We start from the raw sequence: 55,750 nt of genomic DNA, 5'->3' as shown, positions 1-55,750 counted from the left end.
GGACATTGGTCCGTACCTGTTTGAGAGCGCTCTCAGCGTTGCGGTCGGGCGGGTGCATGTCAATGAGTTGGACGGGATCCGGGCGGCGCCCGCCGCGTCGCGGGCGCCCGGCAGACCTCAGAACGTGCGCTTCAGCAGGTCGAGAAGTGCCGCCCAGTGCCGCTCGTCGGCGTCCCGGTCGTAGGAGGGGGTGTCGGCCTGCGTGTAGCCGTGCTGCGCCCCCGGGTAGACCTCGCAGGTGTTCCGTACGCCGGCGGCGGTGAGCGTGTCCGTCAGGAGCCGGATCTGCTCCTCGGGCATGGAGTGGTCCTGGTCGGCGTGGCCGAAGTACAGCTCGGCGGTGATGTGCTCGGCGCCGCGGTGCGGGCTGTCCGGGGCGTCGGTGGCCAGCCGGCCGCCGTGGAAGCCGGCCGCCGCGGCCACCCGCTCGGGATGGGTGGCCGCCGTGCGCAGCGCCAGGCGGGCGCCCATGCAGTAACCCGTCAGCGCGACCGGGCCGTCGGCGACCAGCGGGCTGCCGGCCAGCCAGCCCAGGTAGGCGTCCGCGTCCCGCCTGACCTGCTCGGGGGTGTGGGAGGCCATGACCGGGCCGATCCGCTCCCAGATGGTCGGGTCGGCAGCGGGGTCGATGAACTCCGGAAGCTCTCCGATCGGGGTGCGGCCGTGCCGGTAGAAGACGTTCGGCACCAGGACCGTGTAACCGGAGCCGGCGAGCCGGTCGGCCATCGCCCTCAGTTGCGGGCGCAGGCCGTAGGCGTCCTGGTAGAGCAGGACCCCCGGATGCGGGTTCCCGTCCGCGGGGTGGGCGAGGTACGCGTCGGCGGTGCCGTCCTCGGTCGGGATGTCGACGGCTGTTCCCTGTACGGCGGTCATGCTGAGGAGCCTCCTGAGGAATCAGCGGCGGGAGGCGGATGCCCCTCGGTGCTGCGTGTACCTCTCATGCTGCCATGCAAGATCCACTCCGCCGGGACCGGACTTCCGCCCTCTATTCGAACCGGGAGGTGTCCCCGGCGCCCCGCCGCACGATCTCCGCCTCGCCACTGGAGAAGTCCACGACCGTGGTCGGCTCGGTGCCGCAGTCCCCGGAGTCCACCACCGCGTCCACCGCGTGGTCGAGCCGGTCCTTGATCTCCCAGCCCTGCGTCATCGGCTCCTCCTCGTCCGGCAGCAGCAGCGTGCTCGACAGCAGCGGTTCGCCCAGCTCGGCCAGCAGCGCCTGGGTCACCACGTGGTCGGGGATGCGCACACCCACGGTCTTCTTCCTGGGATGCTGCAGCATGCGTGGCACCTCGCGGGTGGCCGGCAGGATGAAGGTGTAGCTGCCGGGAGTCGACGCCTTGACGGCCCGGAACACGTCGTTGTCGACGCGGACGAACTGGCCGAGCTGCGCGAAGTCCCGGCACATCAGCGTGAAGTGGTGCCGGTCGTCGAGCCGGCGGATGGAACGGATCCGGTCGATGCCGTCCCGGCTGCCCAGCTGGCAGCCGAGCGCGTAGCAGGAGTCGGTGGGGTATGCGATGAGCGCACCCGAGCGGACCGCGTCGGCGACCTGAGTGATGCTGCGCGGCTGGGGGTTCTCGGGGTGCACGTCGAAGTACTTCGCCATCCGCCGAGCTTATGCCGTCGCCGGGCACCGCGCGCGGCTCCGGCGCGCTGCGTCGCGATGCCCATGGGGCCGGGGTGCTCGGAGTGCCGGGTCCGCTCTCGCGGCCGCCCGGATGCGGGCCGGCGGCCGACCGGCGAACTGCCCCCATGAGCAATGGAGTTGTGGCTCAACCGGCTGGTGCCCAGGCGCCGGCCCGGGGTGCCGTGTGTGCGCCGTCGCATGCGCGCTCGTCACCGTCGGGAGGCGTGCGGCCCCGCTTGGGGTAACGTCCACGTTCGAAAGCCGAGGTCAAACCGACGACGAGGAGAAGGTCGACGTGGCCGGCCGAGCCGACGAGGGCCCTCACGCCCAGCAGCCGCGGGACTCCGACACCACGTGGGCGGAGCAGCTGCTCGACCATCTGCGTCCCGCCGGCCGTGACCCGCGCAGGGTCGTCACCTGGCTGGGGCGGACCGTCGGGGCCACGGTCTGCCTCCAGGGCACCCAGGGAAGCCTTCTGGCCGGTGAGCGCCTGCCGCTCGACGGCACCGTGCTGGCCGACGTGGTCACCGGCCGGATCTCCGCGGCCGCCCTGGAGGACGGCGAACGCCATGTCCGCCTGGTCGGGATACGGGACCCCGAACGGGGCCCGGCGGCGGGAGCGGTGCTCGCCGTGGCCCGCCGCGACCCCTTCGACCGGCGTGCCGCCGACATCGTGAACCGCACCGCATCCGTGCTCGAACTCCTCCTCAGGGAACAAAAGCTGACGGACGACGGGCGCCGGCTGCGCCGGGCCACGGCCGACCTGCGGCTGGCCATCCTGCAGCTGCTGATGGTGGAGGACACCGTCTCCGCCCGCCGGGTCGCGGCAGGACTGTGGCCGGGCCTGCTCGAGGAGGACACCGCGTGCGTCTACGTCGTCGAGGTCTCGCCCGCCGAGCGGGACGCGCTCGCCGATGCCTGCGCGCACATCACCGAAGGCCTGGCACTCGTCGTGCGCTGCCCCGCGGTGGACGGGCACGTCATCGTCGTCGGCCCCCGGCCGGCGGCGGGGGACCGGCTGCGCACCCTCGTCGACGGCCGGCCGGGCACCTTCCTCGGCGGCAGCCTGCGCCAGCGCCTCGCCCGGACCGCCACCGCCTACGGGCAGGCCATCAGCGCCCTCGCCGTCGCCCGCTTCCGCCCGGACCAGACGGCCGTCTACGCCGAACGCACTCACCCCGAACGGCTCATGGACCCCGTCGCCCTGCGCGCCTGGTCCGCGGGCGTACTGCGTCCCCTCGACAGGCTGCCCCACCACATCCGCGCCGAACTGCTCGCCACGACCCGGCTGGGCCTGGAGTTCACCGCCGTCAGCGCGGCCAAGGTCCTCGGCGTCAGCCGCAACACCGTCCGTGCCCGCATGGACCGCGTCGAGGCGCTGCTCGGCACCGACTTCTCCCACCTCACCACCCGCGCAGCCGTTCGTCTCGCGCTCAACACCGAGGCGGTGCAGGGCCCGTACGACCCCGACGGCCCGGCCCCGCGCCCGGCCCCCGACCGGCTCGGTGACCTGCTCGCCTCGGCCGCGCTGCGGTTGTGGGCGCAGGACCTCCTCGGCCGCCTGGACGGAGACGGCCGCGATCTGCGGGGCACTCTGCGCGCCTGGATCGCCGCGGACTCGAACGCCGAACGCACGGCCCGGGACCTGGGCGTGCACGCCCAGACCGTACGCGACCACGTCCGGGCCGCCGAACCGGTTCTGGAACGCCAGCTGCTGGCCATGGGCAGCGACCTGTACGAGGTCGTCCTCGCCCACCTGGCCACCGGTGCCCTCGCCGCACCCACCGTCGGCGGGGCGAACCGGGGCCAACCGGACTCCCCTGTGCACGAGTGAGTCCTCGCCGCTCCGGAAAGGGCACCGGCGCGATACCCACCGCCGTGTCCCCGCGCGTAGTTTCAGCAGTCGCGGGGCACGACCGGAACGGGGGACCGGTCGGAGCCCCGCACGTGTCTCAGCCGCCGAGCCGGACCGGTACCTCCTGCCAGCCGTGCGCGATGAACGACGGCACCTGCCGCAGCTCGTCGGTGCCGACGGCCAGGCGCAGCTCCGGGAAGCGGGCGAACAGCGCGGGCAGTGCGGTCCGCGCCTCCATGCGGGCCAGCGGAGCGCCGATGCAGCGGTGCACGCCGATCCCGAACGCCAGATGGTCGTCGGCGCCGCGACCCGCGTCGAAGTCCGCCGCGTCCGGCCCGTAGCGCGCCGGGTCCACGCCGGCGGCCGCGTACGTCGTGATGATCGCGTCCCCGGCCGGGATCGTCACGCCCCCGACCTTCAGGTCCGCGACCGCGAACCGCAGCGGCAGCGCGGCGATCGACGGATGCACCCGCAGTGTCTCCTCGACCACTCCTTCCCAGCCGGCCTCCCCGGAGCGCACCGCCGCCAGCTGTGCCGGATGCGTCAGCAGGGCGACGACCGCGTTGCCGATGAGATTGACGGTGGTCTCGAACCCGGCGCCGACCACCAGCAGCAGCGTGTGCAGCAGCTCCTCGTCGGAGAGCCGGTCGCCGTCCTCGTCCCGGACCCGGATCAGCTCCGTGGTGAGATCGTCGCCCGGCTCCTGCCGCCGGTACGTGAGCAGCGCGCCCAGCACCGTGCCGATCCGCTCCTGCACGGACGCCGCGTGCTCCGGGCTCGGGTCGGAGGTGTCGAAGATGTCGGTGATGAGGCGTGCGGCGTCCGTGCGCAACCCGTCGGGCACCCCGAGCAGTTCGCAGATCAGGCGCATGGGCAGCGCATGGGCGAACCCGGCCCGCAGGTCGACCGCGCGGCCGTCGGCGCCCTCGGCCGCCAGCACGTCCAGGAGCTCGGCGGTGATGGCCGCCACGCGCGGGCGCAGCGCCTCGGTGCGCCGGAGCGTGAAGCTCGGGGCCACCAGCTTGCGCAGCCTGGTGTGGTCGGGACCGTAGGTGGTCAGCATGTTGACCACGCCCACCCAGGTCACGATCCAGCTCCAGGCGGGGCGCTCGCCGGTCTGCGGCCACAGCCGCCAGTGCCGGCGCGCGTCCTTGCTCACCAGGGGATCGAGGACCAGTTCCCTGAGGACGTCGTACCCGGTGGGCGCCCATGCGGGGATGCCGCCGGGCAGCTCCACGGGGACGACCGGGCCGAGGGCGCGCAGCCGGGCGCTCTCCACGACGATGTCGGTGCCGAACGGGTCGAGCGGGATGCGGTCGGTGACGGTCACGACGGCTCTCCTGGCTGGTCGGCTCTGGCGAGGCAGGCGCGGTCCAGTACACACCGTCGTGGTCCGGCAGCGAACAGGGCGTCCTCGACTCGACCGGAAACCGCCCTGGTCGGAACCTATCTGGCCGCGGGTTCGGCCGGCAGGTTGAAGACGTGGTTCGGGGAGATGATCTGCGTGATCGCCTCGCCGAACAGGGTGCTCGGTTCCTGGCCGTTGTGGTCGATGTCGGTGTTGAGCAGCACCACGAGGGTCGCCTGTGCCGCCGGGAGATAGACGGTCAGGGACTCGTAGCCCGGCAGGGAGCCGTTGTGGCCGATCCAGCCCTGCACGTTGAAGATGCCCAGCCCGTACCCTGCCCCCGGGATCGGTGTGGCCGGTGTGGTGAGCCGCTGCCTCTGTGTGACCGGGCTGATCATCCAGCTGCCGTCCGGGAATTGGCCGGTAGCCACCGTGCGCGCCCACACCCGCAGGTCGTCCTGGGTCGAGATCATCGCGCCGGCCGCCCACGCCCAGGACGGGTTCCAGCCGGCCGTGTCCGCGATCTTGCCGTCGGCCGTCTGGTTCGTGTAGCCCTGCGCGTGCGGGGCGGGGAACTCCGCGCCGGCCGGGAACAGGGTGTTCTTCAACCCGGCGGGCTCCAGGACGTGCTGACGGATGTAGTCGCCGAGGCGCTGTCCGCTCCGCTGCTCGACGACCAGGCCGAGCAGGATGAGATTGGTGTTGCTGTAGTAGAACTTCTGTCCCGGCGGGAACAGCACCGGGTGCTTGAAGGAGTAGGCGAGCAGCTGCTGGGGCGTGAAGGGGCGTTGCGGATCGGACGTGAGCGCCTTGAAGAAGTCGTCGTCCGCGGAGTAGTTGTAGAGTCCGCTGCGCATCCCGGCGAGCTGCCGCAGCGTGATCTGGTTCCCGTTCGGCACCCCGTCGATGTACTTGCCGATCGGATCGTCCAGGCCGACCTTGCCCTGGTCCACCAGCTGCAGCAGCGCCGTCACGGTGAACGTCTTGGTCTCGCTGCCGATCCGCATGTACAGGTCGGGTGTCATCGTCCGGCCGCTGCTCTTGTCGGCGACACCGAACGAGCTGACGTAGCTGCCCTGGTGCGGTGTCCAGATGCCGACCATCACGCCGGGCACGTTCGCCTCGGTCATCACCTTCTGCACGGCGGCGTCGAGTTGGCGGGCCACGTCCGGCGTGATCGTGCGGACCTCCGCCCCCGAAGGGGAGGGGGAGGGCTGTTCGGCGGCGAACGCGGTGGGCACGGAGACCGGCGCCGCCCCTGCGGGAGCGCCGCCGAGCGGCACCATCAGTGTCCCCACCACGACGGCGACCGCGGCCCCCCGGCGCAGGCGTGCGGATGAATGCGACATGGGCTGACTCCAAGCACGTGAGAGCAGTACGTGCGGCGGGCGAGACGTCGGAGCCCTGGCTCCCCAGCATAGGAGCGCGCACCCGGCGGCGCCTGTCGGCCGGACGGGCCCCTCCACGGCCCGAGCCGCCCCTGTTCCGGGACGCGTGTCGGACGGGCGGACGGCCCCGTTCGAGGCGGGTGCTCACCTGCCCCGGCGAGCCGCCGGAGCCGAGCGCACCGGTGGCGCGGCCCGGGCGTTGCCCGGCATGGACGTCACCGACCGCGCGGACGGGACGGTTCGGGCGGACCGGAGCAGCCGCAGGGCCCCGGTGGACCGGATGGACCGGACCCGAGAGCCGATCCACGCCCAACTCGTGGCGGAGTGGCGGGCCAAGGGGTGCACCGTCCCCGCGGAACCCGACGTGCTCCGGGTCTCCTCGCCGGGCCCGTGCTGCGCATCCTGCCCGAGCCCGAACGCCCCTGATCCGCTACTGCCCGAGCGACGGCGCGAGGACCGCCAGCGTGCCGTTGGCCTCCTGCAGTGCCGCCTCCAGAATGCCGGGCCGGTGCAGGGTGCCGTTGCCGTCCGGCGGGACCAGCCACTCCAAGGAGCGGGCGGGCCGGTACGGCGGTGGCACGGAGACCCAGGACCCCTTGGCCGCGTAGCGCAGGCCGGCGCCGACCCAGCCCCCGGACGGGTCCGGCGGCAGGAAGAACCCGACCCGCCCCGCGGCGGTGTCCACCAGGGTCGGCCCCGGCACGGGCAGCGAGGGCCGCCACAGCAGGTCCAGGGTGAGCAGACCGAGCCGCTCGGGGACGCTCAGGACGTCCCAGAAGCGGCCCGCCTCCAGCAGCGCGATGCCCTCCCCGTGGTCCCACTCCCATTTGCACGCTCGGGGATCGGCCGCCGCCGCGGCGAGCCACTCCACGCCCCGCTTCCACATCCTGTTCGTCATGCACCCGCTCCGCTGATCCTGCACACCAACCCGGCATATGCATGCTGTTAGATATTTCTACCTGGCGGAAGGGGTGGCGAACCCTGGCGTTTAAGACATTGCGTTCGAACACGGGACAATGGTTCGCCAGTTGGGGCAACACCACCATGGCGGCAGAGTGTCCAGCCGACGCTCGATTCAAGCGTCGAAGCAGCCGATTCGAGCGTTGAGTCTTGAAGTCATCGCGTTTTCGCTCGTACGCTCGGACCATTCCGTCCCCGGCATGCATCGAGGTACCCCATGGACCGCACGCGTCTGCACGCCCTCCTGGCCCGCGAGAGCGCCGAGGCCGAACGCCGCAACCCGCGCTCCAAGGCGGCCTACGAGAAGGCCGACCACCTCTTCGGCCGGGTGCCGATGACCTGGATGAACAAGACGGCCGGTGCCTTCCCGCGCTACCTGGCCGGGGCCCGCGGCGCACGGATCACCGACGTGGACGGGCACGAGTACATCGACTTCTGCCTCGGTGACACGGGCGCGATGGCCGGTCACTCGCCCGCCGCGGTCACCGAGGCGGTCGACCGCCGGTACGCCGGTCTGGGCGGGGCCACCGCCATGCTGCCCACGGAGGACGCCGAGTGGGTCGGCGCCGAGCTGACCCGCCGCTTCGGCCTGGCCCGCTGGAGCTTCTCGCTGACCGCGACCGACGCCAACCGATGGGCGATCCGGCTCGCCCGGGCCGTCACCGGGCGCCCGAAGATCCTGGTCAACAGTTACTGCTACCACGGCAGCGTCGACGAGTCGCTGATCGTCGTCGGCCCGGACGGCCGGGGCACCGCCCGCCCCGGCAACGTCGGAGCCCCCTGTGACGTCACCCTGACCAGCAGGGTCGCCGAGTTCAACGATCTCGCCGGGCTGGAGCGCGAGCTGGCCCACGGGGACGTCGCCGCCGTCCTCATGGAGCCCGCGCTCACCAACATCGGCATCGTCCTGCCCGAGCCCGGCTATCTCGCCGGCGTTCGGGACCTGACCGGACGGTACGGCGCCCTGCTCATCAACGACGAGACCCACACCTTCTCGGCGGGCCCGGGCGGCTGCACGGCCGCCTGGGACCTCGAGCCGGACCTGCTCACCATCGGCAAGGCGATCGGCGGCGGTATCCCGGCCGGCGCCTACGGCCTCTCCGCGGACCTCGCCGAGCGGCTGCTGGACCGCGCCGACCTGGACCTCGTCGACATGGGCGGCGTCGGCGGCACCCTCGCCGGCAACGCGCTGTCGGTCGCCGCGACCCGGGCCACCCTGGAGCGCGTGCTCACCGACGAGGCCTTCGCCCGGATGGCGAAGCTCTCCGAGCGCTTCGAGGAGGGTGTCCGGGCCGGCATCGAGGCCCACCAGCTGCCCTGGTCCGTCAGCCGCCTCGGCGCCCGCACCGAGTACCGCTTCACCTCGCCGGCGCCCCGCACGGGCACCGAGTCCGCCGCGGCCGCCGACCCGGAGCTGGAGGACTTCCTGCACCTCTACCTCGCCAACCGGGGCATCCTGCTGACCCCGTTCCACAACATGGCGCTCATGTGCCCCGACACCACCGAGCAGGACGTCGACACGCACACCCAGGTGTTCGCCGCGGCCCTCGCCGAACTGGCCGGCTGAGCAGGAACCTTCCCCCGACACAGCACGAAGGGAGAGTCGTGGACGAGATCGACCGGGCCATCCTGCGCGAGCTGCAGACCGACGGCCGTATCGCCTATGCCGACCTCGGCCCGAAGGTCGGGCTGTCCGCCTCGGCGGCCCGCCAGCGCCTGCAACGCCTGCTGGACACGAGGGCCGTTCAGGTCGTCGGCATCACCGACCCGATGGCCATGGGCGGGCAGGCCATGGCCCTGCTCGGCATCGGCGTCGACGGCGACCCGCGCGTCGTCGCCGACGCTCTCGCCGAACGCCCCGAGGTGGTCTACTCCGTGCTCACCGCCGGCGGGTTCGACCTGTTCGCCGAGGTGGTCGCGCCGGGCCCCAAGGACCTGCTGGACTTCGTCAACGACGTGGTCCGGCCGATCGAGGGCGTCCGCGAGATCCACTCCTTCCCGTACTTCGGCATCCACACCCACCGCTTCCTGTGGGACGTGGGCTGACCCGTGTGTCCGCACAGGCACGGGGTGCCGAGGTCAGGTGCCCGGCGGCTGGGGCGTCAGGACCAGCAGGGTGGCGTCGTCGCGCACCTCGTAGTGCTGTAGGCCGAGGTCGGTCCACACGGCGTCGGCCAGGTCGCCGGAGACGGTGTCCGCGATGTCGGACAGCCGCTCGGGCAGCGGATAGAAGTTGCCGGAGGCGTTCCGGGCCTCCCAGACGCCGTCGGAGGCCAGCAACAGGCGGTCGCCCGGCGTGAGCGGCACGGTGACCTCCTTGGGGGGATCGGCGCCGATCAGCCCGAGGCCCAAAGGGGGAGCCGACGTGACGGCCACCTCGCGGGCCCGGCCGTCGTGCAGCAGCACCGGGGCCGGATGCCCGTAGGCGACCACCCGCACCGCCCGCGCGTCGGGTGTGAACTCGAGCAGCACCGCGGTCGCGAACAACTCCGCATGCCGTTCACCCGCCGAGTCCACCCCCAGCCTGCGGTCCATGCGGGCCGCGACCGACGCCAGGTCCGGCTGGTCCAGCACCGCCTCCCGGAAGGCGCCCAGCAGCGACACCACCGTCGCGACCGCCGCCAGCCCGTGCCCCCGCACGTCTCCCAGCACCGCCCGGACGCCGTGCGGCCCCGCCCGCACGTCGAAGAAGTCCCCGCCCACCAGCGTCCCGTCCTGGGCGGCCCGGTAGAAGCCCGTGCACCCCACCCGCCCCACGCGCTCCGGCAGCGGCGGCATCACGGCCTGTTGCACGGCCTCCCCGATCGCCCGCTCCATGACCAGCTGGGCGTCCCGGAGCCTGCGCGCGTAGGAGAGGAACACACTCAGCAGGGCGACGAACACGATGGTGAGCAGATCGGTGTTGCCCGGACGGTTCAGGTGCGTCGACGGGAGGTTCAGCACCACGACCACCAGAGCGCCCAGGACGGCGGTCGCCACCGGCCCGTACGACAGGACGGCGAGCGGCGGGATCGCGCCCAGAAGGAAGCCGAGATCGCTCGCATGCGGGGTGACGAACGTGGCCGTGGTCACCGCCACCAGCAGCGCCACCGGCAACACCCGCACCCATCGCGGCGGTGGCGCGCCCTGCAGCCAGCCGCGCTCTTCCCGGTTCCGCCGCGACGACGAGCCGCGCACCGATCTCACATCCCCACGCTACGCCGTCGCCGGGAGCGGGGTGCACCGAGGAAAAGCCGTCGACACCCGGCCGTCCGTCCTCCTAGCGTGTGCAGCACGCCCGAGACGGCACCGGAAGGAGGCGAGCGTCATGCAGTCCGCAGTCATTCAGCGCTCCCGTCTTCCCGTTCCTCGGGCGTAACACGTCTGACCGGGAGCGCGTCCCGCTGTACGCAGCACGCATCCCGGAGGAATCCATGACCGCTGTGGTCATCCGCACGCTCGACGAGAGCAGTGCTCACCTTTTCGACACCCTGCCCGACCCGCTGGGCTTCCGTGAGAAGCACCGGCGGACCCGGTACCGGCCCGACTGGAAGCGGGTCGCCCTGCGGGACGGCCGGGTCGTGGCCCGCGCCGCCTGGTGGGCCCGGCCGGAGGACCCCGAGCCGCTCGTCATCAACTGGTTCGACGTGGCCGAGGGCGAGGAGGACGCGGGAGCCGCACTCCTGCGGACGGCACCCTGGCGCACCGAGGAACTCGAACTCGACCTGCCCGCCGGCTGGCGGGACGTCCCCGGTCTGCCGGCCGCCGTCGCCACCCGCACCGCCGCCGCCCGCAAGGCCGGATACGAACCGCTCGTGGAACGCTTCATCTACCGCTGGACCCCGGAGCACGGCCTGCCCGAGCGTCCCGGACGCCTCGTCTTCTCCGCCGAACCGGAGGACACCGTCTTCTTCGACGCCCTGCGCCGTATCCACTCCGTCACCCTGGACGCCCATGCCCGGCGGGCCATCGCGCAGGGCGGAGTCGACCGGGCCGCCCAGGAGGAACTCGACATCTTCCACTGGTTCCCGTCACCGCGCGCGTGGTGGCAGCTCGCCCGCACGCCCGAGGGCGAGCCGGTCGGCATCCACATCCCGGCCCGCAATCCGTCCGGACCGTGCATCGGCTTCATCGGCGTCCTGCCGGAGCACCGCGGCCACGGCTACGCCTACGACCTGCTCGCCGAGTGCACCCACTTCCTCGTCGAACGCGACGCCGAGTTCATCGCCGCCGCCACGGACCAGGACAACTTCCCGATGGCCGCGCACTTCACCAGGGCCGGCTACCCGGTCGTGCGGGAGCGCCTCACCTTCTGGTCCGAGCGCGTTGTCAGTGCCGGGTGACAAGCTGACGGGGTGATCGACGGCGGCGGAGCGGGGGAGGGGCCATGGGGTTCGACGGTGCGGTGTGGCGGGTGCGTGCCGGGGAGGAGCCCGTCGGCGAGATCCTGATCGACGAGGCCGACTTCCCCTGGCTGTCGGGGAGCTTCACCACCGGCCCCGGCTTCACCGCCGTACAGGACCTCTTCGCCCGTGAGCTGGCCCTGCTGGAGGACGAGCGCTGGGAGGAGTGGGAGTCCGCCTACGACGAGATACGGCGCCGTGTCTCGCTGTCCTCACCGGACGGCCCGGTCCCCGAGTTCCTGCTGCACATCGAGGGGGACCGGGCTTGGTTCCGGTGGAGCGACGAACCGTTCGGGGAGGAGGACCAGGGCCCGTCCGACAGGCCCTAGGCGAGGGAGGCCGGTTCCCCGGCCAGCTTCGCCTCAGCCGCGGCCAGGATCTCGGTGACCCGCAGGCCGAACGTGGCGTCGCAGGGGTGCGGGCGGCCGGTGCGGGTGGAGGTGAGCAGGGCGTCGGCGGCGCGGGTGAGGGCGGGAACGGCGCCCTCGGAGCTTCTCGGCAGGAGCGAAACCCCGGCCTCGCCCCGCAGTTCGAGGTCGGCCCCGGCCGCCGCGGGCGGTGCCGTCAGGCTCAGTGTGAGCGTGCTGGACGCGCCCGTGGCGTGGTCGAGGACCAGGTGCACGGTGTCGGAGGGACCGTACGCCGCCGCCAGGACCTGCCGTACGTCGCCGAGGACCGGGAGCAGGACGGACAGGGCATGCGGTCCCACGTCCCACAGCGCGCCCTTCTCCCGCCGCCAGGGGGAGGCCGCGAACGGGCTGTCGCTCGTGAACACCGCCCCGAGCCACTGCGCCCGCGCCGTGAACCAGCCTGCCGAGGCCGCCTGTTCGTCGATCCAGGCCTCGGGTTCCTTCTGGAAGCGTGTGGTGAAGAACACCACCGAGGCGACCCCGGCCCGCTCCGCGGCCTCGGCCACGGCCCGCGCCTCGGCGACCCCCACCGCCAGCGGCTTGTCCAGGAGGAGATGCCGTCCCGCCTGCGCCGCCCGTACCGCCAACTCGGCCTGCACGGCCGGGGGAAGGGCCACGGCCACCGCGTCCACGTCGGCCAGCAGCGCGTCCACGTCGTCGTACGCCCCGACGCCGTACTGCTCCGCCAGCGTGGTGGCCGCCTCCGGGCGGCGGCCCCACACCCCGGCGAAGTCCAGGCCGGTGTGCCCGGCGAGCGCGGGGGCGTAGGCCGCCTGGGCCCACGGGCCCGTTCCCAGCAGTCCGATGCGCATCTCGCGTTCCTTTCCGCGGACCGGTCGCCACGGCCTCACGGTGCCGTGTCCCGGTCGCCGTTGACGTGCGACACCGCACGGTCCCCGTGCCCGGCCAGCCACTGCGCGATGGTCTCGGCGATCGGCTGGCCGGTGTCCATCTCGACGAAGCCGAACTGGCCCGACTGGTTGCACTCCAGGAACCACCAGATCCCGTCCGCGTCCTCCGCGAAGTCAAAGGCACCGTACGCGAGTTCGGCGTCCTTCAGATAGCGGAGGACGGCCTCGGCGACGCGCGGGGGCACTTCCGCCGGGAGCCAGGGGGAGACCGACGGGGCGAAGCGGACGTCGATGTCGTCGGGGTGGCCGTCCGGGTCGGCCGGCTTGCGCGCGGCCAGCAGCCGCTCGCCGACGACCGTGAGCCGGATGTCGGCCCGCTTGGAGATCCGCCGCTGCAGCAGGGTCGGACCGAAGGCGACGGCCGCGAAGTCGGCGTCCGGCGGGACCCGGCTGGTGGGCACGGCCCGCGGCGGCTCCTGGGGATGTGCGCCGGAGACGGGCTTGACCACCAGGTCCGGGAAGCGCTCGGCGAACTCCCGGGCCGCCTGCGGAAACGTGGTGATCAGGGTGGCCGGCACGGCGAGCCCGCTGAGCTGGGCGAGCCGCAGCTGCCAGGGCTTGTGGCGGGCCCGGCGGGCCGCGTCCGGATGGTTCATCCAGCGCGCGTCGGTGCAGCGCAGCATGCCGTACAGCGCCTGGGTGGACTCCTCGGTCAGCCAGGCGGAGGGCTGGTCGGCGCGCAGGGCCGCGTCCCCCGGCCTGCGCACCCAGATGGAGCGCAGGCCGTTCATGCTCACGAGGCGCCCGCCGACGGACAGGTGTCCGCGGCAGGCGCCCTGCACGTACTCGCCCGACAGCGCCACGCCGTTGGTGAGGTCGGCGGGATCGAGCCGGACCACGGGCACGCCGGCCCGGCCCAACTGGAGGACCACCATGTCCGCCGTCACGTCCTCTTCACTGGTCAGGATGAGCACGGTCATCTTGCACAGGCCCGCGTTCAGTCGTCGAAGTGCGTCTTGGAGCCTGCCGTGGAGGTCGTTGTCCCCAGTGCTCTCAGAGTCGCGTGGTCGGTGGCGGCGATCCGCCCGTCCGGGAGGACGTTCAACTGCAGTCCGGAGTCGTACGCGTACGGAGCGGTGACGTCCAACTGCACAGCGGGGCGCGCGTAGTTGAGCGTGAACGGTTGCATGGTCTCTCCCTGATTCGGCTTTCACGTCCTTATACGAATCGAACGGGTGGTTGGTTTCCTTACGCTCCGTAACCGGGGTTCGGAGAGGGGTCGTTCGGGGCGTCGGGTAGGAGGACGTCACACCGGTCGAGGGGAGTTGCGCGGTCCGCCCGCAGACGTGCGGTGCCTTACGTTCCGTTTCATTCCGTGAGGGCGCCGCGAGCCGCGGCGAGGGCCTGCTCGGCGTAGCCGCGTCCGAACAGCACCACGTGCACCAGCAGCGGGAACAGCTGATGCAGGCCGACGCGGCGCCGCCAGCCCTCGGTCAGCGGCGCCGCCTCCTGGTAGCCGGCCAGCACCCGGTCCAGGTGCGGGCAGCCGAACAACTGGAGCATCGCCAGGTCGGTCTCCCGGTGCCCGCCGTGCGCGGCCGGATCGATGATCCGGACCGCCCCGTCTGTGGCCCACAGCACATTTCCGTTCCACAGGTCGCCGTGCAGCCGGGCGGGCGGCTCGGCCGGTCCGGCGAGTTCCGGGAGCCGCTCGCAGACCTGCTCGATCACGGCGGCCTCCGCGGGCCGGATCGTGCCGGCATCCACCGCACCGCGCAGATACGGCAGCACGCGGTGCTCGGCGTACCAGCCGGGCCAGTCTTCCCCGGGTGTGTTGCGCATGGGAGCGAGGCCGATGTACGCCTCCTCCGGGCCGCCCGGCGGCGGCGCGCCGAACGCCGGTGCCCCGGCGGCGTGCAGGGCGGCGAGGGCGTGGCCGAAACGCAGCGCCGCCGCGCCGTCGGGCCGCCCGGTCGGCACGCGCTCGGTGACCATCCACCGCTCGTCGTGACCGAGCACCTCCGGCACCCGGACCGCACCCGCCGCGCCGAGCCAGCGCAGCCCGGTCACCTCGGCTCGTACCGCGCCCGGGGCGTCGCCACGCTTGACCATCACCGCCGTTCCGCCCTCCAGCGTCACCTCGGCGGGCGACCCGGACGGCGTCCGCGCTGCCGTGACCCGGCGCCCGGTGAGCCGGGACGCCGCCTGCCCTGGATCCTCGTCTCGGTTGACCACAGGCCTCAGCGTACGGCCCGTAAATGAGGTTCCTCTGAGGGCACTTCGACCATTGATACGACTGATTTCAGCCAAACCCAGGCAGTAACTACCCGTGTTGACGGTGTACGACTAGCGTGAGGGCGCCGCGTCGCCACACCAGGGGCACAGGGCCCTGACGGGACTAGCGCGCGGCGGAGGGTATCCCCCTTGACCACAGCATCCGTGCTGATGGCCGACGTCTTCGAGGTTCAGCCCTACACCTCCCACTGCGAAGTCATCTTCGGCGAGGGCGCACACGCCGTGATCGGCGTGTCGCCGGGCAACAGCTACTTCTCCGCCCAACGCCTGCATGACCTCGCCCGCTGGGGGCTGGACCACTTCGACAGGGTCGACTTCGTCTACACCGACCTGTACGTGGCCGAGATGTACGAGGCGTCCGGCTACGCGCCGGACGAGGCCCGCCGCAAGGCCGTGAAGAACCTGCGGGGCGTGCGCGCGAAGGTCCGCGACGCGGTGACGGAGGCCGACCCGGACGGCGCCCGGCTCGACTGGCACCCGATGTCGGCCTTCCGCACCAACCCCGCCTACCAGGAGATCCACCGGCAGCTGAAGCACCGGCTGCATTCCGACGGCGACTTCCGGCGCGTCTGCAACGCCCTGGTGAGCCGTTTTCTGTCGGCCCGCGGCGAGCAGGCGAGCGAGCGGCAGCGCGAGGTGTGCCTGGAGTACGTGTGCGCCGAGGCGCCCCTGTTCCTGGACACCCCCGCCATCCTCAAGGTGCCCTCGTCTCTCAACTGCTATCACCAACTGCTGCCGATGGCCGAGCTGTTGTACTCCCGCGGCGCCGGACTGCGCGCCTCCCGCAACCAGGGCCACGCCGTCGTGACGCCCGCCGCCCAGCAAGGAGCCGCGGCATGACCACCGCCCCCGACATCCGCACCGAAGCGCCGCTGTTGGACTTCCCGTTCTCCTGGGACGGCACCCGCGTGCCCGCCGAGGTCGAGGACCTGCGCGCCGCCACCCCGGTACGGCGCGTGCGGACCATCGCCGGCGACGAGGCATGGCTGGTCTCCTCCTACGACCTGTGCCGGCAGGTCCTCAAGGACGAGCGCTTCTCCCTCAAGGACACCTCCGAGCCTGGGGTCCCCCGCCAGTACGCGCTCACGATCCCGCCCGAGGTCGTGAACAACATGGGCAACATCACCGGGGCGGGGCTGCGCCGGGCGGTGATGAAAGCGCTCAACCCCAAGGCCCCCGGCCTGCTGGACCGGCTGCGCGAGGACGCCCACCGCCTGGTGGACCTGATGGAGGCCGAAGGGCCGACGGTGGACCTGCGCGACGCGTTCTGCGAGCCGTACTCGGCGGGCATGCACTGCCGCATCCTCGGCATCCCGCAGACCGAGGCCCCGGCCTTCCTGCGCAGCCTCGACATCGCCTTCATGAACTCGGCGTGCCCGATCGCCGGCGCGAAGATCAACTGGGACCGGGACATCACCCGGATGACCGCCCTGCTCGGCGACCCGGCCACCCACGGGCTGATGGGTGAACTCGCCGCACTGCGCGACGACCCCGACTACGCCCACCTGACCGACGAGATGCTGGCCACCGTCGGCGTCACCATGTTCGGCGCCGGCACCATCTCCACCTCGGGCTTCCTCGCCATGGCCCTGGTCTACCTGCTCACCCACCCCGTGGCCAGGGACCTCCTCAGGGACCGCCCCGACCTGATCGACCCGGGCGTGGAGGAGCTGCTGCGGGTGAACCTCTCCATCGGCGACGCCCTGCCGCGCCTCGCCCTGGAGGACGTCCGGCTCGGCGACGTGCAGGTCCGCCGGGGCGAACTCGTCCTGGTCCTGGTGGAGGGCGCCAACCTCGACCCGGAGAAGTTCCCCGACCCGCACCGCTTCGACGTCCACCGCGACAACACCGCCGACCACCTCTCCTTCGGCGGCGGCGCCCACTACTGCCCCGCCACCGCACTCGGCCGCGCACACGCCCGGATCGCCCTGGAGGTCCTGCTCGAACGCCTGCCGGACCTCGCGCTCGCCGTGCCGCGGAGTCAACTGGTCTGGCGCACCGGCTTCATGAAGCGGATCCCCGAACGGCTCCCGGTGGCCTGGTAACCCACAGGCTCCCCGTACGTCCTGTACGGCGTCCCCGGTCCGGCACCCCGGACGGGGACGCCGACGTGCGCCACCGTCACCGGCGCGCGGACTCCCGTCGCGTCAGCCCCACCGGATTGCCGGGCGGCAGCAGCCCCGAGTCCTCGACGGTGCGGGCCAGCGGCTCCAGCAGCTCGGCCAGGCGTGCGGTGCGCTCCGCACCGAGCGCGGTCCACGGGCGCTCGGCCGCCCGGTCGGTCCGCATCTCGATGTGCGCGCGCCCGGCGACACCCGCGCGGGTCAGCGATCCGTCCTCGGCGAGGAAGCCGCGCTCCCGCAGCGCGGCCTCCGCCGCCGCCCAGTCCTCCGGCTCCCATCTGCGGGTCTCCCGCAGGAACGCCCCGTCCGACTCCCCGGCGGCCGCCTTGAGCACCATGGCCTCGACCGGACCGAGCCCCAGGCCGACCAGGACGGCGACATGCCCGTCGCCCCGGTGCTCCCGCAGGGTCGTCAGGGCCTGCCACAGCCGCACCGTCGGCCGCTCGGGCCGCTCCAGCGCCTGGTTGGCCGCGGCCAGCACCCGCCCCGGAATGTCTGCCGCTGCCGCCGCCTCCCACGCGAGGTCGGCCGCCTCCACCAGCTCCGCCGAGCTCGTCACGTCCGGCCCGAACAGACGGATCATGGCCGCGTCCATGGCCTCCCCACGGGCCGCCAGCACCTCCTCCGGAGCCGCGTACCGCCAGGCGTCGGGCAGTGCACGGGCCACCCGGGCGGGGTGGAAGACATAGAAGGAGCCGGTGACCACGGACGGCGACACCGCGCCCAGCGGGGCCGCCCGCAGCGCGAAGTACCCCATCCAGAACCCGCGCATCCCCAGCCGGTCCGCCGCCTGCCTCGCCTCGGGCGCGAAGTACACGAGATCGTGCACCGGTTCGTACCGCTCCCACATCGTCCGTGCCGTGCCGCCCGCCACTGCTTCCTCCCACCGCGTCGGCCTGCCGTGCTGTCGGCACCAGCCTGCGCTATGACCGCTGTCATAACAAGCGGGTACGGGTCATCTTCCGGCCCCTCGTGATCACTCGGGCAGGGCCTGAACACGCCCGATGACATTGCCCAGCAGCCCCGTGAACCACACCGCGTGGTCGGGACCGGCGGTGATGCGGAACGGCACCTTGTCCGCGCCGGCCGGCACCGGGAAGGCGGTGACCCTGCCGGTCGAGTCGACGCGACCGATCCGGCCGGCCTGATCGGCGTACCACACCTGCCCGTCCGGCCCGAGGGCGATGCCGCTGGGACTGCTGTCCGGGTCGGGCAGCGGGATCCCGGTGACATGTCCGGCGGAGTCGATCCGGTCGACCGAGTTCGAACCGGACGACGTGAACCACATGCCGCCGGGGCCGGTGACGATGTCGTCGGGAAAGCCGGACGCGGGCGGCAGCGCGAACTCGGCGATCCGGCCGGAGCCGTCGATCCGCCCGATCTTCCCGCCGGTCAGTTCGGTGAACCACAGCGCTCCGTCCCCGCCCGCCGCGATGGAGTTCGGGGAGGCGCTCGGGGTCGGGACCGGGTACTCGGTGATCCGGCCGGAGGTGGTGATGCGGCCGATCCTGTTGCCGTCCGCCTCGGTGAACCAGAGCGCACCGTCCGGTGCGGCTGCGATCCCGGTCGGGAAGCCGTCCGCCGTCGGCACCGGGAACTCCGTGAGCTGTCCGGAGGTGGTGATCCGGCCGATCCTGTTCACCTTCCCCTCGGTGAACCACAGGGCCTGGTCCGGGCCCGTGGTGACGGCGAGCGGGAAGCTGTCCGGACCGGAGGTGGGGAAGTCCGTGACTTTGCCTTCGACGGTGACCCGCCCGATCCGTCCGACTCCGGACGCCGCGAACCACACGGCCCCGTCCGGTCCCGTGGTGAGGCCGGCGGGGAGGGTGTCGGCCGTGGTCGTGATCGGAAACTCCGTCACATCGCCGACGTCGGCCCGGGCCGGGGCGGCGACGGCGGCGACCCCGGCCAGGGCGCCCAGCGACGCCGTGAGCAGTCGGCGGATGCCGCGTCTGAACACGGCTGCGGCGGCGGGCATGGCGCGGCCCCTTCTCGTTCTCGGCGGGGCGAGGGACAGGGGGGCGCCGCCGTGCCGTGATGGATCGTCGGACTCAGGCTAGGCGCGCCCGCACGGCCGTACGACCGCACCGGCCCGGACGGGGGACGGAGCGGCTGCCCCCAGGGCACCCCGTTGCCTCAGAGCCCCCTTCCCTGTCACAAGCATTGACGCGTCCCTCCCACACCTCTACTTTCTGACCGACTTACCGAACTCTGTTCGAAATACCGGCAGTTGAAGAGTCCCGGGAGACCACATGCGCGCAACCCCCCACCGCTCAGGCCTGCCCTCACGCCGGCTGTTCCTCGGCACGGCCGCCGCCGTACCGCTGGCCGCGGCCACCGACCTGACCCTGGGCGCCCGCCCCGCCCACGCCGCGGACTCCGCCTATGTCATGGGGTACTTCACCGAGTCACCGAACGGCACCGGCACCGACTACGGCCTGCACCTCGCCGTCAGCACGGACGCGCTGCGCTGGATGCCGCTCAACCAGAACAACCCCGTCGTCACCCCGACCGAAGGCGCCGGCGGACTGCGCGACCCGTTCGTTCTGCGCAAGCAGGACGGCGCCTTCGTCGTCCTCGCCACCGACCTCAAGGGCACCGACTGGAGCTACGTCAGTCAGTACATCCACGTCTGGGACTCCGCCGACCTGCGCACCTTCACCGACTACCGCCGCCTCGAGCTGCACGACATGAACACCCACAGCTGGGCCCCGGAGGCCTTCTGGGACGCGGGCCGCGGCCAGTACGGCATCATCTACTCGTCCGTGAACTCCAGCGGACACAACGTGATCATGGTGAACCACACCAGCGACTTCCGGACCGTCTCCGCCCCGCAGGTCTTCTTCGACCCCGGCTACGACGTCATCGACGGAGACCTTGCCGTAGGCGTCGACGGTGTCAACTACCTCTACTTCAAGAGCAGTTCGGCACAGGCGCTGGTCGGTGCCCGATCCACCTCGCTGGACCCCGGGAGCTTCTCCGTCTTCAGCACGCCGGTCGCCCACGGCGGCACCGAAGCCCCCATCCTCGTCAAGTCCCGGGCCTCGGGCACCTGGTGGCTGTGGGGAGACACGTACACGCCGAACGGCGTCTTCTACGCCTGGCAGAGCACCGACCTGGCCGCGGGCACCTGGACCGCGCTGGACCAGCGCACCTACACCCAGCCCGGCAACTCCAAGCACGGCACCGTCCAGCCCATCACCACCACCGAGTACACCGACCTCGTGGCCAGGTGGGGCGCACCCGCCTGGAACCGGATCAAGTCCTACAACCACCCGGACCGCTACATCCGCCACGCCGACTACGTGGGCCGCATCGACGCCTACCCCTTCGACCCGTACACCGACTCCCAGTGGGAGCTCGTCCCCGGCCTGGCCGACGGCTCCGGCGTCTCCTTCCGGTCGGTGAACTACCCGACCCGCTATCTGCGGCACTACGCGTACCAGCTGCGCCTCGACGTGAACGACGGCACCTCGGCCTTCGCCCAGGACGCCACCTTCCACCGGACCGCGGGCCTGGCCGACGCCGGCTGGACGTCCTTCCGCTCGCACAACCACCCCACCCGTTACCTCAGGCATTCGGACTACGTCCTGCGCATCGACCCGATCTCCACGGCCACGGACCAGGCGGACGCGACCTTCTTCGTGGGCTACTGACCGCGCCGGCCGAGCGTCGGGCGGACGGGTGACGGGAACTGGTCCGAACGAGGGGCGTTCCGGCGTGTCGATGGGACAGACGGGTGGAGCGATGACCCGGCTGGGCGGCCCGGATGGTGCGAGGCAACCGGCTGACTGACGGTGGTTCATGTCGAGGCCGGGTTCATTCAGCCGATGTCGAATCCGCTGCCCGGCCACGGCGGAAGGACCTCGACATGCGTTCTGCCCGCATCCTGCTCGCCACGGCTGCCGCCGCGGCCGCCCTCTCCTTTGCCACACCCGGCGCCGTGTTCGCCGTATCGGCCGGGGACGACGGCGGCCGTGACGACTCCTCGTACAGCAGCGACCAAGACAGCAGTTCCGGCCGCGACAGTGATTCCGGCGGTGGCCACGACAAGGGCTCCGGCGGCGACCACGACAAGGGGTCGGACAGCGACAACGACAACGACTACAGCACGGACCGCGACAGCAATGGCAGCCACGACTCGCCGCGCGGCGGAATGCACACGGGCGGCGGCGCCCTCGCCGCGGTGCGGGGTGACGACGACTGGAGCTCGAGCAGCGACGACAGCAGATTCGACCCCGAGACCTACAAGAACAAGGACGAGGACAGCGGCGACAAGGGAGACAAGGGGGACAAGGGCGACAGCGGCAAGGGGGACAAGGAGGACAGCGGCAGCGGCAAGGGGGACAAGGACGACTGGAGCGGCGGCGGTGACGACCAGGACAAGCCGCACGGCGGCATGCACACCGGAGGCGGCGCCCTCGCCACGCCCGGTGTCACCGCGGGCGGGCTCGCCGTGCTCGCCGTAGGCGCCACCGGCATGTACGCACTGCGTCGGAAGAAGGCCACCGAGCCGGCGTCCTGACCGGACTCCCGTATGCCAGGGGATGCGGCCGCCGCCGGCGCGCACCGTGCCGGCGGCCCGCCCCCGAGCCCCGATCCGCGTGCTGCCGTGCCCGAGTGAGGTGGTGTCCGATGGCAGCAGATCCCTCCTCCCCGCCCCCCGCCGAACCGGCGACGGACCAGGCGACCCCCGGCCTCGGCGGCCGGCTGACCCTGTGGGGCGTGGCGATCGCCGTCCTCGCCGTCAGTCTGTTCGGCGGCCATCACGGTGCGAACGACACCCCGGACGTGTCCCGTACCTCGGGCGCGACGGGCGCCGCCACGGGCGACTCCCAGCAGGCAGGCCGGCCGCTGCCGCACTCCGTGCCGATCCGGCTCCTCATCCCGAAGATCTCCGTGGACGCCCCCTTCGCCGCCCTCTCCCTCGGCCCCGACGGGCAGCTCGAGCCCCCGCCGGCGGCCAACACCAACCTGGTCGGCTGGTACGCCGAAGGCGCCTCGCCCGGCGAGGCGGGCACGTCGATCATCGCCGGACACGTCGACACGGTGACCTCCGCGGCCGTCTTCGCCAACCTCGACCAGCTGGAGACCGGCGACCGGTTCTCCGTCGACCGGGCCGACGGGCGGCGGGCGAACTTCGTCGTGGACGACACGGAGACCTTCGCCAAGGACGACTTCCCGAGCAAGCGCGTGTACGCCGACACGGCGCGCCCAGAGGTCCGGCTCATCACCTGTGCGGGGGACTACGACCACTCGGTGAAGGACTACACCGACAACCTGGTGGTCTTCGCCCACCTCGTGTGACGCTCCGCCGGACCGGTACGGGTCAGACGGCGCCGTCCGCGAAGGGGCCGCGCGGGGCGAACGCCAGCGCGGCGAAGCGCTCGCCGATCCGGTGGTGCGTGGCGGCGTCCGGGTGGAGGTCGTCGGGCAGCGGCAGTTCGACGCTGTCGGCCTCCCCGTACAGGTCACGGCCGTCGAGGTAGGAGAGGTGCGGGTCCTCGGCCGCCCGCTGCCGCACGATCCGGGCCAGTTCCTCCCGGATGACTCCCAGGGTGAGCTTGCCGTACGCGCGCTCCGCCGGATCGCCGGTGGCCCGGAACCGCAACTGCCCCGAACCCAGGGAGCCGAAGTCCAGGGCGCACGGGCCCGGCGTGTCCTCGTGGATGGGGCACAGGATCGGCGAGATCACGAGGAGAGGGGTGTCCGGCCGGCCCTCGCGGATGGTGTCGAGGAAGCCGTGGACGGCGGGGCCGAAGGCGCGCAGCCGCATCAGGTCGGCGTTGACCACGTTGATGCCGAGCTTGACGCTGATCAGGTCGGCGGGGGTGTCGCGCAGCGTACGAGCGGTGAACGGGTCGAGGAGGGCGCTGCCGCCCAGGCCGAGGTTGATCAGCTCCACCCCGCCGAGCGAGGCGGCGAGCGCCGGCCAGGTGGTGGTGGGGCTCGCGGCGTCGGAGCCGTGGCTGATGGAACTGCCGTGGTGCAGCCACACCTTGCGGCCCCGGTCCGGAACCGGCTCGACGGGCGCGTCGGCGCGCAGGGCGACCAGTTCGGTGGTCTCGTTGTGCGGCAGCCAGATCTCGACGTCCTTGACCGCGGCGGGCAGCCCGGTGAAGCGGACGGTGCCGACCGGGCCCGGCCGCTGCTCGGCGGTGCCGGCGGCCATGTCGATCGTCAGGGTGTTGCCACCGGTGACGGACGCGCTGCCGGCCGGGCGCCCGTCGACGAGCACGTCGTACACGCCGTCCGGGCGCGGCGGGGCGCCGACGTAAACCCGTTTGGTCGGCAGCGTGTCGAGCTCGACGGCGGTGGCGCGCGTGCGGAACACCAGCCGCACGCCCGACGGCTGGGACTCCACCATGTGCAGCTGCGGGTCGGCGCACTGGGCCCGGGCCCGGGCCGGAAGCCGGTGCGGCAGCAGTCCGTGTTCGGTGCGTTCCAGGTCGAGGGCGCCGCGTACGAGGTCGGCGGTCAGGGGGATGGTGAGCCAGTCGTACGAGGACATCGGTGCGAGCCTGTCGATAGGAGGGGGAGGGGGAGGGGGAGTCAGGGCGTCGGCCAGTTGCGCAGCAGCGCGTCGAGGGCGTCCAGGATCCGGGTCCAGGACTCCTGCGAGTCGGGTGCGCTGTGACTGAACCCGCCGGCCGACTCCAGGCTGACGTAGCCGTGGAAGACACTGCCGAGCAGCCGGACCGCATGGGTCTGGTCGGGCTCGGTCAGGTCGTAGCCGCGCAGGATCGCCCGGGTCATCTGGGCGTGCCGGCCGCCCGCGCTCGCGGCGGCGGCCTCCGGGTCGAGCCGGAAGCGGGCCGCCTCGTAGCGGCCGGGGTGCTCGCGGGCGTAGTCGCGGTAGACGTTCGCGAAGGCCTGGAGGGCGTCCTTGCCGGCCCGGCCGGCCAGCGCGTCGGCGGCGCGGTCGGCGAGTTCCTCCAGCGCGAGCAGGGCGATCCCGGTCTTCAGCTCCTGGGAGTTCTTCAGGTGCGAGTACAGGCTGGCGACCTTGACGTCGAAACGCCGGGCCAGCGCGGACACCGTCACCTGCCCGAAGCCGACCTCGTCGGCCAGCTCCGCTCCCGCACGGACGAGGCGCTCCGCTGTCAGTCCTGCGCGCACCATAAGCTTCCTCCCTTTTGCCGACATTAATTATGCAGCTGCCTAAAACCTTTAGGCAAATGGAAGAGTGCTGTAGTGAGGTTCGATGCCGGAGGAAGGTGTCAGCCGCCCGTCGACTCGCGGACGACCAGGGAGAAGCGGCTGGCGAAGTCCTCCTGGTCCACCGGCGGCCCCGCCCGGCCGATCCGTGCGGCCAGAAGTGCGACCGCCCGCTCGGCCATCAGGTCGTGGTCCGGATCCACGGTGGACAGCGAGGGAACGAGGAACGCGCTCTCGTCGACGTTGTCGAAGCCGATCACCTTGACCTGCCCGGGCACCCGCACCCCGGCATCGGCCAGGCCGCGCAGCGCGCCCATCGTCACGGTGTCCGTCACACAGCACACGCCGTCGAAGCGCAGTCCGTCCGCCGCCATCGTCCGGGCCCGCCGGGCGGCGGCGTCCATGGTGAGCGACGGCAGGCTCTGCACCAGCTCCGGATCCACGGGCAGGCCCGCCGCCTGCAGCGCCTGCCGGTAGCCGGCGTGGCGCAGGCTCGACACGTCGACCTCGCCGCGCAGCTCCCCGCACAGGACGGCTATGCGCCGGCAGCCGCGCTCGATCAGGTGCCGGGTCGCGGCCGGGGCCGCTTCCACGTTCGGCATCGCGACGTGGTCCACGGGGCCGCCGAAGATCCGCTCACCCAGGATGACCACGGGGTCGTCGACCCTGAGGGAGCCGACGTCGGCGGGACCCATGCCGACGGTGGCCAGGATGAGCCCGTCGTAGAGCCGGTTGCGGGACTGGGAGAGCGCCGCCAGTTCGTTCTCCCGCCGGGCGCCGGTCTGTTCGATGCTCACCCGCAGGCCGTGCCGGGCCGCCCCCATCATCAGCGGCGAGGTGCCGACGGGTGGACGGAACGTAACGGACGCGGACCTGCGACTTGTGCGCGCGTCCGTGCGATGGAACGCTTCCGTCCGCCGGTCGCGACCACGGCCGGCGAAGCTGTGAGCATGGGTTTCCCGGGAGGCGGACGGTCTCCCGGAGCCGGCCGTGGGACGAAACGGGGAGTGGACCGATGGAGCTGGAGCTTCGGCACCTGCGTGTGCTGTGCGCGATCGCCGACGCGGGCAGCGTGGGCCGTGCCGCGGCGCAGCTCGGGTACTCGCAGCCCGCCGTGAGCACCCAGCTCAGACGTATCGAGCGCCACCTGGGCGAGCCGCTCTTCGAACGCAGCGCGACCGGAGTGCGGCCCACTCGGTACGGCGCCGAGGTGGTCGCCCAGGCCCGCGACGTGCTGGCCCGCGCCGACGCCATCGGCCACCGCCCCGCCTCCACCCGGCCGCGCCGTACGCTGCGCGTGGCCGCGACCAACTCGCCCATGCTCTCCGGCACGGTGTCCCGCGTCCGCACCCGGCTGCCGGATCTGTCCCTCGCCGTGACCAGCGTCTACGCCTCCTCGCGGATCGTCGAACTGCTCGAGGAGGGCGCGGTGGACGCGGCCATCGCCGCCGACTACCCGGGCATGGAGCTGCGGCACTCGACCGCCGTGCAACACCGCGGGATCGTCACCGAGCCGACGTTCGTCGCCCTGCCCTCGCGCCACCGCCTGCGCCAGTCCGCCCAGGTGCAGCTGGCCGACCTGGCCGAGGACGACTGGTTCGTGACCCCGGACGACGGCGCCGGCTGGCCCGGGGTGTTCTACGACGCCTGTGCCGCGGCCGGGTTCACCCCCGCCGCCGTACACGAGTTCCTCGGCGACCAGACCCAGCTGCAGAGCATGATCGCCGACGGTCTCGGTGTCTCCATGGTGCAGCCGACGCTGCGCCCGATCCCGCACGTCACGGTCAAGCCGCTGGCCGGCTCACCGCTGTGGTGCCGCTATGTGCTGGCCTGGCGTCCCGACACCGTCACCGCCGACGTCGTGGAGACGCTCTTCCAGTCGGCCCTCGGCGCCTATCGCGATCTGGTCGCCCAGGCACCGCACTTGAGGACCTGGGCATCGCGCACCTGGAGCATCGCCGGGGCGTAGCGGCCGCCGTCGCAGCGGGCCGCGATGTTATGGGCCGCTAGTGCCATGTGCTATGTCACACGCCATTGTTGTGCGGATGGCGCGCTGAGACAGTGCCACACACGCCTCAACACCCCACCGAGGCGCATCCCTTCGTGGAGGAATCCCGATGCGCTATCGCTTCGCGCTGCCCAGACGCATGGCCGGCGCCGCCGCCGTCTGCGTCACCGTGGCCGGCCTGCTGTCCACACCCGCGCTGGCAGCACCCCAGCCGAACTCCGGTACCGCCGCGCACACACCCCCCAGGCACACCCCGGCACCACCCCCCATCGGCCCGACCGCCGGTGCCGACGAACGCCCCGCGGTCCAGGCGAAGAGCCTCAGCCCCGCCCAACTCCCTCCCCAGGCACCGACGTTCACCCGCAGCATGGAGATCGCCCCGCACGGTGTGACCAAGGCGGCCTCCTGCACTTCGGCCGACTTCGGCAGCCGTACCGGATCCGCCCTCGTCTCCTTCGTGAAGGCGTCCTCCACGGACTGCGTGAACACCCTCTTCTCGGTCACCGGAAGAGACGGACACGACATCTTCCGCCAGGCGCAGATGCTGTCCGTGGCCAACGCGTTCACGCGTACGGCCGGGCAGTACCAGGGCGACAACTCCGGCAGCCTGCTGCAGCTCGTCCTCTTCCTGCGCGCGGGCTACTACGTGCAGTTCAACCACCCCGGAGACGTCGGGTCGTACACCTCCCGGCTCACCACCGCCGTCACGGGCGGCCTGGACACCTTCTTCGCCCGCTCCCACTCCCGGGACGTGACGGCCGCGAACGGTGACATCCTCGGCGAGACCGTCATCCTCACCGACAGCGCCGACCAGCAGGGCCGCTATCTCTCCGTCTACCGGCGGCTGCTGGGCGACTACGACAGCTCCTACGACGCCGTCGACAGCATGGTCAGGGCCGTCAACGACGTCTACACGCCGCTGTGGCGCGGCAACTGGAACCCGGCGTACGTGCAGGCGGTCGACGCCGACCCGCGCATCATCGACACCCTGTACGACTTCGCGCTGGCCAACACCGACCAGCTCGGCACCGATCTGGCCTTCCTGGACTCCAACGCCGGGATGAACCTGGCCCGTTACGTCGAGCACCCGGAACTGCGCGAGACCGTCCAGCCGTTGACCAGGGATCTGCTGGACCAGACCGCGATCACCGGTCCCACGGCCGGGCTCTGGGTCGCCGTGGCCACGCAGGCCAACTACTACGACAGCGCCAACTGCGCCTACTACGACGTGTGCGACCTGCCGGCGAAGCTCACCAAGGCCGTCCTGCCGATCAGTCGCCGGTGCGACGCGAACGTCACGATCCTCGCCCAGTCCCTGACCGCCGAGGACCTCGACGCCGCCTGCGCCAGCGTGCTGAACCAGAGCACCTACTTCCGCGGCGTGGTCAAGGCCGGCGGAGCGATACCGGGACAGTACGTCTCCACGATCCAGCTCGTGGTCTTCGCCAGCCGGACCGACTACCAGACCTACGCCGGTCCGATCTACGGCATCAGCACCGACAACGGCGGTATGACCCTCGACGGCGATCCCTCCGACCCGGCCAACCACGTCACGTCGATCATGTACCAGAAGAACTACGACGACGGCTTCGTGGCCCGGATCTGGAACCTCAACCACGAGTACACGCACTTCCTCGACGCCCGCGACGACATGTCGGGCGACTTCACCCGGCAGACCTCGGTGCCCGACGTGTGGTGGATCGAGGGCGTCGCCGAGTACGTCTCCTACAGCTACCGGAGCCTGGCCGACGACCAGGCGATCCAGGAGGCCGCCAAGCACACGTACAAGCTGAGCACCCTCTTCGAGAACACCTACGCCAACAGCGACGTGACCCGCACCTACCCGTGGGGCTACCTCGCCGTGCGCTACATGATCGAGCGGCACCCCGACGACGTCCGGCGCATGCTCGACCGCTTCCGCGCCGGTGACTACGCCGGCGGATACGCCGTCTACCACGACGGCATCGGCAACCGCTACGACGCCGACTTCGACCAGTGGCTCACGGCGTGCGCCGCGGGCGCCTGCACCAGGCCCTCGGCGGCCTGACCGCCCGCGCCCGAGCAGAACGGCCGCCGACCGGAACTCCGGTCGGCGGCCGCACCTGTCACGCGGGTCCCCGGCGTCAGACCGCCGTCGCCGGGTACGTCGGGTACTCGACGCCCGAGACGTGCTGGACGACCCGGACGACCTGGCAGGAGTAGCCGAACTCGTTGTCGTACCAGAGGTAGAGGATGGCGTTGTCGCCGTCGACCTTGGTCGCGCCGGCGTCGACGATCGAGGCGTGACGCGAGCCGACGAAGTCCATGGAGACGGCGTCGGGGGCGGTGGTGAAGTCGATCTGGCGCTTCAGCGGCGAGTTCAGCGAGACCTCGCGGAGGTAGTCGAGGACCTCGTCGCGGGTGGTCTCACGGCCCAGGCGCAGGCTCAGGATGGCGATCGAGACGTCCGGGACGGGGACGCGGATCGAGCTGCCGGTGATCGGGGCCTTGAGGTCCGGCAGCGCCTTGGCGACGGCGGAGGCGGCACCGGTCTCGGTGATGACCATGTTGAGCGGCGCGGAGCGGCCGCGGCGGTCGGCCTTGTGGTAGTTGTCCAGCAGGTTCTGGTCGTTCGTGAACGAGTGGACGGTCTCCACGTGACCGCGCAGGACGCCGAACTCGTCGTCCATCGCCTTCAGCGGCGGGACGATCGCGTTGGTGGTGCAGGACGCGCAGGACAGGATCTGCTCGTCCGGCTTGATCGTGTCGTGGTTGACGCCGTGGACGATGTTCGGGACGTCGCCCTTGCCCGGGGCGGTCAGGACGACCTTGTCGATACCGGGGCGCAGGTGCTTGGAGAGGCCCTCGCGGTCGCGCCACTTGCCGGTGTTGTCGATGAGGATGGCGTCCTTGATGCCGTGCGCCGCGTAGTCGACCTCAGAGGGGTCGTTGGCGTAGATCACCTTGATCGCGTTGCCGTTGGCGACGATCGTGCTGGTCGCCTCGTCGACGGTGATGGTGCCGTTGAACTGGCCGTGGATCGAGTCGCGGCGCAGCAGCGAGGCGCGCTTGACGAGGTCCGCCTCACCGCCACCGCGGACGACGATGGCGCGCAGGCGCAGGCCGTTGCCGGAGCCGGCCTTCTCGATCAGCAGGCGGGCGACGAGGCGGCCGATGCGGCCGAAGCCGTACAGGACCACGTCGCGGCCTCCGGCGCCACGCTCGATCTTGTTGGCACCCGTGGCGCCGGCGACGGCCTCGGCGGTGAACTCGGCCACCGACAGACCGCGGTCGTCGGTCCTGTAGGTGGCGGCGAGCATGCCGATGTCGATCTGGGACGGCCCGAGGTCGAGGGTGGTGAGGGCCTGGAGGAACGGCATCGTCTCGGTGACCGAGAGCTCCTCGCCGGCGATCTGCCGGGCGAAGCGGTGCGTCTTCAGGATGCTGACCACCGACTTGTTCACCAAGGAGCGGCTGTGCAGCAGGACGGTCACGTCCCGCTCGCGGTGCAGCTTCCCGATGATCGGGATCATCGACTCCGCGATCTCCTCGCGGTTCTTCCAGTTGGTGAACGAGTCGTCGTTGACAGTCACAGATCCATCTTTCGAGCTAGGCAGCGCTCAGATGATAACAACAACCGCTTCTGGTCTTTACGGGGGTCCTGAATCAGGGTGGAAGAACGTAAGAAAGCCGGGTCGCGAATTGCACGCCGGCACCGCTGTGACCATGGTCTGAGGGTGAGTACGTCCTCTGTGCCCCGGCCCGAGCCGGCCGCCCCGTCCCGCCCCTTCCGCGGCCCCGCCCTGCCCCTCGTCGTCCGGCACCGGATCCCCGAAGGCGCCCTGCCGGCCCTCGCGCTGTTCGCGGCGGTCCGGATCGCCGGCGTCCTCGTCGTGATCGTCGCCAACCACCTCACCGGACACCCGTTGGTCAGGAGCCTGGCCCACTCCTGGGACTCCCGCTGGTACCTGCACATCGCCACGCATGGCTACGGGCACCTCATCTGGATCAGCCAGAGCGGCGGGGTGCAGGCCGACTGGGCGTTCTTCCCGCTCTACCCCGGGCTCATCCGCGCCCTGACCACCGTCCTCCCGCTCACCCCCGGCCAGGCCGGGCTGCTCGTCGCCTGGGCCGCCGCGGGCGCGGCCGCCTACGGCATCTACGTCCTCGCCCACCGCCTGTACGGGCGTGCCGTCGCCACCGCCCTGGTCGGACTGTGGGCCGTGCTGCCGCACGCCGTCGAGCTGACCATCGCCTACACCGAGTCCCTCTTCGCCGCGCTCGCCGTCTGGTCCCTGTACTGCGTGCTCAGGGGCCGCTGGCTGTGGGCAGGCTCGCTGGCCGCGCTGGCGGGTCTGTCCCGGCCGACCGGATTCGCGGTGGCGGCGGCCGTCGGCCTCGCCGCCGCGCAGGAGGTGCTGCGGCAGCGCGGCCGGGTGCCCGCGACCCTGTGGGCCGGCGCCCTGATCGCCCCGCTGGGCTGGCTCGCCTACGTCCTGTGGGTGGGGCAGCAGACCGGCGACCCGCTGGGGGGCTACTTCAAGATCCAGAGCGCCTGGGACTCGCGCTTCGACTTCGGCGCCGGTGCCCTGCGCTTCCTCAGAGCGCTGTTCCTGCACGGCGGCGGCTTCGTCTACCCGGCCGCCCTGATGATCGTCGCGGTCTCCGTCGTCCTCTTCGGGCTGCTCTGCCTGGACCGCGCCCCACTCGTCCTGGTCGTCTTCGCCGGGGTGCTGGTGCTGCTCGTGGTCGGCGGCTCGGGCTCGTTCTCGTCCAAGCCGCGCTTCCTGCTCCCGGTCTTCCCCCTGCTGATCCCTCCGGCCCGTGCCCTCGCCCGCACCTGGCGGGTACGCCCGGCCCAGGCCCTGCTCGTCGGCGGCGCCCTGGCCGTCGTGTCCCTGCTGTACGGCGCCTACGTGACGGTGGTGGCCCACTCCCCGCTGTGAGCCACCGGGCGACCGGGCGCGGGCGGAAGTCGGAAGCCTTTCCAGGGAAACGTGGCTGCCGCACCCGGAATCGGCTGGATCCGGGGCCGGTTCACCGAAAAGATCGTGCGGAGTCCTGACGAGAGAGGCGTGTCGATGAAGCTGCACACCCGCGAGTGGGGGACCGGGGACCGGATCGCCGTCCTGGTCCACGGGATCATGTCCGACCACAGGACCTGGCGCCGGGTCGCGCCGGTCCTGGCGGACAAGGGCTACCGGGTCATCGGCGTGGATCTGCGCGGGCACGGCGCGAGCGGCCGGGGGGAGTACGGCGCCGAGGTCTGGGCCGACGATCTGGTGGAAACACTGCCCAAGGGCCCGGAGTTGGCGATCGGCCACTCGCTCGGTGCCATGGCGCTGGCCCTCGCCGTCGAGCGCCTCGCACCGGACCGGGCGGTCTACTGTGACCCGGCCTGGGAGCTGGGCGGCAACGCCACCGCGGCCGCCACCGTCTTCCCGTCCTTCAAGGACGCGCCCCGTGCGATGATCACCGGCTTCAACCCGCGGTGGGAAGAGGCCGATGTGGACATCGAGTTGGCCACGCTCGCCGTCTGGGACCCCACGACCGCCCACGCCCTCCCCGACGCCTACGCGGTCAGCCGGACCCCGGCCCGCCCGGTGGTGCCCTCACTCGTCGTGCTGGCCGACCCCAGCCGGCTCGTGTCCCCGGAGGCGGCGGGGGAGTTGGCGCGGAGGGGCTTCGAGATCCGCACCGTCCCGGGGGCGGGGCACACCCTCTACCGGGACGACTTCGAGGGGTTCATGTCGGCACTGGACGGATGGATGTGAGCGTGCGTCCGCCGCTCGGACGCCGGGCCCGGCACCGCTGAGCCGCACACCTGGGGACATCCTCACCCGCCTTCCGGGGGTCTGCCGCAGCGCCCCGGGTGCCTGCCGCGTGATCGGCTGTGTGCGACGGAGTCGATCGAGGGCAGCCGAGGGGTGGGGGACAGGTGCGGTATCGGTGGGGGTGTGCGGCGTGGGTCGTGGGAGTGGCGCAGTTCTTCGTCCTGCACGGCGTCGTCGAGTCGGCGTGGGCGAGGCCGTACAGCTGGGCGCGGAACAACATCAGTGACCTGGGCAACGCGCACTGCGCCTGGCAGCCGGACCCCGAGCCGCGCTACGTCTGCTCACCCGAGCACACGCTGATGAACGTCTCCTTCGTCACCCTCGGTGTGCTGTTCGCCGCAGGTGTCCTGCTGACCGGTGCCCTGTGGCGACGCGGCGCGACCGCGACCGCCTCCCGGCTGCTGCTGGCCGGTGCCGGTGCCGGGTTCGTGTCGGCCGGGCTCGCGCCCGCGGACGTGCACGAGAACCAGCACGTCCTGGGCGCCCTGCTGATCATGGCGACCGGCAACCTCGGCCTGCTGCTCTCGGGAGCCGCGCTGGACGTGCCGCGTCCCCTGCGGTGGGGGAGCGGACTGCTCGGCGCCGTGGCACTCACCGCCTTCGGGCTCTTCCTCTCCCACCACTACCTCGGGCTCGGCATGGGCGGCATGGAACGGGTCGCGGCGTTCCCGCTGCTGGTGTGGGCGGCGGCCCTCGGCGCCTGGGGCCTGGCCGTTCGGGACGCTCGGTGACCATCCGTCTCCGGGCGGAAGATCCGCCTGAGGCAGGATCGTCCCATAACGGTAAAATCTAGACGTTTGCCTCGACGGGCCACCGCCCATCCGGAAGTGATCGATGCCCCGCAAGCGCTCCACGGACGACGGCGACGAGCTGCTGGCCAGACTCGGTTCGCTCACCGCCCAGGCACGCAAGCGCGCGGAGCTGCAGCGCACCCAGGTCGAGCTGGCCATCGCGCTGCAGCGCGGCATGCTGCCCCGGGACCTGCCCGCCGCCCCGGGCCTGCACCTCGCGGTGCGGTACGCACCCGCCTGCTACGGCCTCAACGTGGGCGGCGACTGGTACGACGCCTTCACCCTGCCCGACGGCCGGATCGGGCTGTGCATCGGCGACGTACAGGGCCACAACATCGAGGCCGCCGCCTTCATGGGCCAGGTCCGGGCCGGGCTGCGCGCCCTCGCCTCGGTGACCAGCGAGCCGGGCGAACTCCTCGCCCGGACCAATGAGCTGCTGCTCTCCCTGGGCAGCGATCTGTTCGCCACCTGCACCTTCATGCGGCTCGACCCCGCCACGGGCGTGCTGGAGAGCGCGCGGGCCGGGCACATCCCCTTCATCTGGGCCACGGCGGACGGAAAGTCCGGCGTGGTGGACGACGAGGGCGGGCCACCGCTCGGCATCGAGCCGGACATGGAGTACCCGGTGACCCGACACCGGCTCACCACGGGCGGGGTGTTCGTCCTGCTCACCGACGGTGTCGTGGAGGGTCCGTCGCTGAGCATCGAGGACGGCCTCGACCAGGTGGTGCGGCTCGCGGGCATCGCGGCCGTCGCGGGACTGGAGGCGCACGCGCTGGCCGCGGCCGTGATCAAGGGCGCGGAGAACGTGGGGCACGAGGACGACGCCGCGGTGCTCGTCGTGGGCCTCGACGGGCCGGGGGCGTGGCTGTCCGACCGGTGGGGCGCTCTGAAGCCCGGCTTTCAGCCATAGAGCGGGACCGGACGGCCCTCGCCTCGCCGACGGCGGGCCATCGGTGTGAGATTGCTGCTGTGGTGGGTTTCGAGGATCTGCGCCGGCCGGGCGGCTACGTCGTCCGGGTGCTGGCCGTCGCGGCCTGCTACTACGGTGCGGCGCGGCTCGGGCTGCTGCGTCGGCTCGTCGTCGAGGGCTCCGTGTTCACCCCCATCTGGCCGCCCACCGGCGTCGCCGTCGCCGCCCTGCTGATCTTCGGGCTGGGCTGCTGGCCCGGAGTCGCGCTCGGGGCACTCTTCGCCATCCTGTACCTGGCCACCCCCAGCCCCGACGTGCTGGGCTTCCTGGTCGGCAACACCGCCGCGCCCGTGTGCGCGGCGCTGCTGCTGCGCCGGGCCGGCTTCCGTATCGACCTCGGCCGGCTACGCGACGGCCTCGCCCTGGTGTTCCTCGGCGCGCTGACCGCCATGCTGATCAGCTCGACCATCGGCGTCGGCCTGCTCGTACTCACGGGCAAGCTGGCCGAGCACAGCTTCTGGGCCGTCTGGCTGGCGTGGTGGGTGGGCGACGCGATGGGCGTCCTGATCGTCACCCCGCTCCTGCTACTGCTGTTCAGGGCCCGCTGGCCGCCGCCGGTCGTGCGCTGGAAGGAGGCCACCGCACTGGCGATCGTGGCCGTCTGCGTCGTACCGCTGGCCGCCTACAGCTCGCTCAGCCTGCTCTTTCTCGTCTATCCGCTCATCATCTGGGCCGCCCTGCGCTTCGAGCTCGTGGGCAGCATGCTCTGTGCGCTGGTGACGTCCGTGCTGGCCACCGTCGCCGCGACGGACAGCGTCGGGGCGTTCGCGGGGCTGACCCGGATCGAGGTCATGGGGAAACTCCAGGCCTTCAACGGCGCGATGGCCCTCACCGCGCTGCTGCTGTCGGCCGTCATCACCGAGCAGCGCAACACCCGCCGCTCCGTCGAGCGGGCCTGCCAGGAACTGGTGCAGGTCCTGGAACACCTCACCGCGGGCGAGCCCCCGCCGCCCCACCCGCCTCCGGAACCCGACGACCGGCCGTGGCCCAAGGTGTGACCACCCCGGCCCGGCATCGATTACTCACACTTGATTGAACAGTCCAGACTGATAAACCTATTGTTAGTAATCGTGGACGTGGAGAACAGGACCGAGAACGGCACCCGCCCCCCGAACCCACCGCAGGACAACACGGCGCTCGCCGCCGCGCTGCGGCTGGCCATGGGCCGGACCGCCCGCAGGCTGCGTCAGGCTCACGCCGTCGGGGACGTGACCCTCTCCGGCGTGTCCGTGCTGTCCCGGCTGGCCACCGCCGGACCGGACTCGCCGGGCTCGCTCGCCGAACTGGAGCGCGTCCGCCCCCAGGCGATGGCCACCACGCTCGCCGGGCTCGAACAGCGCGGACTGGTCAGCCGTACCCCCGACGCAGCCGACGGACGGCGGGCCATCGTGTCGATCACCGACGCGGGCCGCACCGTGCTGGAGGAGCGCCGCTCCGAGTCCGTGGCCCGGCTCGCCCACGCCCTGGACGCGTTCACCCCGCAGGAGCGCGACGCACTGCGCGCCACGCTGCCCCTCCTCGACCGGCTGGCGGAACAGCTGTGAGCGGCCAGGCGCCGGGCAACATCCCGGGCGGGTCCGCCGAAGGCCCGCGCGGCCGGCTGCTCGCCCGCTCCGCCCGCCTCCGGGACACCCCGCCAGGACCCGGCTACAAGTGGGTCGCCCTGTCCAACACCACACTCGGCGTCCTGATCGCCACGATGGACGCCTCCATCGTGATCATCTCGCTGCCCGCGATCTTCCGCGGGATCGGCCTGGACCCGCTCGCCGCGGGCAACATCGGCTACCTGCTGTGGATGATCCTCGGCTATCTGCTGGTCTCGGCCGTGCTGGTCGTCGTCCTCGGCCGGCTCGGCGACATGTTCGGCCGGGTCCGCATCTACAACCTCGGCTTCCTGGTCTTCGCCTGCGCCTCCGTCGCGCTGTCCCTCGACCCGTTCCGGGCGGGCGCGGGCGCCCTGTGGCTGATCCTGTGGCGCATCGTGCAGGCCTTCGGCGGCTCCATGCTCACCGCCAACTCGGCCGCCATCCTGACCGACGCCTTCCCGGCCCGGCAGCGCGGCATGGCCCTCGGCATCAACCAGATCACCGCGCTCGCCGGGCAGTTCCTCGGCCTGCTCGCCGGCGGCCTGCTGGCCGCGGTCGACTGGCGTGCGGTCTTCTGGGTCAGCGTCCCGGTCAGTGTGACCGGCACGGTCTGGTCGTACCTCAGCCTGCGTGAGACCGCGGCCGGCGGACGCGGCCGGATCGACTGGCTCGGCAACTTCACCTTCGCCACGGGCGCCGGCATCCTCCTCGCCGGCATCACGTACGGCATCCAGCCCTACGGCGGCCACGCCACGGGATGGACCAACCCGTGGGTGCTCGCGGGCCTGATCGGCGGCGTCCTCCTGCTGCTCACGTTCTGTGTGGTCGAGACCCGGGTCGCCGAACCGATGTTCCGGCTGTCCCTGTTCCGGGTGCGGGCCTTCGCCGCGGGCAACGTGGCCGCCCTGCTGACCGCGATCGCCCGCGGCGGGCTGCAGTTCATGCTCATCATCTGGCTGCAGGGCATCTGGCTGCCGCTGCACGGCTACGACTTCGAGGACACCCCGCTGTGGGCCGGCATCTTCATGCTGCCGCTGACCCTCGGCTTCCTGATCGCCGGCCCGGTCTCCGGCTACCTCTCGGACCGGTTCGGTGCCCGCCTGTTCTCCACGGCCGGCCTGATCGTGGTCGCCGGCTCCTTCCTGGGCCTGCTGGCGCTCCCCGTGAACTTCGCGTACGGCCCGTTCGCCGCGCTGCTGTTCCTCAACGGCTTCGGCCAGGGCATGTTCTCCGCGCCCAACACCTCGTCCGTGATGGGCAGCGTCCCCGCCCGCTACCGTGGCGTGGCCTCCGGAATGCGGTCCACCTTCCAGAACTCGGGGACCGCCCTGTCCATCGGCGTCTTCTTCTCGCTCATGGTCTCCGGGCTGGCCTCCTCGCTGCCGTCGACGCTCAGCAGCGGACTCCAGGCACACGGGGTGCCCGCAGGCACCGCCCACGAGGCGGCCTCACTGCCCCCGGTCAGCACCCTCTTCGCGACCTTCCTGGGCAACAACCCCATCGGCCACCTGCTCGGTTCCGGTGACGCGCCGGCCCACCTGACGGCAGCCCAGCGCGCCACGCTGACCGGTCACACGTTCTTCCCGCAGCTGGTCTCCGGCCCCTTCCACCACGGCCTGACCGTCGTCTTCGGTGTCGCCGCCGGCATGGCCCTGGTCTCGGCCCTCGCCTCCGCCCTGCGCGGGGGCCACGAGCCCGTCGGCGACGACACCCCGAAGGGCTCCTATCCGGCGTACGCCCGCAAGGGGTAGTGGTCCGAGAGGTTCGTGTACGTGTACGACGTCCCCCAGCTGGTCACCGTCCAGGGCGCCGACTGCTCCTTGACGACCTCGTTGCGCCACCCCGCCGGGCGGGGGTGACCGGCGCGGGCGAGGACGTAGTCGAGTTCCTCGCGCGGGTCGTTCGGGTAGCGGTCGTGGGCGATGGAGTTCTCCTGCGTGTCGAAGGAGTAGGGGTGCCCGGTGCGCGCGTCGGCGCCGACGACACCGGCGTCGGAGAGCATGGACGCGTACTCACCGCTGCGTGAGTCGACGTTGAGGTCGCCCGCGAGCAGCACCTCCTCGTCGGCGGGGATGTTCTTGGCGTCCAGGAACGCGTCGATCGCCTTGAACTGACGGCTGCGCATCGCCGCCGCCTCACCCGCACCGCACCCGGGATCCGTGGACTGCGCGTGCGTGCCGACCACGTGCACCTTGGTGCCGTTCACGTCCAGGACGACGTACGCGAAGCCCTTGTTGGACCACCAGTCCGCGCCGCACGCATCCTTGTAGACGTACTGCTCCTTGTGCACGATCGGCCACTTGCTCAGCACGGTGACCCCGCCGTCCTCGGGTGTGGTGGACGAGTACGCGCCTCCGGTCGCGTCCCAGCCGTCCTTGCTGCGGCCCACCACCGGTGTCTGGTACGGGTATTCGGCCGAGGCCGCGCTCTTCAGCGCGTTCGAAGCGGAGTTGTCGAAGGCCTCCTGGAGGACGACCACGTCGTTGCCGTGGAAGAAGGCCGTCTTCGGGATCTCCGCGGCCCGGTGGTCCTGGCCCCAGTTCGGGTACAGGGTCTTGCTCATGAGGAAGACGTTGTACGTCAGGACCTTCAGCGCCGGTGTCTGTCCGGCTGCCGCCGCCGGCGTGGAACCGGCGAGTGCGGCCGCGGGCAGGGCGAGGGCGAGCACGGCCGCGCCGAGGGCACGGCGGGGTGCGAAGAGCGTCACTGGATCTCCCTGTGGGTGAAGGGGGTTGAGTGGCGCCGCACATCAAATCACCTGGGATTACCCATAGGTAACACCCATGCGGGCAACAGATGGCACACAGCGGAGGAGGCGGGGAGTCCGGTTGGGCGGCGACCGCGACCCCGTCGAGTCAGGGCCGCCCCACCGCGTCTTCGAGCGGCGCTTCGTCCTCGGCCGGTCCGGCGGCCGGCGTCGTACGACGGCCTCGCCGCCCGGTGAGCCGCAGGGCGAGCGGCTCGGTGTAGCGGGCGGTCAGCGGGCCGAGGACCACCAGGATGAGGACGTACGCCGTGGCCAGCGGACCGAGGTCGGAGTCGATGCCCGAGGTGACGGCGAGACCGGCGATCACGATGGAGAACTCGCCGCGCGCGACGAGGGTGCCGCCGGCCCGCCACCGGCCCTTGGCGGAGATCCCCGCCCGGCGCGCCGCCCAGTAGCCCGTCGCGATCTTGGTGAGCGTGGTGACTACGGCGAGGGCGAGTGCGGGCAGCAGCACGGGCGGGATGCTGCCCGGGTCGGTGTGCAGCCCGAAGAACACGAAGAACACCGCCGCGAACAGGTCCCGCAGGGGCGCGAGCAGATTGTGCGCGCCTTCGGCCACCTCTCCGGACAGCGCGATGCCCACCAGGAACGCGCCGACCGCCGCCGAGACCTGCAGCTGCTGGGCGACACCGGCCACCAGCAGGGTCAGCCCGAGCACGACCAGCAGCAGCTTCTCGGGGTCGTCGCTGGAGACGAAGCGGGAGATGTGCCGGCCGTAGCGCACCGCCAGCAGCAGGACCAGGCCCGCGACGCCGAGGGCGATGGCGAGCGTGGCGCTGCCCGCCGCCAGACCGGTCCCGGCCAGCAGAGCGGTGACCACCGGCAGGTAGACCGCCATCGACAGGTCCTCCAGCACGAGGATGCTGAGGATCACCGGGGTCTCCCGGTTGCCGATCCGGCCCAGGTCGCCGAGGACCTTGGCGATCACACCGGACGAGGAGATCCAGGTGATGCCGGCGAGGACGACGGCGGCGATCGGGCCCCAGCCGAGCAGCAGGGCCATGGCGGCGCCGGGCAGGGCGTTGAGGGCGGCGTCGACGAGACCGGCCGGGTACTGCGTCCGGAGGTTGGAGACGAGATCGCCGGCGGTGTACTCGAGGCCCAGCATGAGCAGCAGCAGGACCACGCCGATCTCGGCGCCGATCGCCACGAACTCCTCGCTGGCGCCGAGCGGCAGCAGTCCGGCCTCGCCGAAGGCCAGCCCGGCCAGCAGATACAGGGGGATCGGCGAGAACCTCAGGCGTGCGGCGAGCCGGCCCAGCAGTCCGAGGGCCAGGATGATCGCGCCGAACTCGATCAGGAAGACCGCGGAGGAGTGCATCCGCCTCACTCCCGGCCGAGTATCACGGCGGCCGCGTCGACGCCCTCACGGGTGCCGATCACGATCAGCGTGTCCCCACCGACCAGCCGGAAGTCGGGGCCGGGGGAGGGGATCGCCTCGGCCAGGCGCAGTACGGCCACGATCGACACGCCGGTCTCCGTGCGCATGCGGGTGTCGCCGAGCAGCCGCCCGTTCCAGTGGGACGTCGCGGACAGCCGGACCCGCTCGGCCACCAGACCCAGTTCGGTGGTGGACAGCAGGTTCGGGCTGTGGTGCGTCGGCTTCAGCGCCTCGACCAGCGCCTCCGCCTCCTCGCCGGCGAGCCGGACGGACAGCGCGCAGGCCTCGGGATCGTCACCGCGGTAGGCGCTCAGCGTTCTCGACCCGTCGTGGTGGGCCACCACCGACAGGCGGCGCCGCTCCCGGGTCGTGAGGTCGTACCGGACACCGATGCCCGGCAACGGTGTCGTGCTCGTGCGTGCGGCACTCATGGCTGCCCCCCTGCCCCACTTGAAGGTTTCTTGGTGAAACCATTACCGGAAGCCTGACCTGGCGGCGATCGGCCGTACGAAGGGTCCGGAGGGGCGGGGGGTGGCCGAGCGGCTTACGAAGCGGAGCGGAGGCCGCCCTCGCCGTCGCCCTGGTCGGGCTGGCAGGTGCGGCACAGTTCGTGATCCCCGTCGCGGGTGACGAGTGTCCCCCATCCGAGGCACTGCGTGCAGTCGCGGGCGAGACGCAGGTCGGGGTGGGGGGACGGGAAGGGGCTGTGGTGGGCTCCGTACGCCATGCGGGAAGCGGCTCCTTGAAATCGCGGGGGGTCGCGGGCCGGATTGCTTCCAGTATGTCCTATTTTTCCCTTACGTCAGTGACGGGTGTCACTGCGTGCCACTTTTCAGCCCAAATTTCCCAGCCGCGCGTCCTGCCACAGGTCCACATCGCCGTCGGTGGCGTACTTGTCGATCTCGGCCAGTTCCTCGGCGCTGAAGGCGAGGTTCTCCAGCGCGGCCACGTTCTGCTCCAGCTGCTCGACGCGGGAGGCGCCGATGACCAGCGAGGTGACCCGCTCGTCCCGCAGCGCCCAGGCCAGCGCCATCTGGGCCAGGGTCTGCCCGCGCCGGGCGGCGATGTCGTTCAGGGAGCGCAACCGCTGCCGCATGTCCTCGGTCAGCCACGCCGGGTCGAACGACGTGCCGGCCGCGGCCCGCGAGCCCTCGGGCACGCCGTCGAGGTACCGACCGGTCAGCAGGCCCTGGGCGAGTGCCGTGAACCCGATGACGCCGAAGCCCTCCTCCTCGGCAGCGTCCAGCAGGCCGTCGGTCTCGATCCAGCGGTTGACCATGCTGTACGACGGCTGGTGGATCAGCAGCGGGGTGCCCAGCTCGCGCAGGATCGCGACCGCCTGCCGGCTGCGCTCGGCGTCGTAGGAGGAGATGCCGACGTACAGGGCCTTGCCCTGGCGGACGGCCGTGTCGAGTGCGCCCATCGTCTCCTCCAGCGGCGTGCTCGCGTCCAGCCGGTGGGAGTAGAAGATGTCCACGTAGTCCAGGCCCATGCGGCGCAGGGACTGGTCGAGCGAGGCCAGCACGTACTTGCGGGAGCCGCCGCCCTGCCCGTAGGGGCCGGGCCACATGTCCCAGCCGGCCTTGGTGGAGACCACCAGCTCGTCCCGGTACGGCGCGAGGTCCTGCTTCAGCAGCCGGCCGAAGTTGATCTCGGCCGCCCCGTACGGCGGACCGTAGTTGTTCGCCAGGTCGTGGTGGGTGATCCCGAGGTCGAAGGCGCGCAGCGCGATCTCGCGCTGGGTCTCGAAGGGGCGGTCGTCGCCGAAGTTGTGCCAGTAGCCCAGGGACAGGAGCGGGAGGTCGAGTCCCGAGCGGCCGGTACGGCGGTAGCGCATGGTGCCGTTGTAGCGATCGGGGTCCGCGACGTGGTTCATCGGGTCGTCTCCGGGTGGTGCCGTAGGGGTGCCCTCCGTGTGCGAAGGGGCTCGTCCACCCTGCGCCTTCATGATTCGTAAGTCCAACCGCCGGCTCGCATGGCATTGAGCGGTCCGGTTTCTGAATCTCGCGCGGTACGGCCGTGCTGTTCGATCCTACGAACTTCTCCCGAGACGGGTTACCGGCCCTCTCCGCGTTTGATAGGAAACTTTCCTACCAGTGTCGGTACGGACCAACTTCCCACCCCCCACCCCTACTTGGAGTCCCAGTGGAGCACACAGAGCGCGAATCGGCAGTCTCCGCCCGTCTCTCCCGCCGGACAGTCGTCGCCGTCCTCGGCGCCGTCGCCTCCGGCGCCCTGCTCGGCGTCGAGCGCGTCGCGGCGGCACCGGCTGCCGCACCCGGCCTCGACGACCCGGCGAAGAAGGAGATAGCCATGCAGTTGGTCTCCAGCGCGGAGAACTCCTCCCTCGACTGGAAGGCCCAGTACAAGTACATCGAGGACATCGGCGACGGCCGTGGCTACACCGCCGGCATCATCGGTTTCTGCTCCGGCACCGGCGACATGCTCGACCTCGTCCAGCTCTACACCGACCGCAAGCCCGGCAACGTCCTGGCCAAGTACCTGCCGGCCCTGCGCCGGGTCAACGGCAGCGACTCGCACAGCGGCCTGGACCCCAACTACCCCAAGGACTGGCGCAAGGCCGCCCAGGACGCCGCCTTCCAGCAGGCGCAGAACGACGAACGCGACCGCGTCTACTTCAACCCGGCGGTCGCCCAGGGCAAGACGGACGGGCTGCGCGCCCTCGGCCAGTTCGCCTACTACGACGCCATCGTCATGCACGGCGACGGCGACGACCCCACCAGCTTCCGCAACATCCGCAAGCGGGCCCTGCGCAGCGCCAAGCCGCCGGCGCAGGGCGGCAACGAGACGACGTACCTCAACGCCTTCCTCGACGCCCGGGTGTGGGCCATGAAGCAGGAGGAGGCGCACAGCGACACCAGCAGGGTCGACACCGAACAGCGGGTCTTCCTGCGCAAGGGCAACCTCGACCTGAACACCCCGCTGGACTGGAAGGTCTACGGGGACGGCTACCACATCGGCTGATTCAGGAGAGGCGCGGCAGCTCCACGGCACCGGCCGCCGGAAGCGTCGCTTCCAGTGCCGTGGCCTGCCGTGCCGTGAGGCGCTGGATCACGGCTGTCGCCAGGGCACCCGCAGCCAGGTTCAGGGCCACGGACACGAGGAGGAGGGCGAGCGAAGTCCCGCGGCCCAGCCGGGAGCCCACGGTGACGACCAGGGCGTGCCCGACCCAGGTCGCCCACCAGATGTTCACCAGCATCCGGTCCCGCCCCTCGGGCGTTCCGGGTCCACTCGCCCGCTGCACGTCCAGGACCAGCCCGCGCGGAGCCCAGAGGTTCAGCACCGGGACCAGCCAGGCGAGCACGGCCCAGGCGGCGGATCCGCGGACGGTCCCGGGGGAGAGAAGGTCGGCGTTGCGCCGGCAGCGGCTGAACCACACCAGGAACAGCACGATCGCGGCCGTCATCACGTACACGTGCACCATCGAGGCGCGCCCCGACTCGCTCAGGGGCGTGTCCCGCGGATGAAGGAGGTGCGCTCGCACGGTCACCGACCGGTAGGCGTCCGTCGCGACAGCCGCGGCCACGGCGGCCTGGGCACAACGGGCAAGCGGCCATGGGGCCCTGACGGTGGGTGCGGACACGGTGGGCAACCTGCCTGTCGGAGGCGGCACGCGGGTGCGTGCGCGGTGGTGGTGGGGCCGGAAGATCGGCGGACCGGATCATAGGGCAGACGGCTCCGGTCCGCTCCACGCGTCGGTGGCGCACTCGCCTGCCGGACCCCTGACGAGGAAAGATGGGGCCCGAGCGATCGATCACACCGATGCGGAGGAGCGGACTCATGCCGCACGAACGAGCCGGCCGGCCGGCCGGTCCCGAGGACCTTGTCGACGTGGCCCGGCTGGTCACGGCGTACTACGCGCTGCACCCCGACCCGGCCGACCCGGCGCAACGGGTGGCGTTCGGCACCTCGGGGCACCGGGGTTCGTCCCTGGCGACCGCCTTCAACGAGGACCACATCGCCGCCACCAGCCAGGCCATCTGCGAGTACCGCGCCGCCCAGGGCGTGGACGGCCCCCTGTTCCTCGGCGCCGACACGCACGCCCTGTCCGAGCCGGCGAAGGTCACCGCCCTGGAGGTGTTCGCGGCCAACAGCGTGACCGTGCTCATCGACAGCGCGGACGGCTACACCCCCACGCCAGCGGTCTCGCACGCGATCCTCACCCACAACCGGGGCCGCAGCTCAGGCCTCGCCGACGGCGTGGTCGTCACCCCCTCGCACAACCCGCCCGCCGACGGCGGCTTCAAGTACAACCCGCCCAGCGGCGGCCCGGCGGCCTCCGAGGCGACCTCCTGGATCCAGGACCGGGCCAACCAGATCATCGCCGGCGGCCTGAAGGACGTACAGCGGCTGCCCTACACCCGGGCGCTCGCGGCCGACACGACCCAGAGGTACGACTTCCTGGGCGCCTACGTCGGCGACCTGCCGAACGTCCTCGACCTCGACGCGATCCGCGCGGCCGGCGTGCGCATCGGCGCCGACCCGCTCGGCGGAGCCTCCGTCGCCTACTGGGGCCGGATCGCCGAGGAGCACGGCATCGACCTCACCGTGGTCAACCCGCACACCGACCCGACCTGGCGGTTCATGACGCTGGACTGGGACGGCCAGATCCGCATGGACTGCTCCTCGCCGTACGCGATGGCCTCCCTCATCGAGCAGCGCGACCGCTTCCGCATCGCCACCGGCAACGACGCCGACGCCGACCGGCACGGCATCGTCACCCCCGACGCGGGCCTGATGAACCCCAACCACTACCTCGCGGTCGCCATCTCCTACCTCTACCGGCACCGCGAGCAGTGGCCCGCCGACGCGGGCGTCGGCAAGACGCTCGTCTCCTCCACGATGATCGACCGCGTCGCCGCCGACCTGAAGCGTCAACTGGTCGAGGTGCCCGTCGGGTTCAAGTGGTTCGTGGACGGACTGGCCGGCGGCACCATCGGGTTCGGCGGCGAGGAGTCGGCCGGCGCGTCCTTCCTGCGCCGCGACGGCTCGGTGTGGACCACCGACAAGGACGGCATCCTCCTCGCCCTGCTGGCCTCCGAGATCACGGCGGTCACGGACAGGACGCCGTCCGAGCACTACGCCGACCTGACCGCCCGCTTCGGCGAACCCGCCTACGCCCGCATCGACGCCCCCGCCACCCGCGAGCAGAAGGCGCTGCTGGCGAAGCTGTCCCCGGCCCAGGTCACCGCCGACACCCTCGCCGGAGAGGCGGTCACCGGCGTCCTCACCGAGGCACCGGGCAACGGCGCCGCCATCGGCGGCATCAAGGTCACCACCGCCAACGCCTGGTTCGCGGCCCGCCCTTCGGGCACCGAGGACGTCTACAAGGTCTACGCCGAGTCGTTCCTCGGCCCCGATCACCTCGCCCGGGTGCAGGAGGAGGCCAAGGGCGTGGTCCTGGCCGCGCTCGGCGGCTGAGCCCCCAGGGCCGTACGACGACGGTACGACGGCCTCCGCGCCCGGTGCGACCGGTGCGCGGAGGCCGTCACCGCGTCTGCTCAGCCGTGTCCGCGACCCCGCTCCAGTTTGTCCAGCACGGCCTGTGCCATGGCGGCCTCGCCCTTGGCGTTGGGGTGTGCGGGGGCCGCGGGCGAGGCCGGCTGCAGCGGCTCGATCCAGCGGTCCGCGGGCGCCTTGCACATGTCGTGGCCGACCGTGGGACCGTAGGTGTCGACGTACTCGGCCCGGTTCCACGCGGCGACCAGGCGCAGCATCAGGTTCAGCCGCTTCTCGGTGTCCCGCAGATAGGGGAAGTCCTGCTGCGCGAACGGCACCGTGGGGAAGCAGCCGCTGCCGTCGTCCGGGAGCAGGTCCGGATAGCCGACCAGGACCACCCGCGCGTGCGGGGCCCGGGCGTGCACGGCCCGCAGCACCCGGTCGATCTTCGGCGCGGTCTCCACAACGGTGAGCGCCAACTGGTCGTAGCCCCCGGCCTTGTACGAGCGCTCGCAGGGGTTGCCCGACGGGTCCTGGGCGCCGAGGCGGGCACAGGTGCCGATGATCGAGCCGAAGCCGACGTCGTTGCCGCCGATCTGCACCGTCACCAGGTCGGTGTCCCGTCCCAGTGCGTCGAACTGGGGGGCGTTGGTGCCCTGCGGCTTCCACATCTCGTTCGTCGTGGCCCCGGCACAGCTCACGTCCTTGAACACGGTCGCCTCGCGCTGCGCCGCCACGAGCGAGGGGTAGTTGTGGTCGGAGCGGGCGCAGTTGGCGTCCGTCTGCCGAGGGATGAGCGGGCCCGAGGTGTAGGAGTCCCCGAGGGAGACATAGGTGAGATCGTGGCCGTGCGCCGCCGCGGGCACCGTCGACGCGGCGACGAGGGCGCAGCCCCCCAGCGCCGCCCCCAGCACGGCGGTTCGCCGCCGGCCTCTCGCCCCGCCCGTCACATGCGTGTCGTTCGCCATGGATTTCCTCCCCCTGAGGCCGTGACATCGCACGGCTCCGCCGTGCAGAGCGGTCCGCGCGTTCAACTGGGTCTGTATACCGTCCGGTAGGTCTCACGGACCAGAAGCGGGAAGCAACATTCGTGCCGGGCAGGGGGGTGGGTGCGGCGTAGCCGCGGCGGCCGGAAAGCGGTGTCTGGCAAAGAATCGACCCAGTACACAAACGGTGGCCCGCATTCCGTGCGCTCGGGGAGGAGTTGTAGCCGCCAACATCGTCCGGCCCCACCACCGTTCCGCCGACCCTCGCGGGCCCCTCGGATTACCCGGCCACGCCGTGCACGTATACGACCTGTGACGTACCGTCACAGGTGATGAGACGCCTCGGTCTCACCGCCGTCCTCGCGTTCGTCCTCGCCCTCTTCGGTCTCGCGCCGACCGCCGGCGCCGACCCCGCGCCGGCCGCGCTGACCTTCGGTACCGACAGCGCCACCGGGCGCTCCGCGCGGCAGGCGCCCGTCTGCTCGGGTACGTCGACACCGACTACGGGTCCGGGACCGTGCCGAGGTCGTCGAGGACGTGCGCAGGCACCAGGAGTGGTACGCGGTCGAGGGCTGCTTCCTCGACCGCGTCACCGCGACCGCGGAGGGCCTGCCGGCCTGTCGGCGTCTGGTCCGGGAGCTACGACGCCTCGGCGCGGGGACTGTCGTTCTCAACCTGGGCGTCCACCCGGCCTCCGGCTACATCCGGCTCGCCGACCTGACCGTCACCTTCGAGGGCCCCTGGTCCACGTACGTCTCCGGGTTCACCCGGCCCGTGTGGACGGCACGCCACTCGCCCGAACGGGTTCTGCCATCTCGTCCACTGGTACCCGAGGCCCTGGTCCCGCTCGCCGTCCGCACCGCGCACGAGCGCGGCGCGGCGGTCTGCGGACCGGTCACGGGCGAACCGCCCAACCCCTGGTCCGAGTTGACTCCCGCGCTGACCGGGGCGCGGAAGTGACCAGCTCAGCCGGTGTGGAAAGCTTCGAGGGTCCGTAACAGCCCGACGGAGGAGAACCACCGGCATGGCCGTCATCCACCACACCACCATCACGCCGACCAAGGTCGAACTCCTCACCACCTGGCTGCCCACCCGGCCCTGGTACCGCGGCGGTCCGGACGCCCCCGTGCTGACGAAGTCCGGTGGTTTCCGGCTGGACGACCCGAAGGGCGAGGTCGGCATCGAGTTCATGGTGGCCACCGACACCTCCACGCCCGAGCCGACCGCCTACCTGCTCCCGCTCACCTATCGCGGCGCGCCGCTGGAGGGGGCGGAGCAGGCGCTCGTCGGCACGATGGAGCACGGCGTGCTGGGCAAGCGCTGGGCCTACGACGGCTGCCACGACCCGGTGCTGGTCACCGAACTGCTCGCGCTGATCGAGGGCAAGGCGCAGGCGATGGCCCAGAGCATCAGCGACACCCCGGACAGCGAGGTGACCCGCTCCTACGAGGGCGAGCCGTTCTCCCCGCAGGACTTCACGCCCCGGCCCACCGACGACGAGCAGGGCACCCAGTTCCCCGCACCGCACGGCACGACCCTCCGTCTCCACCGCGTCCTGCAGCCCGTCCCCGAGAACCCGCCGCTGCCCGCGCAGGGAGTGCTCGGCCATGTCGCGAGCGGCTGGCCGGGACCGGACGGCACCCGGCTGCGGGCGGTGTTCATGGTCCTGGACGCCCGCTGATCTCCCACCGCCCCGGGGGGAGATCGACATGCCGGGAGCCGGCGGCCGGGATGTAGTGGGGCGGAGGAAGGTGAGCCCATGCCCGGACGACCCGGCCGCCCCGATCCGCTCCCGAAGGCGCTCCTCGTCGTGACCGCCGCCACGGGCATGGTCGACGCGGTGGCCTACCTGGGCCTCGGGCAGGTCTTCACCGCCTTCATGACCGGCAACATCCTCTTCCTCGGTTTCTCCCTCGCCGGCGCGGAAGGGCTGTCGCCGATCGGATCCGGTACGGCGCTCATGGCGTTCAGCGTGGGCGCGGTCGCCGGCAGCCGTCTCGGCGCCGCCACGTCCGAGCGCCGCCGCCGCTGGCTGCTCACCTCGGCCGCCGTCGCGGCCACTCTTCTCGTGGCCGCGGCACTGACCGCGATCGGCCTGCGCCCCGTCGGTCAGGACCCGGAACCGCGCCACTACGCCGTGACCGCGCTGACCGCCCTGGCGATGGGGCTGCGCAGCGCGACGATGTGGCGCCTCGGAGCGGTCCTGAACACGACGCTCGTCACCGGCACCCTCGTCACGCTGATCAGGCGGTCGCCCCTGGGCGGCGGGACCGGGGACGGCGCCCAGCGCTACCGCGCCGCCGGACTGCCGGCGATCCTGGTGGGCGCGGTCGCCGGCGCCCTGCTGCTGCGGGTGAGCATCACCGTGACCCTGCTGCTCGCCGCGGCGGGCGTGTTCGCCGGCATCGGGGGATACGTGGCGCATCCGGCGTCGCGGTCCTGACCCGCACCGCACCGCCTCAGGTCATCAGGAGCACCGCCCCCCACTTTCTGTGGCCTTCTGGCATGCCCTGGTCAAATCTGTCACTCTTTCGGCAGTCCTCGCCCTGACCCCATGAGGGCGCGGCGCATCACCCCGCACAGCGATCGCGCAACCCCAACCCCGCGGCCGCCCCGGCGCACCCCAGCCGGCCGGGCGGCCATCGAGCAGGCCGGAATCCCGGCCGCCGCAAAGGAGTAGCGTGTGAGATCGACCCCCCACAAGACCCTCGGCGCCGGTGCCTTCACCGCCGCCGCGCTGGTCGCCCTCTCCCTCCCCGTCACCCCCGCCGCCGCCCAGCCCGCCGGTCAACCGGCGGCCGCCGCCTGCACTCCGGCGCAGACGGTCACCAACGGCGGCTTCGAGAGCGGTACCTCGCCCTGGACCCAGTCCTCGTCCGGCGTGATCACCAGCCGCACCGGTGAGAGCGCCCACGGCGGCTCCTCCTTCGCCTGGCTGAACGGTGTGGGCAGCACCCACACCGACACGCTCTCCCAGAGCGTCACCATCCCGAGCGGGTGCAGCTCCGCCACCCTCACCTTCTGGCTGCACATCGACACCGACGAGACGACCTCGTCCATCGCGTACGACAAGCTGACGGCCAAGATCGGCAGCACCACGCTGGCGACCTACTCGAACCTCGACGACAACACCGGCTACGTGCAGAAGTCGTTCGACGTGTCGTCGTTCGCGGGCCAGACCGTGAACGTGTCCTTCACCGGAACGGAGGACTCCAGCCTCCAGACGAGCTTCGTCCTGGACGACGTCGCCCTCGCCACCTCCGGCGACACCACCCCGCCCCCGGCGGACTCGACCCGCACCCCGGCCGCACCCTCCTACACCGTCAGCCTCAGCAGCGACACGAGCGGCACCGTCTGGAACGGGCACGAGAGCGTGTCCTTCACCAACGCCTCCGCCACCGCGCTCAGCGAGGTGTACCTGAGGCTGTGGGACAACTACCACGGCACCTGCTCGGCGATGCCCATCACGGTCACCAACGTCACCGGCGGCACCGCGGGCGCCCTCTCGGTCGACTGCACGGCCCTGAAGGTCACCCTGCCTACGCCGCTGAACCAGGGCCAGACCGCCACCGTCGGCTTCGACCTGGGCATCACCGTGCCCAGCGGCGCCGACCGGTTCGGCCATGACGGCGCCTTCAGCTTCATCGGCAACGCCCTGCCCGTCCTCGCGGTCCGCGACAGCGCGGGCTGGCACCTGGACCCGTACACCAACAACGGCGAGTCCTTCTACTCCCTGGCCGCCGACTTCAAGGTGACCCTCGACCACCCCAGCACCCTGCTGGTCCCGGCCACCGGCACCTCCACCGACACCCCCGGCTCCAGCGGCCGTACGGTCACCACCGCCACCGCGTCCAAGGTCCGTGACTTCGCCTGGGGCGCCGGGCCCTTCACCAAGATCTCCGGCACCTCGCCGGGCGGCGTCCCGGTGAACATCTACTCCGTCTCGGGGATCAGCTCCTCCAGCGCCCAGTCGATGCTCAGCACCGCCAAGACCGCCGTCGACGCCCACGCGGCACGCTTCGGCGCCTACCCGTACGGTGAGCTGGACGCGGTCATCGACAACAACTACTGGTTCGGCGGAATGGAGTACCCCGGATTCGTCCTCGACCTGGTCAGCACCACGGCGCTCACCCATGAGATCGGCCACCAGTGGTGGTACGGCATCGTCGGCGACGACGAGTACAACAGCCCGTGGCTGGACGAGGCCTTCACCGACTACGCCACCGACCTGGCCCTCGGCAAGACCGGCAGCAACTGCTGGAGCAGCGTCTCCTGGGCCTCCAGCGCCGAGAAGATCACCAACTCGATGGCCTACTGGGACGCGCACTCGTCCCGGTACTCCACCGTGGTCTACGGCTACGGCAAGTGCGCCCTGCACGACCTGCGGCGCGTCCTCGGCGACACGGCCATGACCAAGCTGCTGAAGGACTACGCGGCCGCGCACTGGTACGGCGTCTCGACCACCGCCGAGTTCAAGGCGGCCGCCCAGGCCGCCACCAGCACCGACCTGACCTCCTTCTGGACCCAGCACCGCATCGACGGCTGACCGGACCGGAGCGGCCGGTCATGGGCGGCGCCGTGCCCGGCGTCGCCCATGACCATGCGGGTATGACCGCCCGGCCACTCACTTGGCGTAAATACCCGGCCGATATGGCGTAGTTGGTCGGGATCCGGAGTGCGGGGCGGTCCGCCTGCAGGTCTGATGGATCCCGTGACGAGCCTTATAGCCCGAAATAGCCGCCGCTCACGCTGGTCCGTGGCCAGCGCTCTGACCGGCCTCCTGCTGACCCTGTCGATCCCCGCGGCCGTGCCCTCGGCGGCCGAGTCCACCGTCGAGCGCGGCAGCGCCTACATGGGCATGGGGGTACTCGCCCACGACGGCGAAGCCGCCACCGACGACGGCCCCGTGTCGATCCCCCGGGTGACCCAGACCGAGGGTGTGGACGTCGCCAGCTACCAGGGCGACGTCGCCTGGAGCACCCTGTGGAACAGTGGCGTGCGCTGGGCCTACACCAAGGGCACGGAGGGCACGTACTACACGAACACCTACTTCAGCCAGCAGTACGGCGGCGCCTACGACGCCGGCCTGATCCGCGGCGCCTACCACTTCGCGACCCCGGACACCACCGGCGGCGCCGCCCAGGCCGACTACTTCGTCGACCAGGGCGGCGGCTGGTCCAAGGACGGCAAGACCCTGCCCGGCGCGCTCGACATCGAGTGGAACCCGTACGGCGACGCCTGCTACGGCAAGTCCCAGAGCGGGATGGTCAGCTGGATCCGCGACTTCCTGGACCGCTACAAGGCCCGCACCGGCCGCGCCGCCGTCATCTACACCGCCACCAGCTGGTGGAGCGACTGCACCGGCAACTACGCGGGCTTCGCTGCCACCAACCCGCTCTGGGTCGCCCGGTACGCCTCGTCGGCGGGGACGCTGCCGGCCGGCTGGTCGTCGTACACGATGTGGCAGTACACCTCTTCCGGCCCGACCGTCGGGGACCACGACAGGTTCAACGGATCCCTGGACAAGGTGAAGAGTTTCGCCGGCGGCTGATGCGCCGTCGGCAGTGCTCAGGCGGCCGAGCCATGGAGTGTGGTCCGCCGGCACCCCCGCCCGCACCAGAGCCTCGGCTATGGTGCGGGCGGCGTCGTCCGGCAGGTCCTCGTCGCCGAGCGCGGGCAGCAGCATCAGCAGCCGGGCGTGCACGTCGTGGAGGCCGGGGGCGTCCGTGTCCGGGGTGCGCGCCATGTGCGCCAGTTCCCGCCAGGCCAGGCCCGGGCCGGCCTGGTGTCCGTCCAGGGTGGCCAGGAAACCGTACCGGTTCCACTCCGGATGGACGACGAAGTAGTCGGTGCCGGCCACGTCCGGGACGTTACGGCCCACCACCACGGCCGTGTGCCCGTCCCCGAACGGCACCCGGAACGCCGACCACCGCTCCTCGTCCGCGAGCGCGTCGAAGGCCGCGTCGACATCGGCGGGGTCCGCTCCGAACCACTCCGGACCCGGGTCGCCGTGCTCCTCGTCGCCCCCGCACAGGAACATCAGGTAGGCGGCCCAGAAGCCCGGCAGGTCCAACAGGTCCTCCCCGGCGACGACCGGGCCCTCGTATCCGTCGATCACCATGCGGACAAGCCTGCCGGTCACCACTGACTACGGCCGTCCCGCCCTCGTTCGAGCCGAGCGGAGAGGGCAGGATTTGAACCTGCGCGGGCCGTGAGGCCCGACCTCGAGACGTGCTCGCCGGTCCCCGATAAGCCACTCCGGGCACCTCTCCTCGCTCCCGGCCCGGTCTCCCGTGCCGTTCACGAGAACAACAGTGACAGGGACCGCTGACGGCGCGCTGACACGCCGGGCCGGGATCGGTCTGCCGTCAGGTCACGTCCGAGGCGGCCCTGGTCACTGGCCCACTCGTCCGTCGACGCACTCGCGCAACAGGTCGGCGTGCCCGCAGTGCCGGGCGTACTCCTCGATCCTGTGCACCAGCAGCTCCCGGACCGAGATCCCGTCCTTCCCCACCCGCTCGCCCAGGTCCGGGTGCTCGGCCAGCGCGGCGTCGGTCGCGGCCTGCTCGCGCTCCAGATCGGCGTACGCGGCGTCGACCACGGCCTGCTCGGCGACGGCTCCGGCGAAGTCCCCGTCACGCACGCCGTACAGCTTCGGCAGCGGGTCGCCGTCGGTGATCCAGTTGCGCCAGTCCCGCTCCACCTCGGCGAGGTGCCGCACCAGGCCGAGCAGCGACATCGTGGACGGCGGAACCGACCTCCGGGCCAGCTGCTCCGCTTCCAGGCCCTCGCACTTCATCCGCAGGGTCAGGCGGTAGTTCGTCAGGTAGTCCTGCAGCGTCGCCAACTCGCCGTCCGGAACGGGTCCTTCGCGGGGGTCGTCGTCCGGGTCGGCCCACATGTCGGGGTAGACGGTTGCCTGGGTCCACCGCGCGGGTTCGTCACTCATGGGTCGCATGGTCGTCCGAGAGGGCCTGGCCTCGCCACCGAGTTATCGCTCGAGTCGTCGCTTCGAGGTGCCGCCTTCGCTTGTCGTCCGTAACGGGTTTCTTGTCATAACTGGTTTGTGATGCAAAGCTGACTACATGACAGATGCTTCGGTGCCGTCATCGGGCACTCCTCACGAAGTCCTCGCCAACCTGGGCGAGTTGACCCGCAAGGTCCGCACCGCCCAGCGCGGCGCCTGGTTCCCCCTTCTGCTGCTCGGCGCGCTCACGCTGGGCGGAATCCTGGTCAGCCGCTTCACCTTCAAGGTCGGGACCGTTCCCTGCCCGGCGAACGCCCCCGCGACAGGCGGCGGTTGCACCGTGATCACGCAGGGCTCGCCGGTCTACTGGCCTCTCGGACTCGCCCTCGCCTACACCGCGACGGCGTTCTTCTACATCCGCCGCTCCCGCAACCGCGGAGTCGGCACTCCGGTCCGGCCGTACATCCTCACCGGGATCGCCCTGGTCGGCCTGGTGACCGCCATCGAGATCTGGAGCATCCGTCAGGGGATGCCCCGGCCCGGCGCCCCGGTCGACCTGTTGGGCCTGCGGCTCGATCCCACCTCCGGGGTGACGAAGTTCCTCGTCCGACTCACCGGGAGCCCCGCAACCGTCGGGCTGCCGCTGCTGGTGCTGTCCTGGGTGGAACGCAGCCGCACCCTTCTGCTGCTCACCGTGATGTACCTGGCCGTCCTGCTGGTGCCGCTCACCGACGGCTGGGCGGGGATCCCCTTCACCTCGCACTGGTCCGCCCTGCCCCACTTCGGCGTCCCCGGTGTGCTGCTCCTGCTCGGCGCCCTCGGTTTCGGCCTGGCCGAGCTGTTCCGCCGGCGCGACGTCTCATGACCACCGAGCCCGATCGGCACCCGGTCAACAGCCTCGACGACGTCGTTCACCAGCGCGTGCGCCTCGGCATCCTCACCGTCGCCCACCAGGCACGCCGGGTCGAGTTCGGCTTCCTGCGCACGGCCCTCGGTCTCACCGCCGGAAACCTCAGCCAGCACCTGGCCGTTCTGGAGAAGGCCGGACTGATCCACATCGAGAAGGGCTACGAGGGCAAACGCGCCCGCACCTGGCTCTCCCTCACCTCCGACGGCGACCGTGCGCTGAAGGACGAGGTCACCCAGCTCAAGCGACTCATCCACGAGATCGAACAAGGCGGTTCAGCGCAGGAGTCCTAGCCCGGACCCAGGGGAAGCGCGGCCGTCACGATCGACTCCCGTCGCAACTCGGCGAGACAGCATGCCGAACACCGTCCAAGAAACCTGGGGAGGGTACGTGACCATCAAACCGGTCACCGCAAAGAAGGACATGACACGCCGTCGCATGCTCGGAGCGGCGCTGGCCGTCGGTGCCGGGCTCGCCGTACCCGTCGGCGCCGCAGGTCGGACGTGGGCGGCTGCGACCGCCCCCGGACCGGTGCAGCCCACGCTCCCGGCGCCCACCGGACCGCACCCCGTCGGCACGGTACCCCTGCACCTCGTCGACGCCTCACGCCCGGATCCCGTGGCCGGCCCCGGGCATCACCGGGAGTTGATGGCGAGCGTCTGGTACCCCGCCCGTGACGTCCACCGGTATCCGCTCACTCCCTGGACGTCCCCCGCCGTGCTGCGCGCACTGCTCACGTCCGCGGAGCTCCCGGCGGACCGTGTGGTGCCGCCGCTCACGGCCGGGCACCGGAGCGCCCCGGTGCTGCGAACCGGCCGACGGTTGCCCGTCGTCGTCTTCTCGCACGGCGCGCACGATCACCGTGCGGACACCACCATCGCGGTCCAGGAGCTGGCCGGCCACGGGTATGTGGTGGTCACGGTGGATCACACGTACGACGCGTTCAGCGAGTTCCCCGACGGCCGGCTCACCGTCCCTGTCGACGACCCGAAATACTGGCTGGGACCCCGGGACTACGCCAGGGACATCCATTTCGTGCTCGACTGCGTCGAGGACCTCGCCGCCGGGCGCAACCCCGACGCCGGCCGGCGGCCGCTGCCGGAGGGTCTGCTCCACGCCCTCGACCGGCATCGCATCGGCATGTTCGGCTGGTCGAAGGGCGGGACGGCGACCGCATGGGTCATGAGCCAGGACCAGCGCGTCCGGGCGGGGTTCAGCATCGACGGCCCGATGGAGCCCCTGGTCACGATCGACCTGGACCGGCCGTTCATGCTGATGACGGCCGAGTTCCCCCGGGCCACGCAGCCGAGCGTCGCCGAGTTCTGGTCGCACCTGCGGGGCTGGCGGCTCAACGTCCGGGCGGAGGGGGCAGTTCACTCGTCGTACTGTGACGTCCAGTTCCTGATCCCCCAGCTGGCACCAGCCCTCGGGATGAGCGACGAGGACCTCAAGGGCTGGATCGGCACCCTCGATCCCGCCCGGGCGGTACGGATCCAGCAGGCCTACCCGCTCGCGTTCTTCGACCTGCACCTGCGGCACCACCGGCAACACCTGCTGGACGGCCCGAGTCCGGCCTTCCCGGAGGTGACGTTCATTCCGTGAAGTGGCGGACCCGGCTGAGAGGTCGTTTTCGCCCGTTGTTTCATCCCGGAATCTGTCGTTTGGTCTGCGGTGTCGGGTCGCGCCAGGAGATGGTGTTCTCGCTGGTGAGACG

The 55,750-nt window shown here is 71.6% G+C and carries 54 protein-coding genes and 1 pseudogene; 30 read left to right on the top strand and 25 right to left on the bottom strand.

What is annotated here, in order from left to right:
• Positions 1–117 precede the first annotated feature (117 nt).
• Both ACIRVH_RS42585 and ACIRVH_RS42580 read right to left on the bottom strand, forming a co-directional pair.
• Positions 118–873 (bottom strand): dienelactone hydrolase family protein, encoded by a 756-nt coding sequence (locus ACIRVH_RS42585; RefSeq protein WP_403965376.1) that lies wholly within the window; start codon positions 871–873, stop codon positions 118–120.
• A gap of 112 nt (positions 874–985) precedes the next feature.
• Positions 986–1,606 (bottom strand): L-threonylcarbamoyladenylate synthase, encoded by a 621-nt coding sequence (locus tag ACIRVH_RS42580; protein ID WP_403965375.1) that lies wholly within the window; start codon positions 1,604–1,606, stop codon positions 986–988.
• Positions 1,607–1,922: 316 nt separating this feature from the next.
• Here ACIRVH_RS42580 and ACIRVH_RS42575 point away from each other — a divergent pair, with 316 nt between their 5' ends.
• Complete coding sequence (locus ACIRVH_RS42575; RefSeq protein ID WP_403965373.1) at positions 1,923–3,461, top strand: helix-turn-helix domain-containing protein; 1,539 nt, start codon at positions 1,923–1,925, stop codon at positions 3,459–3,461.
• Between the two features lie 118 nt (positions 3,462–3,579).
• On the opposite strand, the gene ACIRVH_RS42570 is transcribed toward ACIRVH_RS42575, so the two are convergent.
• The 3 genes from ACIRVH_RS42570 to ACIRVH_RS42560 all read right to left on the bottom strand — a co-directional run bounded on the left by ACIRVH_RS42570 (position 3,580) and on the right by ACIRVH_RS42560 (position 7,116).
• Positions 3,580–4,812, bottom strand: a complete 1,233-nt coding sequence (locus ACIRVH_RS42570) for a cytochrome P450 (protein ID WP_403965371.1) — start codon at positions 4,810–4,812, stop codon at positions 3,580–3,582.
• Between the two features lie 116 nt (positions 4,813–4,928).
• Positions 4,929–6,179: a serine hydrolase domain-containing protein gene (locus ACIRVH_RS42565; RefSeq protein ID WP_403965369.1), complete on the bottom strand. Its 1,251-nt coding sequence runs from the start codon at positions 6,177–6,179 to the stop codon at positions 4,929–4,931.
• A gap of 469 nt (positions 6,180–6,648) precedes the next feature.
• Entirely contained in the window at positions 6,649–7,116 is a 468-nt protein-coding gene (locus ACIRVH_RS42560) for a hypothetical protein (protein WP_403965367.1), read from the bottom strand.
• Positions 7,117–7,395: 279 nt separating this feature from the next.
• On the opposite strand from ACIRVH_RS42560, the gene ACIRVH_RS42555 reads away from it, so the two are divergent.
• On the top strand, positions 7,396–8,745 hold the full coding sequence (locus ACIRVH_RS42555; protein ID WP_403965365.1) for a transaminase: 1,350 nt from the start codon (positions 7,396–7,398) through the stop codon (positions 8,743–8,745).
• A 38-nt stretch (positions 8,746–8,783) separates the two neighbouring features.
• Positions 8,784–9,224: an Lrp/AsnC family transcriptional regulator gene (locus ACIRVH_RS42550; RefSeq protein ID WP_403965363.1), complete on the top strand. Its 441-nt coding sequence runs from the start codon at positions 8,784–8,786 to the stop codon at positions 9,222–9,224.
• 33 nt (positions 9,225–9,257) lie between these two features.
• Here the strand turns inward: ACIRVH_RS42550 and ACIRVH_RS42545 are convergent, their stop codons facing one another.
• Complete coding sequence (locus ACIRVH_RS42545) at positions 9,258–10,364, bottom strand: PP2C family protein-serine/threonine phosphatase (RefSeq protein WP_403965361.1); 1,107 nt, start codon at positions 10,362–10,364, stop codon at positions 9,258–9,260.
• A 227-nt stretch (positions 10,365–10,591) separates the two neighbouring features.
• Here ACIRVH_RS42545 and ACIRVH_RS42540 point away from each other — a divergent pair, with 227 nt between their 5' ends.
• Together ACIRVH_RS42540 and ACIRVH_RS42535 are read left to right on the top strand one after the other, a co-directional pair.
• Positions 10,592–11,500, top strand: coding sequence for a GNAT family N-acetyltransferase (locus ACIRVH_RS42540; RefSeq protein WP_403965359.1), 909 nt, complete (start codon positions 10,592–10,594; stop codon positions 11,498–11,500).
• Between the two features lie 44 nt (positions 11,501–11,544).
• Positions 11,545–11,889 carry a hypothetical protein gene (locus ACIRVH_RS42535; protein ID WP_403965357.1) on the top strand — a complete coding sequence of 115 codons (345 nt, stop codon included), beginning with the start codon at positions 11,545–11,547 and terminating at the stop codon, positions 11,887–11,889.
• Here ACIRVH_RS42535 and ACIRVH_RS42530 read toward each other — a convergent pair.
• The 4 genes from ACIRVH_RS42530 to ACIRVH_RS42515 form a co-directional block, all read right to left on the bottom strand.
• Positions 11,886–12,782: a Gfo/Idh/MocA family protein gene (locus ACIRVH_RS42530; RefSeq protein ID WP_403965355.1), complete on the bottom strand. Its 897-nt coding sequence runs from the start codon at positions 12,780–12,782 to the stop codon at positions 11,886–11,888. The two genes, ACIRVH_RS42535 and ACIRVH_RS42530, sit on opposite strands and share 4 nt — an antisense overlap.
• A 35-nt stretch (positions 12,783–12,817) precedes the next feature.
• Complete coding sequence (gene tgmB / locus ACIRVH_RS42525) at positions 12,818–13,801, bottom strand: ATP-grasp ribosomal peptide maturase (protein ID WP_403965353.1); 984 nt, start codon at positions 13,799–13,801, stop codon at positions 12,818–12,820.
• Between the two features lie 17 nt (positions 13,802–13,818).
• Positions 13,819–14,010, bottom strand: coding sequence for a putative ATP-grasp-modified RiPP (gene tgmA / locus ACIRVH_RS42520; protein WP_014670659.1), 192 nt, complete (start codon positions 14,008–14,010; stop codon positions 13,819–13,821).
• 179 nt (positions 14,011–14,189) lie between these two features.
• A complete protein-coding gene (locus tag ACIRVH_RS42515; RefSeq protein ID WP_403965351.1) occupies positions 14,190–15,056 on the bottom strand; it encodes a fructosamine kinase family protein in 867 nt (288 codons plus the stop codon).
• A 189-nt stretch (positions 15,057–15,245) separates the two neighbouring features.
• On the opposite strand from ACIRVH_RS42515, the gene ACIRVH_RS42510 reads away from it, so the two are divergent.
• Together ACIRVH_RS42510 and ACIRVH_RS42505 are read left to right on the top strand one after the other, a co-directional pair.
• Positions 15,246–15,956, top strand: coding sequence for a tRNA-dependent cyclodipeptide synthase (locus ACIRVH_RS42510; RefSeq protein WP_403965349.1), 711 nt, complete (start codon positions 15,246–15,248; stop codon positions 15,954–15,956).
• Positions 15,953–17,161 (top strand): cytochrome P450, encoded by a 1,209-nt coding sequence (locus ACIRVH_RS42505; protein ID WP_403965347.1) that lies wholly within the window; start codon positions 15,953–15,955, stop codon positions 17,159–17,161. The genes ACIRVH_RS42510 and ACIRVH_RS42505 overlap by 4 nt, the downstream gene beginning before the upstream one ends.
• 76 nt (positions 17,162–17,237) lie before the next feature.
• Here the strand turns inward: ACIRVH_RS42505 and ACIRVH_RS42500 are convergent, their stop codons facing one another.
• Together ACIRVH_RS42500 and ACIRVH_RS42495 are read right to left on the bottom strand one after the other, a co-directional pair.
• On the bottom strand, positions 17,238–18,113 hold the full coding sequence (locus ACIRVH_RS42500) for a hypothetical protein (protein ID WP_403965345.1): 876 nt from the start codon (positions 18,111–18,113) through the stop codon (positions 17,238–17,240).
• A gap of 102 nt (positions 18,114–18,215) precedes the next feature.
• Positions 18,216–19,217 (bottom strand): hypothetical protein, encoded by a 1,002-nt coding sequence (locus ACIRVH_RS42495; protein WP_403965343.1) that lies wholly within the window; start codon positions 19,215–19,217, stop codon positions 18,216–18,218.
• A gap of 274 nt (positions 19,218–19,491) precedes the next feature.
• Here ACIRVH_RS42495 and ACIRVH_RS42490 point away from each other — a divergent pair, with 274 nt between their 5' ends.
• The 3 genes from ACIRVH_RS42490 to ACIRVH_RS42480 all read left to right on the top strand — a co-directional run bounded on the left by ACIRVH_RS42490 (position 19,492) and on the right by ACIRVH_RS42480 (position 22,546).
• Positions 19,492–20,895, top strand: coding sequence for a glycoside hydrolase family 43 protein (locus ACIRVH_RS42490; protein ID WP_403965341.1), 1,404 nt, complete (start codon positions 19,492–19,494; stop codon positions 20,893–20,895).
• Positions 20,896–21,110: 215 nt separating this feature from the next.
• On the top strand, positions 21,111–21,764 hold the full coding sequence (locus ACIRVH_RS42485; protein ID WP_403965339.1) for a hypothetical protein: 654 nt from the start codon (positions 21,111–21,113) through the stop codon (positions 21,762–21,764).
• 110 nt (positions 21,765–21,874) lie between these two features.
• Positions 21,875–22,546, top strand: coding sequence for a class F sortase (locus ACIRVH_RS42480; RefSeq protein ID WP_403965337.1), 672 nt, complete (start codon positions 21,875–21,877; stop codon positions 22,544–22,546).
• Between the two features lie 22 nt (positions 22,547–22,568).
• Here the strand turns inward: ACIRVH_RS42480 and ACIRVH_RS42475 are convergent, their stop codons facing one another.
• The 3 genes from ACIRVH_RS42475 to ACIRVH_RS42465 all read right to left on the bottom strand — a co-directional run bounded on the left by ACIRVH_RS42475 (position 22,569) and on the right by ACIRVH_RS42465 (position 25,221).
• Positions 22,569–23,750, bottom strand: coding sequence for a GDSL-type esterase/lipase family protein (locus tag ACIRVH_RS42475; protein ID WP_403965335.1), 1,182 nt, complete (start codon positions 23,748–23,750; stop codon positions 22,569–22,571).
• Between the two features lie 41 nt (positions 23,751–23,791).
• Positions 23,792–24,361 carry a TetR/AcrR family transcriptional regulator gene (locus ACIRVH_RS42470; protein WP_403965333.1) on the bottom strand — a complete coding sequence of 190 codons (570 nt, stop codon included), beginning with the start codon at positions 24,359–24,361 and terminating at the stop codon, positions 23,792–23,794.
• Between the two features lie 98 nt (positions 24,362–24,459).
• The gene (locus ACIRVH_RS42465; RefSeq protein ID WP_403965448.1) at positions 24,460–25,221 is read right to left on the bottom strand and encodes a LacI family DNA-binding transcriptional regulator; all 762 of its coding nucleotides are present in this window, start codon (positions 25,219–25,221) and stop codon (positions 24,460–24,462) included.
• A gap of 191 nt (positions 25,222–25,412) precedes the next feature.
• Between ACIRVH_RS42465 and ACIRVH_RS42460 the strand changes: the two genes are divergently transcribed.
• Positions 25,413–26,366: a LysR family transcriptional regulator gene (locus ACIRVH_RS42460; protein WP_403965331.1), complete on the top strand. Its 954-nt coding sequence runs from the start codon at positions 25,413–25,415 to the stop codon at positions 26,364–26,366.
• Positions 26,367–26,514: 148 nt separating this feature from the next.
• Positions 26,515–28,452 carry a collagenase gene (locus tag ACIRVH_RS42455; protein WP_403965329.1) on the top strand — a complete coding sequence of 646 codons (1,938 nt, stop codon included), beginning with the start codon at positions 26,515–26,517 and terminating at the stop codon, positions 28,450–28,452.
• Positions 28,453–28,528: 76 nt separating this feature from the next.
• Here the strand turns inward: ACIRVH_RS42455 and ACIRVH_RS42450 are convergent, their stop codons facing one another.
• Positions 28,529–29,977 (bottom strand): glyceraldehyde-3-phosphate dehydrogenase, encoded by a 1,449-nt coding sequence (locus ACIRVH_RS42450; protein ID WP_403965328.1) that lies wholly within the window; start codon positions 29,975–29,977, stop codon positions 28,529–28,531.
• A gap of 144 nt (positions 29,978–30,121) precedes the next feature.
• On the opposite strand from ACIRVH_RS42450, the gene ACIRVH_RS42445 reads away from it, so the two are divergent.
• From ACIRVH_RS42445 to ACIRVH_RS42415, 7 genes are all read left to right on the top strand, one after another.
• Positions 30,122–31,330 (top strand): hypothetical protein, encoded by a 1,209-nt coding sequence (locus tag ACIRVH_RS42445; RefSeq protein ID WP_403965327.1) that lies wholly within the window; start codon positions 30,122–30,124, stop codon positions 31,328–31,330.
• A 135-nt stretch (positions 31,331–31,465) separates the two neighbouring features.
• Entirely contained in the window at positions 31,466–32,158 is a 693-nt protein-coding gene (locus tag ACIRVH_RS42440) for an alpha/beta fold hydrolase (RefSeq protein ID WP_403965325.1), read from the top strand.
• A 197-nt stretch (positions 32,159–32,355) separates the two neighbouring features.
• Positions 32,356–32,949 (top strand): DUF998 domain-containing protein, encoded by a 594-nt coding sequence (locus tag ACIRVH_RS42435; protein WP_403965323.1) that lies wholly within the window; start codon positions 32,356–32,358, stop codon positions 32,947–32,949.
• A 103-nt stretch (positions 32,950–33,052) separates the two neighbouring features.
• Entirely contained in the window at positions 33,053–33,922 is an 870-nt protein-coding gene (locus ACIRVH_RS42430) for a PP2C family protein-serine/threonine phosphatase (protein ID WP_403965321.1), read from the top strand.
• A 59-nt stretch (positions 33,923–33,981) separates the two neighbouring features.
• Entirely contained in the window at positions 33,982–34,980 is a 999-nt protein-coding gene (locus ACIRVH_RS42425) for an MASE1 domain-containing protein (RefSeq protein ID WP_403965319.1), read from the top strand.
• A gap of 72 nt (positions 34,981–35,052) precedes the next feature.
• A complete protein-coding gene (locus ACIRVH_RS42420) occupies positions 35,053–35,526 on the top strand; it encodes a MarR family winged helix-turn-helix transcriptional regulator (protein WP_403965317.1) in 474 nt (157 codons plus the stop codon).
• 155 nt (positions 35,527–35,681) lie between these two features.
• Positions 35,682–37,319 (top strand): MFS transporter, encoded by a 1,638-nt coding sequence (locus ACIRVH_RS42415; RefSeq protein WP_403965446.1) that lies wholly within the window; start codon positions 35,682–35,684, stop codon positions 37,317–37,319.
• Here the strand turns inward: ACIRVH_RS42415 and sph are convergent.
• From sph to mgrA, 5 genes are all read right to left on the bottom strand, one after another.
• A complete protein-coding gene (gene sph / locus ACIRVH_RS42410) occupies positions 37,292–38,275 on the bottom strand; it encodes a sphingomyelin phosphodiesterase (RefSeq protein ID WP_403965315.1) in 984 nt (327 codons plus the stop codon). The genes ACIRVH_RS42415 and sph overlap by 28 nt on opposite strands.
• A gap of 148 nt (positions 38,276–38,423) precedes the next feature.
• Positions 38,424–39,656 (bottom strand): cation:proton antiporter, encoded by a 1,233-nt coding sequence (locus ACIRVH_RS42405; protein ID WP_403965314.1) that lies wholly within the window; start codon positions 39,654–39,656, stop codon positions 38,424–38,426.
• Between the two features lie 5 nt (positions 39,657–39,661).
• Positions 39,662–40,147: a cation:proton antiporter regulatory subunit gene (locus ACIRVH_RS42400; RefSeq protein ID WP_403965312.1), complete on the bottom strand. Its 486-nt coding sequence runs from the start codon at positions 40,145–40,147 to the stop codon at positions 39,662–39,664.
• Between the two features lie 113 nt (positions 40,148–40,260).
• Positions 40,261–40,443 carry a hypothetical protein gene (locus ACIRVH_RS42395; protein ID WP_403965310.1) on the bottom strand — a complete coding sequence of 61 codons (183 nt, stop codon included), beginning with the start codon at positions 40,441–40,443 and terminating at the stop codon, positions 40,261–40,263.
• 105 nt (positions 40,444–40,548) lie between these two features.
• Positions 40,549–41,592, bottom strand: coding sequence for an L-glyceraldehyde 3-phosphate reductase (gene mgrA, locus ACIRVH_RS42390; protein ID WP_403965309.1), 1,044 nt, complete (start codon positions 41,590–41,592; stop codon positions 40,549–40,551).
• A 269-nt stretch (positions 41,593–41,861) separates the two neighbouring features.
• Between mgrA and ACIRVH_RS42385 the strand changes: the two genes are divergently transcribed.
• The gene (locus tag ACIRVH_RS42385; RefSeq protein ID WP_403965307.1) at positions 41,862–42,701 is read left to right on the top strand and encodes a chitosanase; all 840 of its coding nucleotides are present in this window, start codon (positions 41,862–41,864) and stop codon (positions 42,699–42,701) included.
• Between the two features lies 1 nt (position 42,702).
• Here ACIRVH_RS42385 and ACIRVH_RS42380 read toward each other — a convergent pair whose 3' ends face one another.
• Complete coding sequence (locus tag ACIRVH_RS42380; RefSeq protein WP_403965305.1) at positions 42,703–43,320, bottom strand: DUF4328 domain-containing protein; 618 nt, start codon at positions 43,318–43,320, stop codon at positions 42,703–42,705.
• Positions 43,321–43,517: 197 nt separating this feature from the next.
• Here ACIRVH_RS42380 and pgm point away from each other — a divergent pair, with 197 nt between their 5' ends.
• Positions 43,518–45,158 (top strand): phosphoglucomutase (alpha-D-glucose-1,6-bisphosphate-dependent), encoded by a 1,641-nt coding sequence (gene pgm / locus ACIRVH_RS42375; RefSeq protein WP_403965303.1) that lies wholly within the window; start codon positions 43,518–43,520, stop codon positions 45,156–45,158.
• An 80-nt stretch (positions 45,159–45,238) separates the two neighbouring features.
• Here the strand turns inward: pgm and ACIRVH_RS42370 are convergent, their stop codons facing one another.
• Positions 45,239–46,144 (bottom strand): SGNH/GDSL hydrolase family protein, encoded by a 906-nt coding sequence (locus ACIRVH_RS42370; RefSeq protein ID WP_403965301.1) that lies wholly within the window; start codon positions 46,142–46,144, stop codon positions 45,239–45,241.
• Positions 46,145–46,699: 555 nt separating this feature from the next.
• Between ACIRVH_RS42370 and ACIRVH_RS42365 the strand changes: the two genes are divergently transcribed.
• The 6 genes from ACIRVH_RS42365 to ACIRVH_RS42340 all read left to right on the top strand — a co-directional run bounded on the left by ACIRVH_RS42365 (position 46,700) and on the right by ACIRVH_RS42340 (position 52,310).
• Positions 46,700–47,122 carry a hypothetical protein gene (locus tag ACIRVH_RS42365; RefSeq protein WP_403965299.1) on the top strand — a complete coding sequence of 141 codons (423 nt, stop codon included), beginning with the start codon at positions 46,700–46,702 and terminating at the stop codon, positions 47,120–47,122.
• A gap of 64 nt (positions 47,123–47,186) precedes the next feature.
• The gene (locus ACIRVH_RS42360; protein ID WP_403965297.1) at positions 47,187–47,843 is read left to right on the top strand and encodes a 1,4-alpha-glucan branching protein; all 657 of its coding nucleotides are present in this window, start codon (positions 47,187–47,189) and stop codon (positions 47,841–47,843) included.
• A 78-nt stretch (positions 47,844–47,921) separates the two neighbouring features.
• The gene (locus tag ACIRVH_RS42355; protein ID WP_403965295.1) at positions 47,922–48,605 is read left to right on the top strand and encodes a YoaK family protein; all 684 of its coding nucleotides are present in this window, start codon (positions 47,922–47,924) and stop codon (positions 48,603–48,605) included.
• A gap of 240 nt (positions 48,606–48,845) precedes the next feature.
• Positions 48,846–50,708, top strand: a complete 1,863-nt coding sequence (locus tag ACIRVH_RS42350) for a M1 family aminopeptidase (protein WP_403965294.1) — start codon at positions 48,846–48,848, stop codon at positions 50,706–50,708.
• A 156-nt stretch (positions 50,709–50,864) separates the two neighbouring features.
• Positions 50,865–51,713, top strand: a complete 849-nt coding sequence (locus tag ACIRVH_RS42345; protein WP_403965292.1) for a lysozyme — start codon at positions 50,865–50,867, stop codon at positions 51,711–51,713.
• 39 nt (positions 51,714–51,752) lie between these two features.
• Entirely contained in the window at positions 51,753–52,310 is a 558-nt protein-coding gene (locus ACIRVH_RS42340; RefSeq protein WP_403965290.1) for a hypothetical protein, read from the top strand.
• Between the two features lie 31 nt (positions 52,311–52,341).
• Here the strand turns inward: ACIRVH_RS42340 and ACIRVH_RS42335 are convergent.
• Both ACIRVH_RS42335 and ACIRVH_RS42330 read right to left on the bottom strand, forming a co-directional pair.
• Positions 52,342–52,434 (bottom strand): annotated as a pseudogene (locus ACIRVH_RS42335).
• 122 nt (positions 52,435–52,556) lie between these two features.
• On the bottom strand, positions 52,557–53,120 hold the full coding sequence (locus tag ACIRVH_RS42330) for a DinB family protein (RefSeq protein ID WP_403965288.1): 564 nt from the start codon (positions 53,118–53,120) through the stop codon (positions 52,557–52,559).
• A 127-nt stretch (positions 53,121–53,247) separates the two neighbouring features.
• On the opposite strand from ACIRVH_RS42330, the gene ACIRVH_RS42325 reads away from it, so the two are divergent.
• The 3 genes from ACIRVH_RS42325 to ACIRVH_RS42315 all read left to right on the top strand — a co-directional run bounded on the left by ACIRVH_RS42325 (position 53,248) and on the right by ACIRVH_RS42315 (position 55,638).
• Positions 53,248–53,994: a hypothetical protein gene (locus tag ACIRVH_RS42325; protein WP_403965287.1), complete on the top strand. Its 747-nt coding sequence runs from the start codon at positions 53,248–53,250 to the stop codon at positions 53,992–53,994.
• Entirely contained in the window at positions 53,991–54,329 is a 339-nt protein-coding gene (locus ACIRVH_RS42320; protein WP_403965285.1) for a transcriptional regulator, read from the top strand. The genes ACIRVH_RS42325 and ACIRVH_RS42320 overlap by 4 nt, the downstream gene beginning before the upstream one ends.
• Positions 54,330–54,426: 97 nt before the next feature.
• On the top strand, positions 54,427–55,638 hold the full coding sequence (locus tag ACIRVH_RS42315; RefSeq protein WP_403965283.1) for an alpha/beta hydrolase family protein: 1,212 nt from the start codon (positions 54,427–54,429) through the stop codon (positions 55,636–55,638).
• The last annotated feature ends 112 nt before the right edge of the window (positions 55,639–55,750 follow it).

The organism is Streptomyces sp. NPDC101165 (assembly GCF_044768135.1).
In the GTDB taxonomy this organism is placed as follows: Bacteria; Actinomycetota; Actinomycetes; order Streptomycetales; family Streptomycetaceae; genus Streptomyces.
Note: the sequence above shows the minus strand (reverse complement) of the source record. Positions and strands in the feature narration are given on the sequence as shown.

What these genes read in the sequence shown, in the direction of transcription:
- ACIRVH_RS42480 (WP_403965337.1), top strand. Translation starts at nt 21,875, where the DNA reads ATGGCAGCAGATCCCTCCTCCCCGCCCCCCGCCGAACCGGCGACGGAC.
- tgmA (WP_014670659.1), bottom strand. Translation starts at nt 14,010, where the DNA reads ATGCAACCGTTCACGCTCAACTACGCGCGCCCCGCTGTGCAGTTGGAC.
- ACIRVH_RS42530 (WP_403965355.1), bottom strand. Translation starts at nt 12,782, where the DNA reads ATGCGCATCGGACTGCTGGGAACGGGCCCGTGGGCCCAGGCGGCCTAC.
- ACIRVH_RS42495 (WP_403965343.1), bottom strand. Translation starts at nt 19,217, where the DNA reads ATGCCCGCCGCCGCAGCCGTGTTCAGACGCGGCATCCGCCGACTGCTC.
- ACIRVH_RS42330 (WP_403965288.1), bottom strand. Translation starts at nt 53,120, where the DNA reads ATGCGACCCATGAGTGACGAACCCGCGCGGTGGACCCAGGCAACCGTC.
- ACIRVH_RS42460 (WP_403965331.1), top strand. Translation starts at nt 25,413, where the DNA reads ATGGAGCTGGAGCTTCGGCACCTGCGTGTGCTGTGCGCGATCGCCGAC.
- ACIRVH_RS42405 (WP_403965314.1), bottom strand. Translation starts at nt 39,656, where the DNA reads ATGCACTCCTCCGCGGTCTTCCTGATCGAGTTCGGCGCGATCATCCTG.
- ACIRVH_RS42465 (WP_403965448.1), bottom strand. Translation starts at nt 25,221, where the DNA reads ATGGGGGCGGCCCGGCACGGCCTGCGGGTGAGCATCGAACAGACCGGC.
- ACIRVH_RS42490 (WP_403965341.1), top strand. Translation starts at nt 19,492, where the DNA reads ATGCGCGCAACCCCCCACCGCTCAGGCCTGCCCTCACGCCGGCTGTTC.
- ACIRVH_RS42565 (WP_403965369.1), bottom strand. Translation starts at nt 6,179, where the DNA reads ATGTCGCATTCATCCGCACGCCTGCGCCGGGGGGCCGCGGTCGCCGTC.
- ACIRVH_RS42585 (WP_403965376.1), bottom strand. Translation starts at nt 873, where the DNA reads ATGACCGCCGTACAGGGAACAGCCGTCGACATCCCGACCGAGGACGGC.
- ACIRVH_RS42540 (WP_403965359.1), top strand. Translation starts at nt 10,592, where the DNA reads ATGACCGCTGTGGTCATCCGCACGCTCGACGAGAGCAGTGCTCACCTT.
- ACIRVH_RS42395 (WP_403965310.1), bottom strand. Translation starts at nt 40,443, where the DNA reads ATGGCGTACGGAGCCCACCACAGCCCCTTCCCGTCCCCCCACCCCGAC.
- ACIRVH_RS42555 (WP_403965365.1), top strand. Translation starts at nt 7,396, where the DNA reads ATGGACCGCACGCGTCTGCACGCCCTCCTGGCCCGCGAGAGCGCCGAG.
- mgrA (WP_403965309.1), bottom strand. Translation starts at nt 41,592, where the DNA reads ATGAACCACGTCGCGGACCCCGATCGCTACAACGGCACCATGCGCTAC.
- ACIRVH_RS42455 (WP_403965329.1), top strand. Translation starts at nt 26,515, where the DNA reads ATGCGCTATCGCTTCGCGCTGCCCAGACGCATGGCCGGCGCCGCCGCC.
- ACIRVH_RS42325 (WP_403965287.1), top strand. Translation starts at nt 53,248, where the DNA reads ATGACAGATGCTTCGGTGCCGTCATCGGGCACTCCTCACGAAGTCCTC.
- ACIRVH_RS42360 (WP_403965297.1), top strand. Translation starts at nt 47,187, where the DNA reads ATGGCCGTCATCCACCACACCACCATCACGCCGACCAAGGTCGAACTC.
- ACIRVH_RS42535 (WP_403965357.1), top strand. Translation starts at nt 11,545, where the DNA reads ATGGGGTTCGACGGTGCGGTGTGGCGGGTGCGTGCCGGGGAGGAGCCC.
- ACIRVH_RS42345 (WP_403965292.1), top strand. Translation starts at nt 50,865, where the DNA reads ATGGATCCCGTGACGAGCCTTATAGCCCGAAATAGCCGCCGCTCACGC.
- pgm (WP_403965303.1), top strand. Translation starts at nt 43,518, where the DNA reads ATGCCGCACGAACGAGCCGGCCGGCCGGCCGGTCCCGAGGACCTTGTC.
- tgmB (WP_403965353.1), bottom strand. Translation starts at nt 13,801, where the DNA reads ATGACCGTGCTCATCCTGACCAGTGAAGAGGACGTGACGGCGGACATG.
- ACIRVH_RS42505 (WP_403965347.1), top strand. Translation starts at nt 15,953, where the DNA reads ATGACCACCGCCCCCGACATCCGCACCGAAGCGCCGCTGTTGGACTTC.
- ACIRVH_RS42470 (WP_403965333.1), bottom strand. Translation starts at nt 24,361, where the DNA reads ATGGTGCGCGCAGGACTGACAGCGGAGCGCCTCGTCCGTGCGGGAGCG.
- ACIRVH_RS42320 (WP_403965285.1), top strand. Translation starts at nt 53,991, where the DNA reads ATGACCACCGAGCCCGATCGGCACCCGGTCAACAGCCTCGACGACGTC.
- ACIRVH_RS42370 (WP_403965301.1), bottom strand. Translation starts at nt 46,144, where the DNA reads ATGGCGAACGACACGCATGTGACGGGCGGGGCGAGAGGCCGGCGGCGA.
- ACIRVH_RS42400 (WP_403965312.1), bottom strand. Translation starts at nt 40,147, where the DNA reads ATGAGTGCCGCACGCACGAGCACGACACCGTTGCCGGGCATCGGTGTC.
- ACIRVH_RS42580 (WP_403965375.1), bottom strand. Translation starts at nt 1,606, where the DNA reads ATGGCGAAGTACTTCGACGTGCACCCCGAGAACCCCCAGCCGCGCAGC.
- ACIRVH_RS42440 (WP_403965325.1), top strand. Translation starts at nt 31,466, where the DNA reads ATGAAGCTGCACACCCGCGAGTGGGGGACCGGGGACCGGATCGCCGTC.
- ACIRVH_RS42430 (WP_403965321.1), top strand. Translation starts at nt 33,053, where the DNA reads ATGCCCCGCAAGCGCTCCACGGACGACGGCGACGAGCTGCTGGCCAGA.
- ACIRVH_RS42355 (WP_403965295.1), top strand. Translation starts at nt 47,922, where the DNA reads ATGCCCGGACGACCCGGCCGCCCCGATCCGCTCCCGAAGGCGCTCCTC.
- ACIRVH_RS42475 (WP_403965335.1), bottom strand. Translation starts at nt 23,750, where the DNA reads ATGTCCTCGTACGACTGGCTCACCATCCCCCTGACCGCCGACCTCGTA.
- ACIRVH_RS42560 (WP_403965367.1), bottom strand. Translation starts at nt 7,116, where the DNA reads ATGACGAACAGGATGTGGAAGCGGGGCGTGGAGTGGCTCGCCGCGGCG.
- ACIRVH_RS42415 (WP_403965446.1), top strand. Translation starts at nt 35,682, where the DNA reads ATGGACGCCTCCATCGTGATCATCTCGCTGCCCGCGATCTTCCGCGGG.
- ACIRVH_RS42485 (WP_403965339.1), top strand. Translation starts at nt 21,111, where the DNA reads ATGCGTTCTGCCCGCATCCTGCTCGCCACGGCTGCCGCCGCGGCCGCC.